Source organism: Rummeliibacillus sp. TYF-LIM-RU47 (assembly GCF_008638315.1).
Taxonomy (GTDB): domain Bacteria; phylum Bacillota; class Bacilli; order Bacillales_A; family Planococcaceae; genus Rummeliibacillus; species Rummeliibacillus stabekisii.
The window spans coordinates 1-57,671 of the sequence record NZ_VVIR01000004.1 but is presented as its reverse complement, the minus strand read 5'-3'; the positions used below and the strand labels follow the sequence as shown (position 1 = coordinate 57,671).

55 protein-coding genes, 1 rRNA gene and 1 riboswitch (1 of these 57 running past the window's edge) are annotated in these 57,671 nt (G+C 37.5%); of the genes, 17 read left to right on the top strand and 39 right to left on the bottom strand.

Annotated features, from left to right (window positions below):
* Nucleotides 1–355: the 5' portion of an MFS transporter gene (locus F0527_RS13925; RefSeq protein ID WP_150285325.1), read on the bottom strand. The gene continues 812 nt to the left of window position 1, outside the view; 355 of the gene's 1,167 nt are visible here — the first part of the coding sequence; the start codon lies at nt 353–355; the stop codon falls past the left edge of the window.
* 105 nt (nt 356–460) lie between these two features.
* Nucleotides 461–772 (bottom strand): ArsR/SmtB family transcription factor, encoded by a 312-nt coding sequence (locus F0527_RS13920; RefSeq protein WP_150285324.1) that lies wholly within the window; start codon nt 770–772, stop codon nt 461–463.
* A gap of 242 nt (nt 773–1,014) precedes the next feature.
* Between F0527_RS13920 and F0527_RS13915 the strand changes: the two genes are divergently transcribed.
* Complete coding sequence (locus F0527_RS13915) at nt 1,015–3,810, top strand: bifunctional diguanylate cyclase/phosphodiesterase (protein ID WP_150285323.1); 2,796 nt, start codon at nt 1,015–1,017, stop codon at nt 3,808–3,810.
* An 18-nt stretch (nt 3,811–3,828) separates the two neighbouring features.
* A complete protein-coding gene (locus F0527_RS13910) occupies nt 3,829–5,472 on the top strand; it encodes a thiamine pyrophosphate-binding protein (RefSeq protein ID WP_190323502.1) in 1,644 nt (547 codons plus the stop codon).
* Nucleotides 5,473–5,566: 94 nt separating this feature from the next.
* On the opposite strand, the gene F0527_RS13905 is transcribed toward F0527_RS13910, so the two are convergent.
* The 6 genes from F0527_RS13905 to F0527_RS13880 all read right to left on the bottom strand — a co-directional run bounded on the left by F0527_RS13905 (nt 5,567) and on the right by F0527_RS13880 (nt 10,705).
* Nucleotides 5,567–6,172, bottom strand: coding sequence for a hypothetical protein (locus F0527_RS13905; RefSeq protein WP_150285321.1), 606 nt, complete (start codon nt 6,170–6,172; stop codon nt 5,567–5,569).
* Between the two features lie 130 nt (nt 6,173–6,302).
* Nucleotides 6,303–6,758 carry a hypothetical protein gene (locus F0527_RS13900; RefSeq protein WP_150285320.1) on the bottom strand — a complete coding sequence of 152 codons (456 nt, stop codon included), beginning with the start codon at nt 6,756–6,758 and terminating at the stop codon, nt 6,303–6,305.
* Nucleotides 6,759–6,882: 124 nt separating this feature from the next.
* Nucleotides 6,883–7,518, bottom strand: coding sequence for a hypothetical protein (locus tag F0527_RS13895; RefSeq protein WP_150285319.1), 636 nt, complete (start codon nt 7,516–7,518; stop codon nt 6,883–6,885).
* Nucleotides 7,518–8,597, bottom strand: a complete 1,080-nt coding sequence (locus tag F0527_RS13890; protein WP_150285318.1) for an ankyrin repeat domain-containing protein — start codon at nt 8,595–8,597, stop codon at nt 7,518–7,520. The genes F0527_RS13895 and F0527_RS13890 overlap by 1 nt, the downstream gene beginning before the upstream one ends.
* Nucleotides 8,598–8,839: 242 nt before the next feature.
* Nucleotides 8,840–9,025 carry a hypothetical protein gene (locus tag F0527_RS13885; RefSeq protein ID WP_066791127.1) on the bottom strand — a complete coding sequence of 62 codons (186 nt, stop codon included), beginning with the start codon at nt 9,023–9,025 and terminating at the stop codon, nt 8,840–8,842.
* A 111-nt stretch (nt 9,026–9,136) separates the two neighbouring features.
* Nucleotides 9,137–10,705, bottom strand: a complete 1,569-nt coding sequence (locus F0527_RS13880; RefSeq protein WP_150285317.1) for a sensor domain-containing diguanylate cyclase — start codon at nt 10,703–10,705, stop codon at nt 9,137–9,139.
* Between the two features lie 203 nt (nt 10,706–10,908).
* A riboswitch (purine riboswitch) is annotated at nt 10,909–11,010 on the top strand.
* 166 nt (nt 11,011–11,176) lie between these two features.
* Between F0527_RS13880 and F0527_RS13875 the strand changes: the two genes are divergently transcribed.
* From F0527_RS13875 to rluF, 5 genes are all read left to right on the top strand, one after another.
* Entirely contained in the window at nt 11,177–12,028 is an 852-nt protein-coding gene (locus tag F0527_RS13875) for a DUF3100 domain-containing protein (RefSeq protein WP_150285316.1), read from the top strand.
* Nucleotide 12,029: 1 nt separating this feature from the next.
* On the top strand, nt 12,030–12,488 hold the full coding sequence (locus F0527_RS13870; RefSeq protein WP_066791133.1) for a hypothetical protein: 459 nt from the start codon (nt 12,030–12,032) through the stop codon (nt 12,486–12,488).
* A 63-nt stretch (nt 12,489–12,551) separates the two neighbouring features.
* Nucleotides 12,552–13,901: an amidohydrolase family protein gene (locus F0527_RS13865; RefSeq protein WP_150285315.1), complete on the top strand. Its 1,350-nt coding sequence runs from the start codon at nt 12,552–12,554 to the stop codon at nt 13,899–13,901.
* 43 nt (nt 13,902–13,944) lie between these two features.
* Nucleotides 13,945–14,718, top strand: a complete 774-nt coding sequence (locus F0527_RS13860) for a sulfite exporter TauE/SafE family protein (protein ID WP_150285314.1) — start codon at nt 13,945–13,947, stop codon at nt 14,716–14,718.
* Nucleotides 14,719–14,938: 220 nt separating this feature from the next.
* Nucleotides 14,939–15,646, top strand: a complete 708-nt coding sequence (gene rluF / locus F0527_RS13855; protein ID WP_150285313.1) for a 23S rRNA pseudouridine(2604) synthase RluF — start codon at nt 14,939–14,941, stop codon at nt 15,644–15,646.
* Between the two features lie 235 nt (nt 15,647–15,881).
* On the opposite strand, the gene F0527_RS13850 is transcribed toward rluF, so the two are convergent.
* The 10 genes from F0527_RS13850 to yycF form a co-directional block, all read right to left on the bottom strand.
* Complete coding sequence (locus tag F0527_RS13850) at nt 15,882–16,271, bottom strand: MerR family transcriptional regulator (RefSeq protein WP_190323501.1); 390 nt, start codon at nt 16,269–16,271, stop codon at nt 15,882–15,884.
* Between the two features lie 12 nt (nt 16,272–16,283).
* Nucleotides 16,284–16,601 (bottom strand): hypothetical protein, encoded by a 318-nt coding sequence (locus tag F0527_RS13845; protein ID WP_150285311.1) that lies wholly within the window; start codon nt 16,599–16,601, stop codon nt 16,284–16,286.
* 121 nt (nt 16,602–16,722) lie between these two features.
* On the bottom strand, nt 16,723–17,202 hold the full coding sequence (gene rlmH / locus F0527_RS13840) for a 23S rRNA (pseudouridine(1915)-N(3))-methyltransferase RlmH (RefSeq protein WP_150285310.1): 480 nt from the start codon (nt 17,200–17,202) through the stop codon (nt 16,723–16,725).
* A 90-nt stretch (nt 17,203–17,292) separates the two neighbouring features.
* The gene (locus tag F0527_RS13835) at nt 17,293–17,457 is read right to left on the bottom strand and encodes a CxxH/CxxC protein (protein ID WP_084246975.1); all 165 of its coding nucleotides are present in this window, start codon (nt 17,455–17,457) and stop codon (nt 17,293–17,295) included.
* A gap of 172 nt (nt 17,458–17,629) precedes the next feature.
* Nucleotides 17,630–18,904 carry a S1C family serine protease gene (locus F0527_RS13830; RefSeq protein ID WP_066791147.1) on the bottom strand — a complete coding sequence of 425 codons (1,275 nt, stop codon included), beginning with the start codon at nt 18,902–18,904 and terminating at the stop codon, nt 17,630–17,632.
* 219 nt (nt 18,905–19,123) lie between these two features.
* Nucleotides 19,124–19,912, bottom strand: a complete 789-nt coding sequence (locus F0527_RS13825) for an MBL fold metallo-hydrolase (protein WP_150285309.1) — start codon at nt 19,910–19,912, stop codon at nt 19,124–19,126.
* Between the two features lie 12 nt (nt 19,913–19,924).
* On the bottom strand, nt 19,925–20,755 hold the full coding sequence (locus F0527_RS13820) for a two-component system regulatory protein YycI (RefSeq protein ID WP_150285308.1): 831 nt from the start codon (nt 20,753–20,755) through the stop codon (nt 19,925–19,927).
* Complete coding sequence (locus F0527_RS13815) at nt 20,742–22,088, bottom strand: YycH family regulatory protein (protein ID WP_150285307.1); 1,347 nt, start codon at nt 22,086–22,088, stop codon at nt 20,742–20,744. The genes F0527_RS13820 and F0527_RS13815 overlap by 14 nt, the downstream gene beginning before the upstream one ends.
* Entirely contained in the window at nt 22,079–23,911 is a 1,833-nt protein-coding gene (walK, locus tag F0527_RS13810) for a cell wall metabolism sensor histidine kinase WalK (protein WP_150285306.1), read from the bottom strand. The genes F0527_RS13815 and walK overlap by 10 nt, the downstream gene beginning before the upstream one ends.
* Nucleotides 23,912–23,917: 6 nt before the next feature.
* On the bottom strand, nt 23,918–24,628 hold the full coding sequence (gene yycF, locus F0527_RS13805; RefSeq protein ID WP_066791156.1) for a response regulator YycF: 711 nt from the start codon (nt 24,626–24,628) through the stop codon (nt 23,918–23,920).
* Between the two features lie 493 nt (nt 24,629–25,121).
* On the opposite strand from yycF, the gene F0527_RS13800 reads away from it, so the two are divergent.
* Nucleotides 25,122–26,042 (top strand): YitT family protein, encoded by a 921-nt coding sequence (locus F0527_RS13800; protein WP_150285305.1) that lies wholly within the window; start codon nt 25,122–25,124, stop codon nt 26,040–26,042.
* Between the two features lie 60 nt (nt 26,043–26,102).
* Here F0527_RS13800 and F0527_RS13795 read toward each other — a convergent pair whose 3' ends face one another.
* The 11 genes from F0527_RS13795 to F0527_RS13745 form a co-directional block, all read right to left on the bottom strand.
* Nucleotides 26,103–27,392: an adenylosuccinate synthase gene (locus F0527_RS13795; protein WP_066791158.1), complete on the bottom strand. Its 1,290-nt coding sequence runs from the start codon at nt 27,390–27,392 to the stop codon at nt 26,103–26,105.
* 286 nt (nt 27,393–27,678) lie between these two features.
* A complete protein-coding gene (gene dnaB, locus F0527_RS13790) occupies nt 27,679–29,034 on the bottom strand; it encodes a replicative DNA helicase (protein WP_066791160.1) in 1,356 nt (451 codons plus the stop codon).
* Nucleotides 29,035–29,046: 12 nt separating this feature from the next.
* Entirely contained in the window at nt 29,047–29,496 is a 450-nt protein-coding gene (rplI, locus tag F0527_RS13785) for a 50S ribosomal protein L9 (protein ID WP_066791164.1), read from the bottom strand.
* Nucleotides 29,493–31,469 (bottom strand): DHH family phosphoesterase, encoded by a 1,977-nt coding sequence (locus tag F0527_RS13780; RefSeq protein WP_147197609.1) that lies wholly within the window; start codon nt 31,467–31,469, stop codon nt 29,493–29,495. The genes rplI and F0527_RS13780 overlap by 4 nt, the downstream gene beginning before the upstream one ends.
* Before the next feature lie 13 nt (nt 31,470–31,482).
* A complete protein-coding gene (locus F0527_RS13775) occupies nt 31,483–32,424 on the bottom strand; it encodes a YybS family protein (protein WP_150285304.1) in 942 nt (313 codons plus the stop codon).
* Nucleotides 32,425–32,718: 294 nt separating this feature from the next.
* Complete coding sequence (rpsR, locus tag F0527_RS13770; RefSeq protein WP_066791170.1) at nt 32,719–32,955, bottom strand: 30S ribosomal protein S18; 237 nt, start codon at nt 32,953–32,955, stop codon at nt 32,719–32,721.
* Nucleotides 32,956–33,006: 51 nt separating this feature from the next.
* Nucleotides 33,007–33,561: a single-stranded DNA-binding protein gene (gene ssb, locus F0527_RS13765; RefSeq protein WP_150285303.1), complete on the bottom strand. Its 555-nt coding sequence runs from the start codon at nt 33,559–33,561 to the stop codon at nt 33,007–33,009.
* A 41-nt stretch (nt 33,562–33,602) separates the two neighbouring features.
* Nucleotides 33,603–33,893, bottom strand: a complete 291-nt coding sequence (gene rpsF, locus F0527_RS13760) for a 30S ribosomal protein S6 (RefSeq protein WP_066791174.1) — start codon at nt 33,891–33,893, stop codon at nt 33,603–33,605.
* A 209-nt stretch (nt 33,894–34,102) separates the two neighbouring features.
* Nucleotides 34,103–35,203, bottom strand: coding sequence for a redox-regulated ATPase YchF (ychF, locus tag F0527_RS13755; protein ID WP_147197615.1), 1,101 nt, complete (start codon nt 35,201–35,203; stop codon nt 34,103–34,105).
* Between the two features lie 76 nt (nt 35,204–35,279).
* A complete protein-coding gene (locus tag F0527_RS13750; RefSeq protein ID WP_066791180.1) occupies nt 35,280–35,495 on the bottom strand; it encodes a DUF951 domain-containing protein in 216 nt (71 codons plus the stop codon).
* Nucleotides 35,496–35,497: 2 nt separating this feature from the next.
* Nucleotides 35,498–36,397: a mechanosensitive ion channel family protein gene (locus tag F0527_RS13745; RefSeq protein ID WP_223823615.1), complete on the bottom strand. Its 900-nt coding sequence runs from the start codon at nt 36,395–36,397 to the stop codon at nt 35,498–35,500.
* Between the two features lie 73 nt (nt 36,398–36,470).
* On the opposite strand from F0527_RS13745, the gene yyaC reads away from it, so the two are divergent.
* Nucleotides 36,471–37,067 carry a spore protease YyaC gene (gene yyaC, locus F0527_RS13740; protein ID WP_147197617.1) on the top strand — a complete coding sequence of 199 codons (597 nt, stop codon included), beginning with the start codon at nt 36,471–36,473 and terminating at the stop codon, nt 37,065–37,067.
* Here yyaC and F0527_RS13735 read toward each other — a convergent pair.
* From F0527_RS13735 to rpmH, 10 genes are all read right to left on the bottom strand, one after another.
* Nucleotides 37,026–37,730, bottom strand: a complete 705-nt coding sequence (locus F0527_RS13735) for a DUF554 domain-containing protein (protein WP_150285302.1) — start codon at nt 37,728–37,730, stop codon at nt 37,026–37,028. The genes yyaC and F0527_RS13735 overlap by 42 nt on opposite strands.
* An 11-nt stretch (nt 37,731–37,741) precedes the next feature.
* Nucleotides 37,742–38,581: a ParB/RepB/Spo0J family partition protein gene (locus F0527_RS13730; protein WP_150285301.1), complete on the bottom strand. Its 840-nt coding sequence runs from the start codon at nt 38,579–38,581 to the stop codon at nt 37,742–37,744.
* The gene (locus tag F0527_RS13725; protein ID WP_066791188.1) at nt 38,574–39,335 is read right to left on the bottom strand and encodes a ParA family protein; all 762 of its coding nucleotides are present in this window, start codon (nt 39,333–39,335) and stop codon (nt 38,574–38,576) included. Before F0527_RS13725 ends, F0527_RS13730 begins: the two co-directional genes overlap by 8 nt.
* A 278-nt stretch (nt 39,336–39,613) precedes the next feature.
* Entirely contained in the window at nt 39,614–40,474 is an 861-nt protein-coding gene (gene noc / locus F0527_RS13720; protein ID WP_150285300.1) for a nucleoid occlusion protein, read from the bottom strand.
* 180 nt (nt 40,475–40,654) lie between these two features.
* Nucleotides 40,655–41,371 carry a 16S rRNA (guanine(527)-N(7))-methyltransferase RsmG gene (rsmG, locus tag F0527_RS13715; protein WP_150285299.1) on the bottom strand — a complete coding sequence of 239 codons (717 nt, stop codon included), beginning with the start codon at nt 41,369–41,371 and terminating at the stop codon, nt 40,655–40,657.
* Nucleotides 41,372–41,463: 92 nt separating this feature from the next.
* The gene (gene mnmG / locus F0527_RS13710; RefSeq protein WP_147197627.1) at nt 41,464–43,350 is read right to left on the bottom strand and encodes a tRNA uridine-5-carboxymethylaminomethyl(34) synthesis enzyme MnmG; all 1,887 of its coding nucleotides are present in this window, start codon (nt 43,348–43,350) and stop codon (nt 41,464–41,466) included.
* Between the two features lie 65 nt (nt 43,351–43,415).
* Nucleotides 43,416–44,801 (bottom strand): tRNA uridine-5-carboxymethylaminomethyl(34) synthesis GTPase MnmE, encoded by a 1,386-nt coding sequence (gene mnmE / locus F0527_RS13705; RefSeq protein WP_150285298.1) that lies wholly within the window; start codon nt 44,799–44,801, stop codon nt 43,416–43,418.
* A gap of 209 nt (nt 44,802–45,010) precedes the next feature.
* Entirely contained in the window at nt 45,011–45,832 is an 822-nt protein-coding gene (gene jag, locus F0527_RS13700) for an RNA-binding cell elongation regulator Jag/EloR (RefSeq protein WP_150285297.1), read from the bottom strand.
* A 106-nt stretch (nt 45,833–45,938) separates the two neighbouring features.
* A complete protein-coding gene (rnpA, locus tag F0527_RS13695) occupies nt 45,939–46,319 on the bottom strand; it encodes a ribonuclease P protein component (RefSeq protein WP_066791199.1) in 381 nt (126 codons plus the stop codon).
* A gap of 83 nt (nt 46,320–46,402) precedes the next feature.
* A complete protein-coding gene (rpmH, locus tag F0527_RS13690; RefSeq protein ID WP_066791201.1) occupies nt 46,403–46,537 on the bottom strand; it encodes a 50S ribosomal protein L34 in 135 nt (44 codons plus the stop codon).
* A 564-nt stretch (nt 46,538–47,101) separates the two neighbouring features.
* On the opposite strand from rpmH, the gene dnaA reads away from it, so the two are divergent.
* From dnaA to F0527_RS13650, 8 genes are all read left to right on the top strand, one after another.
* Nucleotides 47,102–48,445, top strand: a complete 1,344-nt coding sequence (dnaA, locus tag F0527_RS13685; RefSeq protein WP_066791203.1) for a chromosomal replication initiator protein DnaA — start codon at nt 47,102–47,104, stop codon at nt 48,443–48,445.
* Between the two features lie 174 nt (nt 48,446–48,619).
* Nucleotides 48,620–49,756 carry a DNA polymerase III subunit beta gene (gene dnaN / locus F0527_RS13680; protein ID WP_150285296.1) on the top strand — a complete coding sequence of 379 codons (1,137 nt, stop codon included), beginning with the start codon at nt 48,620–48,622 and terminating at the stop codon, nt 49,754–49,756.
* A 170-nt stretch (nt 49,757–49,926) separates the two neighbouring features.
* The gene (gene yaaA / locus F0527_RS13675; protein ID WP_066791207.1) at nt 49,927–50,154 is read left to right on the top strand and encodes a S4 domain-containing protein YaaA; all 228 of its coding nucleotides are present in this window, start codon (nt 49,927–49,929) and stop codon (nt 50,152–50,154) included.
* Between the two features lies 1 nt (nt 50,155).
* Complete coding sequence (gene recF / locus F0527_RS13670; protein WP_150285295.1) at nt 50,156–51,271, top strand: DNA replication/repair protein RecF; 1,116 nt, start codon at nt 50,156–50,158, stop codon at nt 51,269–51,271.
* Between the two features lie 155 nt (nt 51,272–51,426).
* On the top strand, nt 51,427–53,349 hold the full coding sequence (gene gyrB, locus F0527_RS13665) for a DNA topoisomerase (ATP-hydrolyzing) subunit B (protein WP_147197635.1): 1,923 nt from the start codon (nt 51,427–51,429) through the stop codon (nt 53,347–53,349).
* A 25-nt stretch (nt 53,350–53,374) separates the two neighbouring features.
* Entirely contained in the window at nt 53,375–55,912 is a 2,538-nt protein-coding gene (gene gyrA, locus F0527_RS13660) for a DNA gyrase subunit A (RefSeq protein WP_150285294.1), read from the top strand.
* 155 nt (nt 55,913–56,067) lie between these two features.
* On the top strand, nt 56,068–57,162 hold the full coding sequence (locus F0527_RS13655) for an HD-GYP domain-containing protein (protein ID WP_150285293.1): 1,095 nt from the start codon (nt 56,068–56,070) through the stop codon (nt 57,160–57,162).
* A 446-nt stretch (nt 57,163–57,608) separates the two neighbouring features.
* Nucleotides 57,609–57,671, top strand: a 16S ribosomal RNA gene (locus F0527_RS13650); the annotation flags it as partial.

Below are 57,671 nucleotides of genomic sequence, written 5' to 3'. Positions count from 1 at the left end.
TAACCAGTGCTATCGAAAAGAAGAGGGGGTGAAGCGCTGCAGGTAGAATACGAAAAATGAGCATAATTTCAAACTGGGTTGTAAAAGCATAAATAACATTAGAAATAACGAACATAAATATGGCTGTCAGTAAAAGTAACTTACGGTTAATTCCAGAGACTATTACTATAAGAAATGGCCCGGAGATTGCAACAACTAGCGCAAATATACTTACTAATAAGCCCGCTTGTGAAGTAGAAATTGCAAATTTTTTCGCTATTTGTGGTAACACACCGACAATACTCATTTCTGTTGTAATGATTCCAAATACACCTAATGCCAATGTGATGATAAGCAGAGGGCTTACTTTCTTCATGAATACAAAACTCCATTCTCATATTAATTTAAACAATTATAAAATTTATTTATCTATATATCTAAAAAAGTAGATATATTAGCTTAAAGAAACCCTCCCCTCTTTTTATAATTTAGTTTGAACGTAATCGGCAAATTCTTTGATTGTTTTTTCATTCCGACGATAATACGTCCACTTCCCAATTCGTTTGGATTCTAATAATCCTGCCTTTTTCATTGTTAATAAATAACTAGAAATAACTGATTGGGCCATCCCAGTTTTTAATTGGATCTCTCCTACACATACGCCAACTTGAAAACTAATCCCCTGTTGTAAATAAGGCTCTTCATCAAAATAAATTTCTGGGTTTTTTAACCACATTAAAATTTGTTGTCTTGTCTCATTTGATAATGCTTTATAAATTAGTAAAGGTTCCATACCAACATTATATCTATTTTTATAGATTTGTAAATACGTTGCGTAAGAAAAAAGCCCTCAACCAATAGCTCAAACATTCTAAGTTATTTTGACCTAAGTTTATATATTTAATTTTATGCACTTCGATTCTCTAAATATTTACAGACTCTTTTTATTAAAAGTGGTTCAAAGTTTTATTTTCTTAAATTACTATAAGGTATAATCTTAAGTACTATATCTTTCTAAAAAGGAATGGATACTACATGAGTAAAGAACAAACAAGGTACTCACGTCTTGCTAATATAACTAAAGTTATCAATATGAAGCTCGAATTACGCGAAGTATTGGAACAAGTAACAATCGCAATATCAGAGGAAATAGTTCGATGTAATTCTGTCGGCATATACTTACCTCAAGAAGATGGATCGTTTAGAGGCTTTGTAGGAAAACCAGAATATCTAAATGGCTGGACATTAGATATGCATGTCATTGATACGGATTACGACTTACTCGCAAAAGAAGTCATTGAAACCAAGAAAGCCATATACATTCCTGATACATCAAAGGATAATCGTCCTGACCCACGGGCTGTTGCAGGATTTCAAATCAAGTCTTTATTAGGTCTGCCCATTTCATTTGAAGATGAGCTATTTGGACTGGTCTTTTTATTCGATTATGGCATACCGATGAATCTAACAGATGAAGAAATACAAACAGTCGAAGCCTATGTCAATATGGCTGCTGTTGCCATACAAAATGCGAATAATCTAACGTATAAAGAACGACTCATTAAAGAAAAGCAGCTTTTGCTTGATGCGACAAGAGATTTATCAATGTGTTCTTCTATGCAAGAAAGTCTTGATATATGCTTTTTCTATTTAGCCCAAGTTTTAGATACGTATAATACAGGAGTTCACTTATTAGATCCGATAGCTGAGAAAAAGATTAAACCCGCCAAGTTAAGCAATAGGAGTGACTGGTCTGAATCAGAATGGCTCAAAACACATAATAAATTTCAAATGGATCAAAGTAATGACCTGGTAATGCAAGAAGTTTTTGAAACAAGAAAGGCTATATTCATTCCGGATGTATTTAAAGATAATCGACCAAATCACGAAGTTTGTCGTAATTTCGGCATTAAAGGTCTACTCATGTTTCCTTTAATTTCAATGGGCGAGATTTTAGGACAAATCTCAATTGTAAATCTTGGCGAAGAAAAAGTCTCTTATTCGGAAAATAAGATACAGTTAGCCCAATCTATTATAGATGCGACAGCCGCCACGTTATCAAATCTTTTATATATGGAAAAGCAAGAGGTCATTATTGAAGAAAGAACATCTGAAGTAACAGATAAGAATCAAGAACTTGAAAGAGTTATAGCAGAATTACAGCAACTTAGTCGGGAAAAGGAGTTGATTCTCAACTCTGCAGGCGAAGGGATCTTTGGCTTAGACCTTGACCGAAATATCACCTTTTGTAATCCAGCAGGCGCACACATGTTAGGTTACAAAACAGAAGACGAATTAATTGGAAAAACAGTAAATGTTATCTTTAACAATACGGAAATAAGCCGATTAAATAGTGTGTCACCTGATTTAGAAGAAAACCCAAAATACGGATTAAAAGAAGGCGAATTTTATAGAAAAGATCATTCGAGTCTTCCCGTTGAGTATGTCATCTCTCAAATAGAAGAGAGGGGTAAAATTGTTGGGGAAGTTGTCACGTTTAAAGATATTACAGAACGAAAACAATTAGAAGAAGAAATTACCTACCATGCATATTATGATAGCTTAACAGATTTGCCCAACAGAGTTCTCTTAAATGATAGATTAACCCAAGGAATCATCCATTCAAAAGAGAATGGAGAAAAATTAGCCGTATTGTACTTAGATTTGGATCGTTTTAAATATGTGAATGACTCACTTGGCCATAGCTTTGGAGATCGTTTACTTCGAGATGTTGCCAATCGTTTACGCCACTGTGTTCCACACACAGCAACCTTATCTCGTCAAGGCGGAGACGAATTTGCCATTTGTTTACCCCATATCCACAGTAAAGATGATGTCTTAAAAGTGGTTGATGATATTATCTCTACTTTTACAAAGCCTTTTAATTTGCTAGACAACGAAATATTTATTAAAGCGAGCATCGGTATTAGTTTATTTCCTGATAACGGGGATACAACAGAAACATTAATTAAAAATGCAGATACGGCCATGTACAAATCAAAAGAGACAACAGGCAGTGGTTATCATTTCTTTAGTGAAAGCATGGATGTAAGAACCTTTGAAAACATCAAGTTAGAGAATGCTTTATACAAAGCTTTAGAAAAAGATGAGCTTGTTCTCCTCTATCAACCTCAAATCAACTATAAAACGAATCAGTTAGAGGGAGTAGAAGCCTTAGTAAGATGGAATCATCCAGAACACGGTATGATTCCGCCAGAAAAATTTATTCCTATTGCTGAAGAAACAGGTCTGATTGTGCCCATCGGTGAATGGGTTCTTACTGAAGCTTGTAAGCAGATCAAGGCATGGCATAAACAAGGTTTCCAATTAAAAAGTGTATCTGTCAATCTATCTGTTCTCCAGTTCGAGCAAAATAATTTATTCTCTATTGTCAAAAATGTATTAGAAAAAGTTGAGCTATCACCTGAGTATTTGCATCTAGAGCTCACAGAGAATCTTATTGTTAAAAATACAGAGTTAACTTTAAAAACGATGAAACAATTAAATGGATTAGGTATTAACTTAGCCATTGATGACTTTGGCACTGGTTACTCTTCTTTAGGTTACTTAAAAAAATTGCCAATTTCCACATTGAAAATCGATAAAACCTTCGTGCAAGAAATGACAGAAGATGAGGCTGCGATTACCAATACAATCATCACACTTGCTCACAATTTAAACCTTGAAGTCATTGCTGAAGGTGTTGAGACATTAGAACAAGTAGAATTTTTGTCTTCTCAAAATTGTTATTTGATGCAAGGTTATTTTTTCAGTAAGCCTTTAACAGCTGATCATCTATTGAAAAAATACTTTCCATATAAATCTATTTAGTCTATAAGGAGAATGAATATGAAAACAGCCCGACTTGTACTTGAATATTTAAAAGAGACCGGTGTAAAGTATATTTTTGGCATTCCAGCAGGTTCAGTTAATGCTTTTTTTGATGAACTTAATGAAGTACCAGAGATTACGCCAATTGTAACAAAACATGAGGGTGCAGCTTCATATATGGCTGCAGCATATGCAAAATATACGAATGAGTTAGCTGTAAGTATTGGTTGCAGTGGTCCTGGTGCGACCAACCTTGTGACAGGTGCTGCTAATGCCATGCGTGAACATTTACCGGTTTTATTTATCACTGGATCTGTCCCATTAAATACAATGGGGTTAAATTCTTCTCAAGAACTGGATGCTGCGCCTATCTTTGCGCCAGTTACAAAATACAGTGTATTAGTTAAAGACTCAAAAGATATTTTAAAAGAAATTGTGAAAGCATGCGAAATTGCGTTAAGTGATGTTCCGGGACCCGTTCATGTAGCGATCCCACTTGATCTAGAACATGAAGAGGCGGATGACACTCATATACCGACTCCTGCCAAGAGAACAGCTATGGTTCCAGATCTAAGCGTAATCAAAAATGTAGCTAAGGAATTATTAACTAGAAAAACGGGCTATATTTTCATCGGACAAGGCTCACGTTACTCTACAGATCAAATCATTGAGTTAGCAGAAATGCTTAATTGGCCTATTCTAACAACTCCGGTCGCAAAAGGATTCATCCCAGAAAACCACCCTCTTCTAAAAGGTATTTTCGGATTTGCTGGTCATGAAGAGCCTTCCTCTTTAATCAATGAAGGAAATGGAGAGGTATTATTAATTGTTGGATCAAGCTTAGGTGAAACAGCTACAAATAATTATAATGTAAATCTAACGAAGAACCGTTTTACTATCCAAATGGACTTTGACCAATCTGTATTTAATCGAAAATATCCGATTAACTTACCTGTTCTAGGTGATATCAACTTAAGCCTATCATATTTAATTGAGGAATTAAGAGCTGCAGGTCTTACAAGAAACACTGCTGATTCGGTTGTTCCAAATAAAGTAGACTTTGATGAAATGACAGAGGAATATAATACGATCAATGTCCTTCTAAGCCTACAAAAATATTTACCAGCTTCTACTAGATATACAATTGATATTGGTGAGTTTATGTCTTATGTCATCCACCATATGAAGGTTCTGGATTATTCAACATTTGATATTAATGTACATTTTGGTGCTATGGGAAGCGGTATTGGTACTGCGATTGGTTCACAATTAGCAAATCCAGATCGCCCTACTGTATGCATTACAGGAGATGGTTGCTTCTTCATGCATGGTATGGAAATTTTGACTGCCAAAGAATACAATTTACCAATCCTATTTGTTGTAATGAATAATGCTCGTCTAGGCATGGTATATCATGGACATTCAATGCAATTTAAACGTACACACCCATCATTTGAGCAAGAAGCAATCAATATTAGCGCTCTTGCTACAGCCATGAATATCCCAGCTTATAGAGTAGATGACATGCAGGATCTTAACGAAGACTTACTGATTAACTTCAAGAATTTAAAGGGACCTGCTGTTTTAGAAATAGCTTTAGTCGATAATAATACTCCTCCAGTGGGCGATCGAGTGAAGTTTTTATCTTCTTTCGGAAAATAATATTCTAGAATAGTTTTCAAGAAAACTCAAAAAGCCATATAATATGGGAAGTTTCCCTTTTATATGGCTTTTTGAAATTATTAACTAAAATATCTTATAAAGTTGCGAAGGACTCTGTTACTACCTTACCAATGGCTTGCATGGTTTTCCCTTTAAAACTATCAGGAACCGCTTCACCTGTAGGATTACTATAATAATAACTACCGATTTCCTCATTATATGTATAACCTAGTTGTAATAATAATTGCTGTAGGTCCTCAGGAAGTGCCGCTGATCCTGTCTGTTCTATAAAGTAAGTGGTAGGATAAATTTTCACATCAATATCACCTATCCCAGTATGGACGACAAATAAGTCTTTTTCATGGTGAACAATCCATTGATCTTTAGAGTATAAGGATATCTTTGCGCCTTCTAAGGCTGAGATCCCTTCTAAATTAACTCCAAAAATTTTATTGATTAGCTGGCGAATAACCGGTCCTGTTTGTTTCTCATCAGACTGCTGTAGATACAAATCAATCACTTCTCTAGAAGACAATTTGCCAGGAGCAGATGTAGATCCTTCTATAGCATTATCTTTTAGTATAGGTGCCTTATCTAAATCTATTCCAAATGCTGAATCGACAGCCTCACAAATCACAGTACCACTAATTTTACCCTCGTAAGCATCCAGATACTTATCCATCATTTCAGATTTCGACATGTGCTTTCCCCCTTTTATATCACTCTAATTTAATAATAACTAAAAAACTGAATATAACAAATATTAATATTTCATCTATGCATTTAACATTAGTTTCATTTATATCTTCACAATAATTGACGGGCTTTTTCTATATAATCACAGAGGAATCTGTTAGTTCAAAATACCATTCTAGGAAGCAGTTAAAGCTTTTCCATTGCGGTTTCAAATTACCAGCAAAAAAATCTTCCATCTGCTGTCCCAATCCCAAGCCTAATACTTCATCTGTGCTCTTATTATAAAAAAAGCCGAACTCCCCATCAAAGTTATCCAAAGGAATGTATTCTTCAGGCAGTTTTAAAACGCTATGAGTTCTCCCCATACCTAACATATAATCAGAAGAATTAATCATAAACCAACAAATCTGATAGATTTCACGGCGTCTATTGAAGAAAGTTGGTCCATCCTCTGCATGCAGATAAAACGATGCAAAATCTGACTCTAAATCGATGCCTAGCTTAACTAATGCATGTTCATACTCGTCTGTAATATCTTCGAACCACCAGTTCTTGCTTTTGCAATAATTGATTACTTTTTCCGATAGCATCTAGACTGCTCCTTCGTTATAAAATAAACTACATCCATTATATTCCTGAGTATACCACAACTCATTTTCTTGTCATTAGCCACAGAATATTAAACTTACTTTCATTCATCAACCCTTCGTTTTATTAAGAGAATTGCCAAAAACCTGCTACTGGATGTTGAATCTCAGTAAGCCCTATGTTGGCGAAAATATATAGGGAACCAAAACCAAATGGGTAATTGTCATCTGCATGAAGCAACGCTTCAGGGTAACCATCTTCATCTACTTGAAAGAAAAAAGAAAGTGATTCTTCCTTTAGTTTGGTAAAGTAATAGTCTTCCTCTTGAATAAGTCTTGGTTTCCCACCAAGTTTAATTAAAAAAGGTGACTCCATAGACTTTTTGTCATCGGTGATTTCTCCGTCTGAAATTACATGTTTTATAAGACCTGGATTAGTAAATAGATCTTTGACGCTTTCCTTTGAAATCGGATGCTCAATCACCTTTATTGAACAACTTGGATAAATGTTTTTGTCCAAATATTGTTCATAGTCCTCTGGAATGAAAATTGAAATCATGCTTTCAGATTGGAATGGATGAATAATGCTCAAATAAAAATAATAGCTTTGATGAGCTTGATGGATAAGGTTTGCTTGCTCATCAAAGAAATCAGGTGCATTCCCACCTATCCAACCAGTACCATCTTCATTCGAAGAACATGGTACTGCATAATAAAGAATACAGTCTGTTCTCTCCACTAAAATATTCGTATAGTTCTTCATTACACCTCTCCCTTAAGAAACTTAATGAGGTATATTTCAGGCTGTGCAAGGAAATCTGTAAAACTGCATAGGTCCGCATAATTCTGATGTTCTTCGTCATAACAGCCTATCTGACCTCTGTTATTTGGATTCCAAACTAGCTGCAAATCAGAATAATTATCTATTTCAGCTGATAGGCGCAACAGCTTTTGTTTGCCAAGTTTCATTTCAAATGTATCGGTCAATGTGAAAAAGTCTATATAGCCAATATCAAATTCATTTTGTGCTAATTCAAGACGGGGCTTGTCTCCTGTAAGAAAGATTACCAGTTTATCTGGTAATTTATATTTTTTCAGTTCATGCTTTTTATTTTCTAAATTATGCATTTCAGTCGGCTCTAGTGACTTTAAATAATCAGCTATGTCACTATGCTTATTACTAACGGCAATCGTGTAAGGCCTCTCACCGTTCTTTTCTGCTAAAGTAACGTCCGCCCCGTGTTCAATCAAAAATTTAACCATCGTCGTATTCCCCATACGTACAGCAACCGTTAACGGAGTCGCTTCATAAGGATAGACTTTATCTGGTTTATTATAATTGATGTCCACTCCTTGATTGAGCAAATAATTGAGTGTCTTCATGTCATGGTCTAAAACAGCTTCTCGCAATACAGCACCGCCATAAAGCTTTATATCTAATCCCAGTTCATGTATAAGCGGAATATTATTTTTGTTACCATAGTAGGCCTGTGAATAAGCATCAGAACCTATTTGATTAAGCATATCTAACTTGGCCCCTTGTCCAGCAATATACCTAACTATGTCTTCCTTACAATAGCGGACGGCTCTTAAGAATGCAGGATTATGCTTAGCATTTAGATTGGCCCCATGCTCTACCAGCAGCTTTACTACCTCTAATTTCTGTGATACAAGTGCCAGATCCAATGGGCTTAATGTAATACGCTTGTTAAGTACGATGCCCTGCTCAATATCCCAGCCTGCTGTTATTAATGCTTGTAAAGCAGGGATATCCCCTTGGTAAATATACATGGCGATTTCCGGGAGTTCTTTAAACCTCCCAATATCTTTCAAAACAATCATCCCAAACACCTCTCTATCTCTATAATAAGCTACTTACTAATAAAATAGGCACCCTGGTTTTGGTGTTCTACTTTCAGCTTTATGGATGCCAATGAACTGGCAGAGAAGTCGTATCTTATAATATGAAGACGTAGTCGATTTCTCTAAGCCCTGTCAGAAGCAAAAGATTATAAAATTAGAACCGTATATAATTATATACGGTTCATCTTTTAGTGTTCTGGTTAGGAACACCGACATATTTTTTATAAACGCTCTAAATCTTGATACTCTTTGATATAAGGACCATCCTCTGCAACATATGAATGGTACAATGCCTTTACTGCGAAGTTTTTCTCTAATCCCATTTCTGATTTTAGCCTTTTTAATTCATCATGCAACGTTCGATGTTCATTGATAAGCTTTAACATAGTTGTTTTATTATATTTCATTACATCCGTCCTTTTTATAACTCATATTATTACTATTTAAAATAACAAAATTCAAGGTAAACATGTGTAGCGATACTCGTATAGCTGGTATAATCTTTTGTACAAAGTATACTATACATTACTTTCCGCTGTATAAATGTACACTTGGTTACGTCCTTCTTGTTTGGCCGAATATAATGCTTTATCAGCTTTATTCAGAAGCTGATAAAGTGTCTCCTCTTTCTCTTTCGTGGCTTCAGCTACACCAAGACTTAGAGTAACAGAAATAATTCCACCATTTGTGATGAGTGGGTTTGTTTCTACATGGCTGCGTATCTGATTAGCTAATACTTCGGCTTCTAACACCGTATATCCCTTTAATGCAAGAACAAATTCCTCGCCGCCATATCGAGCAAAGAGTTCCCCTTTGTTCAACTGAGCTCGACACATATTTACTACATGCTGAAGCAACTGATCCCCAACAAAATGCCCGTACGTATCATTAACTCTTTTAAAATAATCAATATCCATCAAAATTACCGAGAAGGCCAATGAAGTATGCTTTAACTCTGTAAACTCTTGATTACACTTCTGAAAGAATGCACGTCGGTTATAAATTTGTGTAAGTTCATCATAAAAAGCTTGATATTCCAGTTGAACCTGCAATCTTTTTAGATCTGTAATATCAGTGAATATAATTAACAGACCTTTATTAGTATTAGCATGCTGTAGTGGTGACATACGAACTTGATAAGTATTCTCTGAATGATTTGCTGCTCTAAGCTGTAGTTCTTGGTTAAATGCAGTCTTCTTCAAATCAAAAGGGAATGCATTTCCTGACAATTCAAGCCATACTTTAGCAAAGTCCATTCCAAACATTGATTTATGCAATTTCGGAAACATGCTCTGACATGCTTGGTTAAACTCGATTAATCGGTTAGATTCATCCAATACGATAACACCATCATTAATACTATTAAATATCACATCTTTAGCAACAGGCATAATCGTAAACATACGTGATGAGCTAATAGACCATAAATATAAGAGTGAAGAAAGCCATAAAACCATTGGTACAGGGTCAATTCCTGGAGGAGTCACCCCTATTAAATATATAAAAGCTGTGATTATAGGCACTAATTGACCGCACATTAATGCGATTAATTGCAAACGGTAAGCCCTAGCTGTTTCTTTCCAACGAGAGAGTACTAGAAGAAAGGCCACAAACATGCTGGCAAATGTGAAAACGCCTTGGATCATATACCATATACCTAATTCCAAATGTACATAAGGAGCGCCCAAAGCTGGATCAATTTCAAACACTCTATAATACAGGTGATGGAAATTATTCGTAGCAACCAGGATCAAGCTAATAAAAGGTATAAGAAGAAGCGCTACACAACCTTTTTTAGTTATCTTCATCCCTAAATACTGCATGATAAATAGTAACCCTAAAGGCGGTGAAAATGGCATCCCTATATATTGAATGATAGTCCAAAATTGTACTTGTTCAAGATTTGTAGACAATAACCCAAATGCGGAAGCAATACAATAAACAGATGTAAACGCCGTATAAAGAATAAATAGATTGGCGATTTTCGTATAATTAAATCGCTTAACGAAAACGTATATGCATAAATACAAATTTAGCACGCTTGATGTACAAACTAGAGTTATATTAGCTGTCAAATCCGAATTCACGGTTATGTACCTCTTTAAAAATGTTTTTATTTTAATTTAGCACAATAACAGATATACATATACTTATTGTTGTTATGACTATGCACATTTCAATCAAAAAAAATGTCCTCTTATGTCGAAAAACTTCTTAAAAAAATTTGACATTCTAAAAAAAATGATATAAATTGTTAAATACACGAACAAATATCCAATATACATAATTTAATATTCGCTTTTTGATTCTTCGTATAAACTTGGAAATAAGGTCCAAAAGTCTCTACCAAACTACCGTAAATAGTTTGACTATGAGGAATGACAGAAAACGGCACGTTATCAGCACTGATCAAACCATTCATTATTCAGGCTATTTCTCGTTTTTTGTTTTTTCTGTATGTCAAACTCTAGTTAATTTAACTAGAGTTTTTCTTTTTTCACTCATATTTATACGAAACTATTCTAAAAAGAGAAAATCAACAGGAGAGGAAAAAGAGAATGAAAAACAAAGAACACTATCAATCAATAGGAAAAATAATCAAGGAGAATTATCGTTTATACCTGGCTGCTCTAGTCATCGTTCTCGTTGCTGAACTAATTGGGCTAAAAAAGCTTCAAATAGGGTCTGCTTTAATTATCATATATCCAATGCTTTTTGCGTTTGTGATAAGTGTCTTACTTGGACCTGATATTTTTCGATTTTTTAAAGAAAAGGAATCAAAAAATGCCTCATCACTTGTTCTCGTGGCCATTACTCCTTTTATGGCAAAAGTAGGGGTACTAGCCGGTGCGAATCTTCCAAAACTAGTTGATGTAGGTCCAGGATTAGCTTTCCAGGAGCTTGGACATGTCGGAACGATTTTTCTAGCCTTACCAGTCGCAATATTATTAGGGATTAAGAAAGAAGCCATCGGTGCAACTAGCTCTACATGCCGTGATAAGGATTATGGACTGATTTGTCATCTATATGGAGCCAATTCACCAGAAGCAAGGGGCGCCCTTTCTATTTACATCATCGGTTTTTTAATCGGTACAATTTATATCGGTTTTTTGGCAAGTTTGGTAGCATCCATGAACATTTTCCATCCCTTAGCGCTAGCTATGGCCAGTGGTGTCGGGAGTGGTGTAATGATGGCGGCTGCTTCTAGCACACTGGCAACCATCTATCCAGAATATGCTGATCAGATTGTAATGCTAGCAGGTGCAAGTGATATGTTGGCTGCAATTGTTGGAATTTACTTCACTTTATTCATTTCACTTCCTCTTACAAGGAAAATGTATTACTGGCTTGAACCAAGAATCAGCCCAAAACATACACGAGAAACAAAAAATATGAAGGTTGGTAGTTAATATGACAATGAATATGCGCGATTGGACTATTTCTCTTTTATTCACTTCCGTTATTACAACCCTTGTGGCTAACCTAATTGGAAATCATATGTCCATTGCAGAATCCATTCCAGGTGTAATGATTTTATCAGCAATAGCTTTCATTGGGATATTTTTAGGGAAATTAATTCCTTTAAGAATACCGGCTATTGTTTATGTAATTCTTACAGGATTACTTGTTGCAAGTCCTATTTCCCCCATCTCCCAGCCAATCATTGATTACACAGCCAAAATATCCTTTATGGCTCCAATAACAATTGTTGGGACCCTTGCTGGAATTGGACTTAACTTTAAATCCTTTATCAGTCAAAGTTGGAAAATGGTCATCGTAGCAATCTTAGTTTTTACCGGCACATTTCTTATACAAGCCATTTTTGCTCAAGTGTTCTTAAACTTAACTGATACGTTAGATTCATTCTAAATACAGATGAGGTAGGAAGGCGACTGCCATCCTGTTTCCTAAAGCCATCTAAGGAGAATTGTTATGGAAAATAGAGATTATAACGCTGATTTAATGATTACAAATTGTTCTATATTAACCCCCGATTTAAACGTACTAAAGAACCAATGTCTTGTTATAAAAAACAATAACATCATAGATATTGGTGATAATATCCCCTTATCAAAATCCTATAAATCGAAAGAAACACTATGTGGAAATGGAAAATTACTGATGCCCGGATTAATTGATGCACATACCCATTCATGTCAGCAGCTTCTACGTGGAAGAATTGCAGATGAATACCCTATGATTTGGACACGCATAATGGTTCCATTTGAAAGCAACCTGCAAGAAAAAGATGTATACATAAGCTCACAGTTAAGCTGTCTTGAAATGATCAAGTCTGGAACAACAGCCTTTATTGATGCAGGTGGAAGACATATGCATAAGGTAGCAGAATCTATTGTGGAATCTGGTCTACGAGGGGCTATTACCTGTTCCACCATGGATACCGGCAAGGATATTCCTGATACAATGAAATCTAATATAGAGAAAAATATTAGTGAGAGTCGGCAATTATATAACCAATTTCATGGAACAGGTAACGGGAGATTAGATGTATGGTTTTCACTGAGATCTATCATTACTTGTACACCTGATTTAATTCAGGAAGTTTTTGCAGCCGCAATAGAATGTTCCACAGGTGTACAATCCCATATGAATGAATATCCAAATGAAATTAGCTATTGCTTGGAAAACTTTAAAATGCGTCCGTTTGAATACCTTGAGTCTATAGGTGTCTTGGACCAAAATTTCCTAGGTGCACATAGTATTCTACTTTCTGAAAATGAAATGGATATTATTAAAACTTATAATAGTAAGGTCGTTCACTGTCCCATTAGTAATTCAGGCAAGGGAATTCCTAAGACACCTAGCCTACTGCAAAAAGATATAAGTGTTGGTTTTGGAACAGATGGAGCTGGTCACTCTGGATTGAGTTTATTTGACCAGATGAAAGTGTTTAAATCATTAATGCGAGCTTTTTTGGGAGTTCCTATTTTTGATCCAGTGGTCATGCCTTCAAAGAATATCTTAGAAATGTCGACATTAGGTGGCGCTAAAGCCATGTTACGAGAGCATCAGCTAGGGACATTAGAGGTTGGTAAAAAAGCGGATATGATTTTAATTAACATTGACCAGCCGCATATTTCTCCGACACATAACTTGCTAAATACCCTAATCGAATCTGTTAACAGTAATGATATAACCGATTGTATTGTCGATGGCAAAATATTAATGAAAAACAGGGAAGTACTTACATTGGATGAGGAAAAAATAAAATATGAAAGTAAGCTTGCAATGAAGGAACTTTCTATTCGAGCAAACATATAACCCTACTCTAATTCATGAGTTAGGAATAATTGAGGTCTGATAAATGTTTACAAATTTATTTCTTTTTAGTATTGTTGCATGTTCCAATTTAATTATTGGCGTTTTATTAGGGATGTCCGGAATTGCAGGATTTCTTCTCCCTCTAATATACGTAGGCTTTTTAGATATACCTGTGCATGATTCTCTTGCACTAAGTTTCTTATCCTTTGCTGTTTCGGGTATAATTGGGGCCTATTCTTATTGGAAGTCAAAAAATATGGATTTAAAACTAGCGCTGTTTTTAAGTCTCGGCAGTCTTCCAGGTGCGTTTTTGGGAGTTCAAATCAATGTACTCATTTCTGATTTCCTAGCAAAGCTTCTTCTCTATATCTTTATCCTGCTAGCTGGGCTATCTATGCTTAAGAAAAACAAGGATGATACTAAAGTAAATCGATCAATACTATTGAATCATTCATTAATCGTTATCCTTATTGGATTTCTAACAGCAACCATTTGTGCATTAACAGGGGCAGGTGGTCCCATTTTATTAGTACCATTACTAGTTAGCCTCGGAGTCAATATTCGGGTGGCCGTAGGGGTAAGTCTTTTAAATTCTGTGTTCATTGCTATTCCATCCATCTTCGGCTACTTTGCCCATGCCAATATGAAAACCATCCCAATGTTAATTATCGCTAGTTTAATTGGAACCATTATAGGAATTATTACAGGTACTCGTCTTGCTAATAAGGTCCCTATCAACCGTTTAAAAATAATGATTGCACTCATAACTATCCTATCTTCGGTTTATATGCTGGTTATGCTAAAAGTGGGGGCCTGATCCCCACTTTTTTTATGGAAGGTCCCTCTAAGCCCTACAAAAAGTACCTTTCCCTACTTTCCTTATAAATACAAACGAAAATACTCCTATGATGGCAATATATATTTCAATTGCCCACAAACTTTTATCCCTTATATCTGAATAATAGTATGTGATTCAGCCTTAAAATAAAGTATAGTTAGTATTTAATAAAACAATCCCTGATTAAGGATGTGCCAACATGCGTATTAATAAATATATAAGTGAAGCTGGAAAAGCATCTAGACGAGGTGCAGATAAATTAATTTCCGATGGAAGAGTTACGATCAATGGTAAACGTGCAACTATAGGTAGCCAAGTTGAAGCTGGGGATGACGTCCAAGTAGATGGAAATCCAATCTTTGTAGCAAGGAATAATGTCTATATTGCCCTAAATAAACCTGTAGGCATTACGAGTACAACCGAAAAAGGTGTAAAAGGGAATATTGTTGATTTGGTCAACCACCCATTAAGAATATTTAATATTGGACGCTTGGATAAAGATTCCGAGGGCTTAATTCTTCTTACGAACGACGGCGACATTGTTAACGAAATTCTGCGTTCTGAAAATAAGCATGAAAAGGAGTATATCGTTTCTGTAGACAAGCCAATTACTCCTGAATTCTTGAAGAAGATGTCAGAGGGAGTCAAAATATTAAGTACCAAAACACTTCCTTGTGAAGTCGTTCAATTATCAAAATTTGATTTTCAAATCATTTTGACACAGGGACTAAATCGTCAAATCCGCCGCATGTGTGCTGAATTAGGATACGAAGTGTACCGATTACAAAGAACCCGAATCATGAATATTCATTTAGGTAACCTCCCACCTGGACAATGGAGAGATTTATCCAAGAAAGAGCGAACTCAATTATTTAGAGAATTAAACTATGAACCAAAAGAATGGTAAAAAGTACGGAATATTAAATTAAAGTAGAGTTATCATTGAATTAAGCCATACTAAAGGGACAATCTCATTAGAATTAAATCCTTAGTGCCTCTTTCAAAGAAAGCAGCACTAAGGATGATTGATATGCATAAGGTCATCTCTACTCTTAAGAACCTCATTTATTTACTTATGATAGGGTTCACCGTAATAAGTTTAAATGCGGTTTTTCTGCAAACTTTAATAAAAGTTAAAAACTCTAACCCTTATTTCTTTCTAATAGTTGTTCAATTTTATAATCTGCGTTTAGTAATACACGTTTTATTTGTTTAATGTTATTTTCCGTTTGTACCATTTGTGTATATTTATTTTGAAATATCTCTTTTATTTGAAGGACGTTTTGAATTTCTTCTTGTGTTAATTTTTTATTATGATCCGTATTTTTCGACCAATCAAAAAGCATTTTAACTTCCAATAGTGAAAATCCCGTTTGTTTTAGTTTAATGATGGTTTCAATTAGAATGACGTCATTATTGTTATATTCACGATATTTATTTATAATTTCTGGATGTAATAAACCTATCTTCTCATAGTATCGAATAGTATCTTTACTAATACCGGTACGCTCTGCAAATTCTCCAATTTTCACCACTACCACCTACTACTTTATAAATTTATAAACCATTAAAATAATTATACTATGGAAAATAAAACGACTGATATGATGGCTGTACTTAATTCGGCCATTTGTTACTATCCCTTGTATAATCGTCAATATGTGTAGAAAAGCAAATGAGAGAATTAGTAATAGAAATAGCAAGTCTTTATTTGGTATAAATAAGGTTAGAATTATTCCTGTTGATACAATAATGAATAATAAGGCTCTTACATGATATCCTTCTTCTTTCCATTGTTTGATGCCTGCTACTGCCATTAAAAAAGCATATAGTCCACTCAATATATACGTCACACTAGCCATTTACATCACTCCATTCTTTTAATATATTCACTTTAAAAGATGGAGTTAACTCCATGTCAATAAATAAAAGAACAGCCTACAATAATTCGTAGCCTGTTCTATGTAAATTCAAAAACCGCACTTACTTGTGATACGGTTCACCCTTCATAATCCGGAAACTTCGATACACTTGCTCCACTAATACTAGCTTCATTAGCTGATGCGGCAAGGTCATTTTTCCAAAGGAGAGTTTATCGTTAGCTCTACTTAACACATCATCATGAAGCCCAAGCGAGCCACCAATAACGAAAGCGATTTTGCTTTGGCCGTATGTCATGAGACTTTCGATATCTTTTGAGAGTTCTTCAGAGCTGCGCGTCTTGCCGTTGATAGCAAGGGCGATGACATAGTGATCAGGGGTTAGTTTAGCGAGGATCCTTTCTCCTTCCTTCTTTTTGACCATTTCCATTTCAGCATCACTCAATTGTTCAGGCGCTTTTTCGTCAGGAACTTCGACAATTTCCATTTTTGTATAACCATTTAAGCGTTTGACATACTCCTCAATGCCCATTTTTAAATACTTTTCCTTCAATTTACCGACACTAATAATTGTTATACCCACAAGTTATCCACCTACCTTTTTTATTTACAAACAACTTATCCCCAAAAGTTATACACATATCCACAATTCACTTCAATATATTGTGTGCGTTCATTTGTTCGCCACAATATATGTAGCATGCTCTTCACAGTACTCGCACTTTGTGGATAACTTTTCTTCCTCACTTATATTTTCCATTAACGGTATCTTTTTTTCAGTTGCCACAAACATGTCTAAAGCATGTCCTATATGGGTTTCACAGCTATATATTGTCAAAATATTTATTCCTTTCTTGCTTTTAGATTTCCACAGAGTTATGCACAATTTACCTTTTTTTATCCACAACTCATTGTATCAAACAAAAAGCGAGCTGGAAAGAAGGGGATTTTCTTTCCTTGCTCGCTTGTTTATAATTTAATTCTTTTCCATTAGTTATCCACAAACTAAATTATTGTTTTAGTTTTGAGCTGTCTTCTAATGTTAATGTTTTTTGAACTAACTTGCCATCACGATAGACTTTTAATTTGATGTGATCTCCAACATGTTTCTTGTTGTAAAGAATCTTACGGAGGTCGATCGAATTATCTACTTTTTCTCCATCCATTTCAACAATGACATCATATTTCTGAATACCTGCTTTTTCAGCTGAAGAATTTTTCACAACTTGGCTTACAACAATACCAGCTGTTACTTCAGGAGGTAATTTTAAAGTTTGGCTTTGGTGGTAAGCTGGTACATCTGTTAAATCGATAAGTGATACGCCCATTGAAGGTCTTACTACTTTCCCCGTTTGTTGCAATTCGTCTATTACAGGAATAGCTGAATTAATTGGTATGGCAAAACCTAATCCTTCTACAGCAGATTCAGAAATCTTCATTGAGTTAATGCCAATGACTTGGCCAGCCAAATTGATTAATGCACCGCCACTATTCCCTGGGTTGATTGCTGCATCTGTTTGCAATACTTCTTCTTGCCAATCCTCCGTACCGTCTTCATTTAAATCCACTGGCACAGTACGATCAGTTCCTGAGATAACGCCAGTTGTAACAGAACCATAGAAGTCTAATCCTAGAGGGTTACCAATAGCAATCGCAGTTTCACCTTGTTTTAATTTATCAGAGTCGCCAAAAGTAGCCACCGTTTTTACCTTTTTACTTGAGATAGAAATAACTGCTAAATCTGTCCATATATCTGTACCGACTAGCTTAGCTTGTTCTTTAGAGCCGTCTGAAAATGTAACTTCTAACGTTTTAGCTCCTTCAACAACATGGTTATTGGTGACGATATATGCTTTGTTACCTACTTTTTTATAAATGACACCAGAACCACTACCAACTGGCTCACTGGAATCCTGATCGTTTTTGCCATTACCTCCAGTGATGCCGCCACCATCTTGGAATGGTAAGTCGCCCCATAAGTCAGTTTGCGTTTGTTGAATATTTGTAATGCCCACGACTGCATCCTTTGTCTTTGCAACAGCATCTGTTACATTCGTGGAAACCTCTGTAGACACCTGTGGAGTGGATGTTTTATTGGCTGTGGAACTGCCGCTGCTCGATACTCTCGCACTATTATTATTTGGCAGGTAATCCACCATGGACGGCAATAAGAGCCATACAAGAAGTGCTCCTACAATGACACCGATAATTCCGCTCAAAAAATAGCCTGCCTTGCTGCCATCTTTTCTACGTGTTTTTGTTTCATCTTGATCGTAATATCCCATATATTTCACCCTTTCTTCAATTATCTGCTTCGTTAGTAATACAATATCTGACCAACATTAAAATAAGATGAAAACAAGTTTAAAATCACCTCAAAGTTTTCCTAATCTTAACTTCCCCATTTCGGCATAAAAAAATCCCCTTTTATTAAACTGACTCTAATCTCGTTCGTTATCAATATAACGGACAGAGCCATTTCATAAAGGGGAATTTCTATATATTTAGACTGTGACCAGTTCTGTTGGTTCATTCGCATCCGTATCATACAATTGGACGAATTCACCAGGCATAATGCCACATGATTGCAATGTTTGAGAAACGCTCATACGTGCTAAATCTTTCATATTATTGTCTTTACTTAAGTGTGATAAATAGATGCGCGTTGGCTTCTGATCTATCACTTCACTCATTGCAACAGCTGCATCCTCATTGCTAACGTGCCCTAAGTCGCTCAAAATTCGGCGTTTGACGGACCACGGATATCGTCCCACCTGCAGCATGCCAACATCATGGTTGCTTTCAAAAACAAATGAATCAGCACTTCTTATAATGCCTTTCATCCGATCGCTAACATAGCCTGTATCTGTGATGACCACTAGCTTTCTTTGACCATCATGGAAGCAATAAAACATAGGATCACTTGCATCATGTGAAACAGCGAAGGACTCAACATTTAATGAGCCAAAGGTTTTGACCGTTTCCATATCAAATTGAAAACGAAGGTCTGTTGGAATTGTTCCGACTAGCCCATCCATTGCCTTCCATGTTTTTTCATTTGCAAATACAGGTATTTGATATTTTCTCGCCAGCACTCCCACACCTTTAATATGGTCAGAATGCTCATGTGTAACCAATATCCCGTTTAAACTTTTTATATCACGGCCTACTTTTTCAAAAAGCTGTTCCATCTTTTTGCCAGTCAACCCAGCATCGACGATTAATGAATGTTCGCCGCTCTCTACAAAGATGGAGTTGCCAGTACTGCCACTAGCTAACACACTAAACTGCATGGCTAAAACTCCTTACTGTTGCTGTAATTCCCTTTCTTTGACGTTATGTTCAATATCTACGATTGTCCCATCCGCGTTTACAAAGTAATCCACTTCATTCTTAATCCCTTTTTTATCCTTTGGCAATTCTACATGGATATACCATGTTGGTGCCAGCACTTGGATTTGCGTTAAAGGTACAAGTGTTGAATAGCCAAGCTCTATTTTTGTAATTGTAGAGTTCGGCATTAAATAGCCTTTGTTTAGAATAGCTTTAATAGCTTTTTCTGGTTCAATCAACGTTCCTTTTTCGCCAAAGCTTTTCAGTGAATCAAACATCCTCTGTTCATAGTTTGTGATTTCATTTGCGTCATTCCAATGTACTTTTACAGCTGCATTCTGATTGTAATAAATCGTTCGATTATCTGAAACTTGGAAGAATGTTGCTACTTTGTTCAACTTGTCTATCTTCCAAAGCCTATACGATCTTCCTTTATAAACATTCTTCTCAACAAATTGCGTTATATTATTAGCTGATAAACTTGTCAAGGGCATCGGCTTGGTAATCTTTGATACAATTTCTGTGTCATTATTACCGATATGGAGCTTTTGATTTTTCAATTGGGCAAGCTCCAACATATTAAACTTCTTAATTTTGCCTGAAATATAGGAGACGTTAATCGTTGCAGCAGGCTTGTTTTTAATCGTTATGTTTTCATCTTTTAAGCGTGTAGAAAAATCTGTATCGCCAATAACAGGAACACTTTGCGCTTCATTATAACGATTTACGTACATATAGTACAAAAATATATTTAAAATAGAAAATACAATGATAAAGATGGTTTTAGCTTTATTCCAATCCAACTTGCTCACCTCCTGCACTCGGCACTAGAGGTAGAGACTTCCACTTGCCATTGATAAAGTAAAACCAAGTAGGCTTGAGTATAAAGACATTTGGACGTTCATTCGTAGATAAATAATAACCCGGCCTTATTTCTTCCACATCATTTATATCGACACCATCTTGTTTGCTTATTTCCTCAATGGCTCTTTCGCCACTCTCTATCATAACGGTTTCGTTTTCAGGGACAGAGACAAGCTTGTAATAAGGACGTATATAACGAGCAATCCGTGTTTCTCCCCATACAGTCTCAATTGCTGTAGAGGTGATAGATGCGTCAGTATATACCATATAGTCTTTCACATATAGCTGATACATAATTTTGTTGTTTGAAGTATCAACATCTTCATAGCGGAAATCGCCTGTCCATCCACCATGTTCATTAATAAAATTGAATGTATTCAAGATAAGGCTAGATTTATTTGTCTTTTCTAAGTTGTCTACAGCATTAGCATCAACGTAATCCAAGGTTTTTTTACTTGTATTAACCGTCATCATGGAAACGCCATCCGTATAATTCTCTTTAAAGTTTGTATCATCAATACTGCTTTTAACTCTTTTAGGCATTGTAAATAATGCATTTTTAAACTTATCAATAGAGGAAGAAGAGCTTAAATACGTATACTGCATAACCTTCTCCTCTTGTGCAGGTAAATACAGTGTATTTCCTCTTTCCCTTGCGTACGCAATATAACGTTCAAGAGAATGAGATTTGTCTATAATATATTTATAAAAGTCATCTTGGCTATCTACATGTACCTTTGCTTTGTAAAGCTGACCATTAGTAGTATTGGCGAAGAAAACAATAAGTTCATCTGAGTCGTCTATGCGCTCCCAATCTAAAATCATTTTATTAAATGAAAGATTTTTAGGCTGTTCATCGACAGTCGGCAAAATATTTTGGAAGATGGCATAGGGCACTTCTGCAGGGAAAAATAGTGTGAAGTTATCTGCATCTCTCATTAATTGATTCACCTTATAGGCATTCGCATTTTTGCTTACTAAAGTCATATTAGAGATACGCCAACGATGCATTCGATTCAGCATGTTTTTCATTTCTTCATACCGATCTGTGCCGCGCCACGTATCCTTCTCGTGGAAGACCATACGATATGGTTTAACGACATCAGCCAGCTGTTGTTTCTTTTCAAAAGAAACATTCAGCGGCGGTTTTTGTTTTTCAAGTGGGTCATAGTCTGGTTTGTATGTCCAAATGGAAAACGTCAATGTAATGCTTAAAAAGACTAAGACGAAGAGTAAAAGTGATTTAATCTGCTCGATATATTTCAATCCCACTCACCTGCCTCATCCTCTTCATATGGCAATGTGAAGAAAATGGTTGTACCTACTCCCTCTTCACTCTCTGCCCATATTTTCCCGCCATGCGCTACAATCATTTCCCGAGAAATAGCAAGGCCAAGCCCTGTTCCACCCATAGATCGTGCCCGTGCCCTATCTACACGATAAAAACGGTCAAAGATACGGTCAACATTATCTTTCGGAATACCCATTCCATCATCTGAAATCATGACAGTTAAAATACCGTCATTTGCTTTCATGCCAAAGCGAATATTGCCGCCATCGGGCGAATATTTCAATGCATTGGAGATAATATTATCAATAACTTGAGTAATCTTATCTGTATCGATTTCTACATAGTATGAAACAGAAGGCAATAATCGTATAAATTCAACGTTCTTCGATTTTGCCATTTCAAAACGGTCAATAATGCTGTTGAAGAATCGATTAAAGTCCACAATATCAGCGTTGATCTCATATTCTCTGCTATCCATATGGGAAAGCTGCAATAAGTCTGTTACCAGACGAATCATTCGCTCCGTCTCAGTTTGTGTGACATGCAAAAAGTGCGGGGCAATCTCTTTATTTTGCCAAGCCCCTTCTGTCAATGCTTCTAAGTAACTTCGCATCGTTGTAAGTGGCGTACGCAATTCATGAGATACATTAGACACAAACTCGCGCCGTTCCATATCAATCTTTTCTTGTTCTGTAATATCATGCAGAACTGTAATCAAACCGTTCACAAAGCCAGTTTCCTTCTGTATTACAGAAAAATTAGCACGCCAAATATATGGACGCTCTGAGAAACTAAAATCAAGGTTGATTGCATCCTTCATGTGGATTAAATCCTCAAATGTATATTGTTTCTCCAAACCTAATACGGAAACCAATGGTCTTCCCATTAACTCATTATGACCGCTATTTAACAGTTTTTCAGCTGGTGAGTTGATTAATATAATTTTCCCCTTCCGATCAGTCGCAATAACGCCATCCGTCATATTCGTAAGGATGGAGGCAAGCTTTCTTCTCTCACCTTCAGTAGTTGACTGCGCTTCTTGAAGACGATTGGTCAAATGATTGAAGGCAATAGCTAATTGACCTATTTCATCGTTGCCATATACTTTAACCTTCCTTGAGAAATTTCCTCTGGCCATTGCTTGCGCTTGTCTTCGCATATCGGAAATTGGCTTTGTAATAGTTCTGGCAATGAAAATTCCAAGCACAATTGTTATGGCTAAAGCTAATGCAGTTCCGGCTGCAAGGATTTGGTTAATATCATTCATTTGCTCAAAAATCCGTTCAATGTTTGCCTTTACATAAACGGTTCCAATTTCTTTGCCATTAGCCTTTCCATTTGACATGATTGGAGTGGCCACTACCCAAATTCTTTTGCGTGTCTTTTCATCTAATGCAATTTTGGCATAGCGCGTTTGTGTTGTGATAGATTGCCTTACAAGTGAATCCATTTCTCGTTGACCGACAATAGACTGATTGCTCTTATCAGAGGAAGCAAGGATTCGGTAACGCGGATCTATAACTCTAATTTCTTTAATATCATCGGAGGATAAATCTACAATACTTTTTAAGCTTTGTTCAAGCGTTGGATCACTATCCGTTCGTTCCTTTAACAATTCTTCTTTAACGCTAAAGTTAACAAGTGTCAAACGGTCAGTAACTGAAGTTTCAAAGCTCTTTTTTAAGTTTTGTTCCAATTCCTTTGCAAAATAAAGCCCTATAATTTGCATTGCAATAAGGATGAGTAATACATAAATCAGAACTAGTTTAACTTGGACTGATTTAAAAAAACGGACCTTTTGCATGTTCTTTTACTCCTGTTCAGGATTTCTTAAATAATAGCCAACGCCTCGGCGAGTGACAATCCATGCTGGATGACTCGGGTTATCTTCAATTTTTTCACGAAGTCGACGAATGGTCACATCTACTGTGCGGACGTCTCCAAAGTAATCATAGCCCCAAACAGTTTGTAGTAAGTGCTCGCGCGTCATAACTTGTCCGATATGCTTAGCCAAGTAATGAAGCAACTCAAACTCACGGTGTGTTAATTCAATTGCTTCATCTCTTTTTAATACAAGGTATGCATCTGGCTGAATGACAAGCGATCCTACTACGATATCATTGTTCTCTTCAACTGCTTCTTCAGCTACTGCCACAGTTTGGTGTCTACGCATATTTGCTTTCACTCTTGCAATCAATTCTCGTGTGCTAAAAGGTTTAGTCACATAATCATCAGCACCAAGCTCTAAACCTAGTACCTTATCAATCTCTGAATCTTTCGCTGTCAGCATAATGATTGGCAGGTCATATTTTTTTCGTACTTCACGACATACTTCCATACCATCTCTTTTTGGCAACATAATATCTAAAAGCATTAAATCAGGTTTAATTTCCTCTACCTTTTTTAATGCTTCATCTCCATCATATGCACAGACAACTTTATAGCCTTCCTTAATTAAATTAAATTGCAATATATCTGCGATTGGCTTTTCATCGTCCACTACTAAAATCGTCTTATCCAATATATATTCCCCTTCCTTACTCCGGTCTTTTTCTATTCTATCAATACTCTACCATTCTTAAGTTTGCGTTGCATCTTTAAAAACCCCCTTCGACATTTCCTGGGGAATAATTTCGCTATGAATCGACACATCGACTATATGTCCTATTTAATTTTACCATACTTCAGCTATTTTCATTGAGATTTAGAACGGTCATAAGGGCTTATTTTATCCCCTACATTTCTCCTATAATATGCATTTCTTTTTAAAAGTTTTAACAAAGCCATGCTTTTCACTTCTTAAAACCCGAATTTTCCGATATTATAGAGATATAGGGTGACGCTTTGCTAAAAGGATGATAATTTGTCTCATTTGGTTATTAGTGGAACTAATTGGGCTTTACGGATGAATAGGTCTATGGCTTAAAATTACGATTAGCCAATTCTTCGCCAAGGATCTTGCTATTTGTAAGTCTTGTTAAACTATTATTCTACAAAAAGATTGGAGAGATTTTATGAGTGATGCAAACCGACAGAAACAGCAGCCGGTTTTGCCAAAGGGCATAGAAGTAAATAAACTGAAGAAAACACAGTCCAAAAAGAGGCTGGCACAAAGAACTATTATGGTCATCATTGGTGCATGCATAACTGCTATTGCACTTAGCCTATTCCTCGTTCCCAACAACATTTTAGACGGAGGCATTGTCGGCGTTTCTATAATTATTTCCCATTTAACTCATCTGCCACTAGGCGTATTTATTTTCCTCCTTAATATCCCTTTTATTTTCCTCGGTTATAAGCAAATTGGGAAAACATTCGCATTATCAACTGCACTCGGTATTACTACTTTATCTGTCGCAACACTTCTCTTGGAACATGTAAAACCCGTTACCCAAGATTTGCTGCTATCCACTGTTTTCGGAGGAATTATCCTTGGTATCGGAGTCGGCCTTGTCATTCGATCAGGCGGTTCACTTGATGGTACAGAGGTATTAGCTATACTTTTCAATAAAAAACTCCCATTCTCCGTAGGCGAAATCATCATGTTCTTTAACCTCATTATCTTCACAGTAGCCGGATTTGTATTCACATGGGAACAAGCTATGTATTCAGGGCTAGCCTACTTTATTGCTTACAAAATGATTGATATTACCATTCAGGGTCTCGACGAATCGAAGGCTGTCTATATTATCAGCGATGAATACGATGAAATCGGGCAAGCAATTATTGACCGTTTGGGCCGTGGCGTTACCTATCTAAATGGCGAGGGCGCTTATACAGGAGACACGAAGAAAGTGATCTTTACAGTGATCACGCGTTTAGAAGAATCAAAGCTCACAACGATTGTTAGCGAACTTGACGAACATGCCTTTCTTGCGATTGGCAATATTGCTGAAGTGCGTGGAGGACGTTTTAAGAAGAAAGATATCCATTAATAAAAGGCAATCCCTCGAAAAGATGGGATTGCCTTTTGACTTTTATATGATGGGCTAGAATTACGCGTCCCACACATTAAGCAGTACATTAGTTTGATCACGATCTGGTCCCACTGAGAATGTTGCAATGCGAATACCAGTTAGTTCACTTACACGTTTTACATAGTTTCTTGCGTTCTCAGGTAATTCATCTAGCGTTTTGCATCCTGTGACATCTTCTGTCCATCCAGGAAGCTCTTCGTAGATTGGTTTGCAGCCTTCAATTGCGTGAAGAGTTGCAGGGTATTCTGTAATAATTTCACCATTATATTCATACGCTGTACAGATCTTTACAGTTTCAAGACCAGTTAACACATCGATTGAGTTTAATGCTAAATCTGTAATACCTGATACGCGGCGAGAATGGCGGACAACTACGGAGTCAAACCAGCCTACTCGGCGTGGACGGCCTGTTGTTGTACCATATTCTCGTCCAACTTCACGAATTTGTTGGCCAATTTCATCAAATAATTCAGTTGGGAACGGGCCATCTCCTACGCGTGAAGTATAAGCTTTACTTACACCGATCACACGGTTTACTTGTGACGGACCTACGCCAGCACCTGTTGCAACGCCACCAGCAACTGGATTGGATGAAGTGACATATGGATATGTGCCATGGTCTACATCCAGCATAACGCCTTGCGCACCCTCAAATAGTACCTTATTGCCCTCTTCTAGCACATCGCTAAGAATCTTAGATGTATCTGTTACATACTGAGCAATTTCTTGACCATATTGGTAAAACGCTTCAAAAATATCTTCAAATTTCAAAGGTTCTACACCATAGAATTTTTCAAAAAGACGGTTTTTCATTTCTAAGTTTGTACGTAACTTCTCTTCGAATACTTTTTTATCTAGTAGATCTGCGATACGGATACCAATTCGCTGTACCTTATCTATATAACATGGGCCAATTCCTTTGCAGGTTGTTCCAATTTTTTGGTCACCGCGGGCTTCCTCATCTACTTTATCTTGGTAAATATGATACGGCAGAATAACGTGAGCGCGATTTGAGATGCGTAAATTCTCTGTGCTTACGCCTCTTTCTTGTAGCCCTTTTAATTCTTCAACAAGTGATTTGGGGTTGATTACCATGCCATTCCCCATAATGGACATTTTTTCTTTATAAAAAATGCCTGAAGGGATTAAATGCAATTTATACGTTTCCCCTTCAAATTGGATTGTATGGCCTGCATTATCACCACCAGAATAGCGGGCGATGGCTTCAGCTTCTTTCGATAAGAAGTCGGTAATTTTCCCTTTTCCTTCGTCTCCCCATTGTGTTCCTACTACTACAACTGATGTCATAATCAGCACCTCCGTCAGGCACATTCATTGCACCCTGATTCAAACAGACTTATTGTAACAACGAAAATAGGCCAAGTCAATACAAGATGGCTAAAATATACGAACATGTAATAGAAGTCAGACTACAATGTTCGTTTTTTTAATAGTAAAGTTATAGACTTTGGGTAATATTACCTCAATAGATTGTTAGTTCCGTTTTGCATAGAATTCCTTCCTTTTCTTGCTCCAAGACTAGCTACTCATTCTGGCAATAAAAAAAAGAGCATTAAATGTAATGCTCTCACAACTAAAAGCCAGCAGGTACGTCTGCTGTCCAATCTACGCTAACAAATTTATTGTATTCTTTTTTAAATGCCAACTTCACCGTATCTGTCGGGCCATTACGCTGTTTGGCAACGATAATTTCAATTGTATTGGCGTCTTCTGTCTCTTTATCATAATAATCTTCACGGTATAGGAATGCTACGATATCCGCATCCTGCTCAATACTTCCAGACTCCCGTAAGTCACTCATCATTGGACGTTTATCTTGTCGCTGTTCAACACCACGAGATAATTGGGATAGCGCAATAACAGGCACTTCCAACTCACGTGCCAATGCTTTTAGTGAACGAGATATTTCTGATACTTCTTGTTGTCTATTTTGGCCTGCTCCACCGCTGCCTTGAATCAATTGTAAGTAGTCGATCAAAATCATGCCAAGCCCTTGTTCTTGTTTAAGACGACGACATTTGGCACGTATTTCACTTACACGTACACCAGCTGCATCATCGATATAGATGCCTGCTCTGGATAATGTACCTGTCGCCATCGTAAGCTTTCGCCAGTCTTCTGAATTGAGAGCGCCTGTCCGTAAGACTTGTGCGTCGATATTACCCTCTGCACACAGCATACGCATGACAAGCTGTTCAGCACCCATTTCCAAAGAGAAAATAGCAACATTCTCCTCGGTTAAAGTACCGACAGCTTGTGCCACATTTAATGCAAAGGCGGTTTTCCCTACTGAAGGACGCGCAGCAACGATGATTAAATCTCCTCGCTGGAATCCTGCTGTTAGACGGTCTAAATCACGGAAACCTGTTGGGATTCCCGTGATATCACCTTGGCGATTTTGAAGTTTCTCCACATTGGCATATGTCTCAACAAGCACGTCTTTGACATGTTTGAAGTCACCGGCATTCTTTCGATTGGCTACTTCCATAACTTTGCTCTCTGCTTCAGCAAGAAGTGCGTCTACTTCATCTTCACGTGTATAGCCATCTTCGACTATTTTGGTTGCCACGCGTATTAAACGGCGAAGCAACGCCTTTTCTGAAACGATATGAGCGTAGTAGCTGACATTGGCTGCTGTTGGGACAGCATTCGCAATTTCCGTAATATAAGAAATACCGCCAATATCCTCAAGCTCATTATGCGAAGATAACTCTTCTGTTACCGTAATAACATCAATCGCTTTTCCTTGGTCGCTTAAGCGCAACATTGTTTGGAAAATCATTTGGTGTGCCGTACGATAAAAATCTTCCGGTAACAGTACTTCTGAAGCGGTAATCAAAGCTTGCGGCTCAAGAAAAATAGCGCCAATTACGGATTGTTCAGCTTCTTGATTGTGCGGTGGAATGCGGTCCAATTGTGGATCGTTCATACTGTCTCTCCCTTATTCTTGTTCTGCAACATGTACTTTCAATGCAGCAGATACTTCATGATGAAGCTTAACAGGAACTTTCGTTACGCCTAATGTACGAATTGCATCTTTCATTTCCATTTTTCTTTTATCGATTTTGATGCCAAAGTCTTTTTGTAGCTGTTCTACAATTTGTTTAGACGTAATAGAACCAAATAATCGGCCATCTTTTCCTGGTTTAGCTGTTAATTCAACTGTTAAGCCCTCTAATTTTTCCTTTAATGCTTTTGCGTCTTCTAATTCTTGGGCTGCATCAAGGGCAGCACGTTTATTTTGTGCATTCAATTGAGCTAGTGCAGCTGGAGTTGCTTCAACAGCACTTTTTTGCTTCAAAAGTACGTTACGTGCATAACCATCTGACACTTCTTTTGTTTCACCTTTTTTTCCTTGCCCTTTTACATCTTTTAAAAAGATCACTTTCATGATTCTTTTCCCCCTTCTATTACTTTATCTATAGCTACTTTTAGTCGTTCTATTGCTTCATCAATCGTATCTGCTTCTAATTGGCATGCTGCGTTTGTCAGATGTCCGCCTCCACCGAGTTCTTCCATTACTAGCTGAACATTCATTTCACCTAACGAGCGGGCGCTAATGCCAATTCTGCCATCACTACGATGTGCAATAACGAATGAGGCTGAAATGTCTTTCATCGTCAACAAAATATCCGCTGTCTGCGCAATTAATACAGAGTTATAGATTTGATCATCATCACCACGAGCAATCGCCAATCCTTCATGGTAAAACTCTGCTGTCTGCACGATTTTGGAGCGTTCAATATAGGTTGTAATATCTTCTTTTAACAATCGTTGGACGAGTACCGTATCTGCCCCATTTGTACGCAAGTACGAAGCTGCCTCAAAAGTTCTAGCACCTGTACGCAATGTAAAGCTCTTGGTATCCACTATAATACCCGCTAATAAGGCTGTCGCCTCCAACATAGATATTTTATCATCTTTCGGCTGATATTCTAGTAATTCGGTCACTAGCTCTGCAGTAGAAGATGCATATGGCTCCATGTAGACTAGCATCGGACTTTTAACAAATTCTTCACCCCGACGGTGATGGTCAATCACAACGACTTTGTCTGTTTTGTTTAATAGCTTTGCCTCTATCGTCATGCTTGGCTTATGTGTATCCACTATAATAAGCAGAGACTTCTCTGTCATCTTATCAATCGCAAGCTCTGGTGTAATAAAACGGTTATATAAGTCTGATTTCTCTTTTACCAACTGCATAAGACGATTAATGCTATTGTCTATATTGTCAAAATCAACGACAACATATCCTTTAACCCCGTTCATATCGGCCATCTTTCTCACACCAATAGCCGCGCCAATCGCATCCATATCGGGCATCTTGTGACCCATAACGAAAATTTGGTCACTGCCTTGGATTAAATCACGCAAAGCATGTGAAATAACCCTTGCACGGACTCTCGTGCGTTTTTCAACGGGATTCGTCTTACCGCCATAGAATCTTACTTTACCATTCGCTTCTTTAATTGCTACCTGGTCGCCACCGCGACCTAAAACTAGGTCTAAACTGGACTGCGCTAACTCTCCTAATTCTATAAGTGATGTCGAGCTTGCCCCTACTCCAATACTTAACGTTAACGACAAATTTTGCTGAGCTGTAATTTCTCGTATATCATCAAGAATTGAAAAACGTTTTTTCTCTAGTTCTTGTAAAATGGACTCATTCAATATAGCTATAAAACGGTCCGCAGCAATTCTTTTCAGGAAAATACCGTTCGCATTGCTCCAGTTATTAACTAGCGAAGTCACAAGAGAATTTGTCTGGCTACGCGTTTGGTCATCCATCCCTTGTGTAATTTCGTCATAGTTATCAACAAACAGGATGGCAATCACTGTGCGGTCTTCATTATATAACTCTTCGATTTCTACTTGTTCCGTAATATCAAAGAAGTAAATTAGTTTTTCCTCTGATCTATAATAAGCCCTGTATTTGCGTTCATTTAACGTTAAATTTAATTCGTTAGAGTCCTCATGCTTGATCAATGTATAAAAATCATCTGATAAGGAAAACAAATCTTCTCCGATCAATGACTCTTTATTTAAAATTTCGTGCATATACGGGTTGCACCATTCTATCTCATACTCATCCCCAACCAGTACAATCCCGATTGGCATCTCAAGCAACGCCTCTTCGCCCACTTTTTTCAAGCGGTATGAAAGCATCTCAATATGCTTTTCTGTTTCCTTATAGGTATCCATTTCAGCCTTCCAAGCAAGGATAAAAACAAGGATAAGGATTAAACCATAAAGGATGCCGATCAATGCATTCCACATTAAGCAAATAACTATACTTGCTAAGCCAAGCAGCGACAGCATTAAAAGAGGATAACGTATTGGTCTTTTTCTAAAAAGAGAACCCATAAATCCCAACTCCTTATTTTCTTGTCATGTCACTTATTAGCTCGCGCAGTTGAAAGCCTAAATCAGCAATTCCTATCAAAGTGACAAATGAACTTAACGGAAAAGCCAAGATTGTAGCGACAACTGCTGTCCACTTCGGCCAACCTTTTTGATTTATGATGAAATGAATAAAGGATATTCCTTGAATCAAAAACAAAATGGTTAGAAGAAAGGATAGATTTAGTACTATGACATAAAGAAATGTTCCTTCTGCTGGCTTGATAAACAATGTTATTGCTAAGACAGCAAGATAATACCATAACATAGCTCGAGGTAAACGCAAGTCTTTGAACGGCTTAAATTTGGGTGCATTTAAGCCCAATCTACGCAATACAGGTAGCTGAACCGAAATCATTAACCAAGCAAATGCAAATACGCACAAGATGATTAGTGTAGGCATGCTTATCTGTATTGTATTAATCATCGTTTCGATCTGTTCACTGGAAAGCGGTGCTTGTCCAGTCATTGCCTTAGTCAATTCATTTGATTTTTCATAGCTTTTTCTTGCAGTTTCAATCATTTGTTTTATAAAATCCATATGAAAAAAGCGTACAGCAATCACATATTCAACGGAAATTACAACTAATGATGCTAAAGAAGTTGATAAAAATAAGAATCCCTTGCTCTTCTGTTTGCGTATGCCATATCCCACTATAAAAGCAACAATGCCAAATAAAATAGCCTGTGGAAGCGCTAAGAGGCCACCAATTAAAAGGGACAGAATAATACTGATTGCAATAGCTGCTAACGAAAATTTACTTTCGTACTTTGCTGCATACCATGCTAAAGGCAGTGGCACGAACCAAACTGTTACAATATTGATGAGAGGCACGTAGGTTGAAATAGCTAATAATATTGTAAACAACGCAATCATCATTGCGCCCTGTGTCAATCTTCTTGTCTTGTTTTCCGGCATTTATAACCTTCCTTTTCTTATAGACAATCTACTATTTCATCTTACTATTGTACCATGTTTCGTGGTTGCAAACAAAAGCACAAGGGGTATCTAGCTCTCCACCAACCTTAATTGAAACAGCAATCATTACACTTATAAAAAATGTAAGAATCCTCTTGTTCCCCAGCTGGATAAATAATAACCAAAAGATTTTTTAGCGGCTTGCTAGTACTACTTAGATGGCTTAAACAAATAAAGAAATTAAGCTTTATATCGATAAAAAAAGACTAGCATAAGCTAGTCTTTTAACATTTATTATTTATCTTCTGCAGTGAATGGTAGTAAAGCCATTACACGAGCAACTTTGATTGCTGATGTAAGTTTACGTTGGTATTTAGCGCTTGTACCAGTCACACGGCGTGGAAGAATTTTTCCGCGCTCAGAGATGAATTTTTTTAGCAAATCAACATCTTTATAATCGATGTGTTTGATGTTATTAGAAGTGAAATAGCAAACTTTACGGCGTTTGCGGCCTCCTCTACGTGGTGCCATTGTGTAGTCCCTCCTCATAATCATTTTGTATTAACGTGTGGTAATCTCTTGCTAGAATGGAAGGTCGTCTTCTGTTACGTCAACTTTCCCTCCGCCATTGTTATTCATTGGCGCAAATGGATCTTCATCTACACGTGTATAGTTTTGCTGATTAGGTGAGTGATTCTGTTGATATGATGGCTGTTGATAATTCCCTTCTTGAGAAGCACTGCCATATTGGCTGCCACCACCGTAAGACGATTGACCGCCATACGATTGGCTTGGTGCCGGACGATCTCCAGTTGCACTTCGTGGTTCTAAGAATTGGACACTATCTGCCACCACTTCTGTTGTGTATACGCGCTTGCCGTCTTGACCTTCAAAACTGCCTGTTTGGATACGGCCTTCAATCCCTGCAAGGCTTCCTTTATGCAAGAAGTTTGCAGTATTTTCAGCTTGTTTACGCCAAACAACACAGTTGATGAAGTCGGCTTGCTTTTCACCTTGTTGATTAGAAAATGTTCTATTCACAGCTAATGTAAAACGAGCAACTGCTACACCATTTGGTGTGTAGCGAAGTTCCGGATCTTTTGTTAGCCTTCCGACTAATACGACACGGTTAATCATCAGAATTCAACCCCCTTCTCTGCTTTTTTATTTATAATTAATTATTTTTCTTCTTCGCGAACTGCGATATGGCGAATGATATCTTCGCTGATGTTAGCTAAACGAGTGTATTCGTCGATCGCTTTTGTATCAGCGTTAGCTTTTACGATTTGATAGTAACCTTCACGGAAGTCTTCGATTTCATAAGCAAGACGGCGTTTGCCCCAATCTTTTGATTCGATGATTTCTGCTCCGTTAGAAGTTAGGATTTCGTCGAAACGTTCAACTAAAGCCTTTTTAGCTTCTTCTTCGATGTTTGGACGGATAATGTACATTAATTCATATGCTCTCATTTATAAGCACCTCCTTATGGACTTTGGCCAAATGAATGTCACTTGGCAAGGAGTTAGTAATATTTACTACTCACATCAATATATTGTACCACAAGAGATTGCTTTGGACAACTATTGAGTAGAATTATTGTGTATATTTCATGTCTTCATAGATTAAGTAAATAAAAAACCATGTAATGTCTAATGCATCACATGGTTCTAATTATCAACTATACATTAAAGCGGAATAGCATAATGTCGCCATCTTGTACAACATACTCTTTTCCTTCAAGACGGACACGGCCAGCTTCTTTTGCTGCACTCATAGAACCGTATTGCATTAAATCATCATAAGAAACAGTTTCAGCACGGATAAATCCACGCTCGAAGTCAGAGTGGATGACGCCCGCACATTGCGGAGCTTTCATACCTTTGCGGAAAGTCCAAGCTCTTACTTCTTGGACACCTGCTGTAAAGTAAGTGGCTAGGCCTAGCAAGCTATAAGAAGCTTTGATTAACTGATCTAGACCAGATTCTTCAATGCCTAGTTCTTCTAAAAACATAGCTTTTTCTTCATCGTCCAACACAGCAATTTCTTCTTCAATTTTCGCACAAACAACGATTACCTCTGCACCTTCTTTTGCAGCATAATCACGTACTGTTTGTACGTATTGATTGTTGCTTACATCCGCTACTTCATCTTCTGAAACGTTAGCTACGTAAAGCATTGGTTTTAGCGTTAGTAAATTTAAACTTTTGATGATCTTTAATTCCTCATCCGATAAATCAACTGAACGTGCAGGTTTTTCGTTTGCGAAAGCTTCTTTAACTTTTTCTAAAACCGGCGCTTCCACCATTGCTTCTTTATCTTTTTGGCGAGCTAATTTTTCTACTTTTGCATATCGTTTATCAACCGATTCTAAGTCAGCAAGAATAAGCTCTAGATTAATTACTTCAATATCGCTAATAGGATCTACCTTTCCAGCAACATGCGTAATATTTTCATCTTCGAAACAGCGAACTACTTGCGTAATTGCATCCACTTCACGAATATGTGCCAAGAATTTATTTCCTAGACCTTCGCCTTTGCTGGCACCTTTTACAATACCTGCTATATCAGTGAATTCAAATGCTGTGGGTACTGTTTTCTTTGGTTGGACTAATTTTGTTAATTCATCAAGACGCGCATCTGGCACTTCTACAATCCCTACGTTCGGGTCAATCGTTGCGAATGGATAGTTTGCTGCAAGTGCTCCTGCTTTTGTAATCGCATTAAATAAAGTGGATTTTCCTACGTTTGGCAATCCTACAATCCCTGCTGTTAAAGCCATTTTCCCACTACCTTTCCCTATACGTTCAAAAATTCATATTCAACCTGTCTATTATAGATATTCATTTATCAAATGTCTAATTTTCATAGGCTTCTGTTGGATTCGCCTGAACTAATACCTTTTTCATCTTTTTCTCAAATTCACGCCGTGGAATCATAACGCTGTGCTGACAACCTTCACACTTCACACGGATATCTGCGCCCATTCGGATAATCTTCCATCTATTTGTCCCGCAAGGATGCTGTTTTTTCATTTCTACTATATCATTCATCTCGTATAGCTTTTTTTCCACTTTTACTCACCTTCCTCCGTTCTATTCATATTCCTTTCATAAACCATCATTTTAGGGAAAGGAATTTCTATATGGTACGTATCAAATATTTCTTTAATATCTCTTCGAATCATTCGAGATACAGCAAAATGTTGCATTGGTAACGTTTCTACTGTAATTCGCAAAGTCACTTCGCCACCTGCTACATTTTGGACCCCTAGCAGCGTGGGCTCAGTCACAATCTCTTCGTGATTGGAAGGCAGTTTGCTCAAGTATTCTTCTATTAAACTTTCCGCCTTGGCTATATCATTATTATAAGCAATGCTGACATCAATTACAGCCACTGAATTATTGATAGAATAATTCACAACCTCTGAAATAGTCCCGTTCGGTATAATATTGATTTCACCTGCGCCCCCCTTAATTTTGGTTGTCCGCAGCCCAATTTCTATGACGGTACCTTCAACAGCTGAAATTTTGATATAGTCGCCAACGCCGAATTGGTCTTCAAAAATAATGAAGAATCCGGTGATGACATCCTTTACCAAACTCTGTGCGCCAAACCCTACTGCTAAACCGACGATCCCAGCACCTGCCAGCAAACCAGCTACTTTAATATGCATAACTGAGAGAATAGCTATAATAGCTGAAAAGTATACAGCATATGAGATGATGCTTTGTAATAGCCGTAAAATGGTTCTATATCTTCGTTCTGCTGTAGGATTTAAAGCAATAGGACCATTTATACGTAGGTTGAAAAACTTAGTTATGGCTATTTTAGCAATTCGCACAAGTATCATGGATAAGATAGCGATTGTAACAATTCTAATTGTGCCCCATCCTATGTTTTCCCAAAATTCCTCATTATGCAAAAGTTTGGTTAACTCTTCTGTAGGATTACTAAAAAACTTTTGTAAACTCAATTATATGTCTCCTTTAGTATAAAAAGTTTCGAATATACGTATACTGCTGAAAAAAGAGAAAGTGAGATTACCTATGACACTCCCTATATCTAATTCGGCATTCTCATACGCATTGCATTATGAAGACTCTGGCGCCACTTGGCGGTTGAGTTCATTTCTATTAGAGCATATACCATTCCATCATGAAAATCTCGTATTTTGCTGTATTGGATCTGATCGTTCTACAGGAGATGCATTAGGCCCTTTAACCGGCAGTATCCTGTCAAACTTTGTATCATTTCCTTATAAAATCATTGGTTCATTAGAAGAACCGCTTCACGCACTGAATTTATCTCAAACAGTAGATTCATTTGAAAATCACAAGGTACCACCTTTTGTAGTAGCAATTGATGCATGCCTTGGTGATCAAAAACGAATCGGAGAAATTCTTTTCCAACCTGGACCTTTGCTTCCCGGAAAGGCTGTAAAAAAAGAATTGCCACCAATAGGAGACGTCTCAATTAAGGGAATCGTCAACTTTGGCGGCTTCATGGAACACACTATATTGCAAACAACAAGACTCAATATCACCTATGAAATGAGCAACCGAATCGCCCGTGCCTTGTATCTTGCATGGCATCGCCATTCATTAAAAAAAGTGCATCAGCGTCACTATGAGAGCCACAATTAAAATAGCCGGAAGCATATTGGCAATGCGAATTTTAGCAAGTCCCATCATGCTTAATCCAATGGCTATAATCATAGCTCCCCCAGTAGCTGTGAGCTGTTGAACAAATGTATCTAAAACGTCAGCGGGTACAAAGCGGCTAATTTGGCCAGCAAATACGGCGATGACTCCTTCGTATATAAAGACTGACACAGCACCCAAAATCACACCGATACCTAACGTGGATGCTAGGAATATCGCAGTAAATCCGTCAATAATTCCCTTTGTTACTAGAACAGAATGATCGTTTCTTAATCCACTGTCTAGCGCCCCTAAGATAGACATAGAGCCTATCGCGAAGATTAATGTACTTGTTATAAATGCTTGGGCGATATCTCCATTATCGCCTTTTTTGCTGATTTTACTTTCGATCCATCTTCCGAATCGATTTAACTGCAAGTCCAGGTCAATCCACTCGCCCAATAACGTGCCAATAACAAGGCTAACAATAACAATAATAAAGTTGTTACTTTTAATTCCCATTTGAATGCCCATCAGTATTACCGATAGCCCTATTACTTGCATGACAGCTTCTTTCATTTTATCAGGGATGCCTTGCAGGAACCTACCAATGATCGTTCCTATGATGATTAATAGCGCATCCACTAATGTACCTAATAATACCAATGAACATCCTCTCAATCCTCTAGTAATTCTAATATGCGTTCTAAATCATCTTCTGAGAAGAACTCAATTTCAATTTTACCTTTATTTTTTGTTTTTTTGATTAAAACATTCGTGCCAAAATAATCCCGTAGCTGCGATTCTTTTTCTTCTAGGAATATATCTTTCTTTCCTTTGTTTTTTGTTTCACGTGAAACATCCTCATTAAGAGATTGAACAAGCTCTTCCAATTGGCGGACATTAAGATGTTGCTTTATGACCTTTTCTGCCACAAGAGGTATTTGCTTTTTATTTTTCAATCCTAATAACGTTCTTCCATGTCCCATTGTTAAGGCACCATCATTGATATATTGCTGAATATCTTTTGGTAGTGACAGCAATCGTATATGATTGGCAATATGAGGACGGCTTTTTCCCAATCGTTGAGACAACTGATCTTGTGTCAGCTTTAGAGCCTCCAATAAACTTTGGTACGCTTCTGCTTCTTCAATTGGCGATAAATCTTCTCGTTGAAGATTCTCTAAAATGGCCAACTCCATCATTTGTGCATCGTCTAACTCACGGATAACAGCAGGCACTTCTACCAGTCCTGCCAATTGGGCTGCGCGGAAGCGTCGTTCGCCTACAACAATTTCATATTTAACTCTTTTCTTCCTTACTATAATCGGCTGTAGGATACCATGTTCCTTTATTGATTGAGCTAGCTCCTCTAATGCGGATTGATCAAATATCTTACGAGGTTGAAAAGGATTTGCTCTGATATCTTTGATAGAGATTTGCGTTACTTGATCTCTTTCAGATAAATCTTGTTCTTGAAAAAGCGCGCCCAAACCTTTGCCTAATCCTTTAGCCATTCTTAATCACCTCTCTCGCCAACTCCATATAAACTTCAGCTCCACGTGATTTGCGATCATATATAATGATAGGTTCACCATGGCTCGGAGCTTCACTTAAACGTACATTCCTTGGCACGATTGTTTTGTATACTTTGTCTTGAAAATACTTTTTTACTTCTTCAATTACTTGAAGCCCCAAATTCGTACGGGCATCTAGCATTGTCAACAAAACTCCATCAATGACAAGATTGTTATTCAAATGCTTTTGGACTAAACGTATAGTAGACAACAATTGGCTTAAACCTTCAAGCGCATAGTATTCACATTGCACGGGGATTAAGATAGCATCTGCTGCTGTAAGTGAGTTAATTGTTAATAAACCTAAAGAAGGTGGACAATCTATAATAATAAAATCATATTCTTTTTTCAGTTGATCGATGGCATGCTTTAAACGCACTTCTCTCGAAATTGTAGAAACCAATTCAATTTCTGCCCCAGCGAGCGCTATCGTAGCTGGCACAACATAGAGATTTTCCATTTTTGTTTGGGTAATAGCTTCTTGTATAGGCTCATCATCAATAAGTACGTCATAAATGCACTTTTCTACTTCCCCTTTATTGACTCCTACACCACTTGTTGCATTTCCTTGCGGATCCATATCGATTAATAATACCTTTTTTCCTAATTCAGCAAGGCACGCGCTTAAGTTTACAGATGTTGTTGTTTTGCCAACGCCGCCTTTTTGGTTTGCAATTGCTATTGTTCTTCCCATGGTGCACCTGCTTTCAATAACATATTGAGGGTAACAAACATACCTTTTTCTACATTCTATCAAAAAAATACGTGTTCGGCTCCAATTTAAAAGAGTAAAATGCAAAAATTTAAAAGGCTCAGTTAATCATTATCTTGATTTTTTATAGAGAATATTTAAGGGAATATGCTGTTATCAGCGGACTTGGCTGCAATCTATTGTTTGAGTTCACTATGTAAAAGAAAGCTTAAATAATCAAAAACCCTTATTCTATTGCTAGAGTAAGAGTTTTTGATGGGCTATTTCTTCTTTTTTGGTATCTTTACAGTAATTTGATAAAATTCGTCGTGTTCTTCTTCTTCCGTTTCCACGGAAATCCCCGTTTTATTTACCATTGTTAAAGATTGTCGAATTGTATTAAGGGCAATTCGGATGTCTTTGCTAATCGCTTTACGTTTTGGTTTAGGTTTTTTTACCTTTTCAATCGGATTGGCAATTTCAATAATTCTTTGTTCCAACTGCCTCACGTTATATCCTTTTTCAACTATTTCTTCCAATAATTGAAGCTGCAATTCTTCATCTTTAATGGGCACCAGTGCTCTTGCATGCCTTTCGGAAATGTCTCGTTTTAAAATGGCCTCTTGAATCGAATGAGGCAGCTTTAATAGGCGCAGTTTATTGGCAATCGTTGATTGCCCTTTACCTAATCTTTGAGCAAGCGCTTCCTGCGTTAGCTCATGAAGCTCCAAAAGTCTTTGGTAAGCCTGAGCTTCTTCAATAGAAGTCAGTTCTTCTCGCTGCAAGTTTTCAATTAAAGCAACCGAAGCAGTTTCCTTGTCATTCATATCGCGAATAATAGCAGGCACTTCTAACCAGTTTAATGATTTCATCGCGCGGTAGCGTCGTTCGCCGGCGATAATCTCATATTTATCTTCTTCGTATTTACGAACAACTATTGGCTGAATTACCCCATGCGTATGAATTGTCCGGGCTAATTCCTCAATCTTGGCATCATCAAAAATTGTGCGGGGTTGATATCGATTGGGGCTAATCTTATCAATGGGGATATTGGAAACTGTCTCTTTATCCCTACCCTCGTTTTTTGAGGTGTTTTCTACTTTCTCACCACTTCCAAAAAAACGTGAAAAAGCACTTTTCATCCCTTGGCACCACCTTTTAGCAATATTTCCTTCTTTAATCCATTATGGATGAAGAATAGAGGCGACTATCTATCTATATATATTTTCTAACATTATACAAAAAGTAAGTATGTCCAATTATATTATAGTGTCTTTTAATCAAAAACGATAGATTCCTTTTTCGTTTCATGTGAAACATTTCTAGTGAATTGGAGATTTATTAGGCATACCGGCCTTACGTGGATATTTTTTTGGTGTGCTTTTTATCTTTTTGAATACATATATTGTACGTTCGCTATTTTCTATTGGGAGTGAAAATTTATATTGATCCATCAATTTAGTGCCAAGTACTTGAATTGCCTTTTTAGCATCCGTTAATTCTTCCTCACCACTGGCAGCTTTCATCGCAACAAAAATGCCATCATTCTTTACAAGTGGTGCGCACAACTCTGACAATACAGATAGCCGTGCGACTGCGCGTGCAGTTACTAGATCAAACTTTTCACGGTATTGCCCCATTTGTCCAAAGTCTTCAGCGCGAGAATGAACAAATTGCATATTTTCTAGTTCTAATACATCGCTTAAGTGATGTAAAAATTGAATTCTCTTATTTAATGAATCAACAATCGTCACCTTTAAATGTGGGAAGCAAATTTTAATCGGGATACTCGGAAACCCAGCACCGGCTCCTACATCGCAGAGTGATTCGATATCGTTAAAGTTTATATAAAAAGCAGCACTAATCGAGTCATAAAAATGCTTTAAATAAACAGAAGGTTGATCAGTGATCGCAGTTAAATTCATTTTTTCGTTCCATTCGACTAATGTTTCAAAATATAAATGGAATTGTTGTACTTGCTTCTCTGATAACTCTATTCCTTGCTCTTTTAATGATTGCATAAACTGTTCTTCGTTCATGTTATTCCCCTTTCATAGTGCTGCGAAGGCTCTCATCTAATTAATAGTAGACATGCACTGCCAAGTAGGCATGCATGTCTAGGATTTATTATCTATACTTTTGCTATCTTACCATGTTCTATATACACTAGTAAAATTGATATATCAGCAGGATTTACTCCTGAAATCCGTGAAGCTTGGGCAACTGAAAGCGGACGAACTTCTTTAAGTTTTTCTTTTGCTTCTGTTGCAATCCCTGAAATAGCATCATAATCGATGTTCTCAGGAATCTTCTTGCCTTCCATTTTCTTCAGCTTTTCGACTTGTTGAAGAGCTTTCTCAATATATCCTTCATATTTCACTTGAATTTCAACTTGTTCTTTTACTTCTTCATTCAGTTCCACTTCAGATGGTGCAAAGGCTGAAACGAATGCATAATTTGCTTCAGGACGTTTTAATAAATCTGTTCCTCGGATGCCATCTTTTAATGGACTGCTGCCTATTTCTGCAAGAGCAGCTTGAGTTTGCTCATTTGGTTTTATAATGATATCGTGCAATCTTGCAATCTCATTCTCCACTTGTTCTTTTTTAACTAAGAAGCGTTCATAGCGTTCTTGAGAGATAAGACCTGCTTGATAAGCACGTTCTGATAAACGAATGTCAGCATTATCATGGCGAAGCAGCAATCTATATTCCGCGCGTGATGTAAGAAGGCGATAAGGTTCATTTGTCCCTTTTGTCACTAAATCATCTATAAGCACGCCAATATAAGCATCTGCGCGGCCTAGAATCATTTCTTCCTTATCAAGAGCTTTTGCAGCTGCATTAATGCCGGCCATTAAACCTTGACCTGCTGCTTCCTCATATCCAGATGTACCGTTAATTTGGCCAGCAGTGTACAGATTTTGGATGCGCTTTGTTTCAAGCGTTGGCCATAATTGTGTTGGTACAATCGCATCATATTCAATCGCATAACCAGCGCGCATCATTTCTGCTTTTTCAAGCCCTGGTATGGTTTCAAGCATTTTGCGTTGGATATGTTCAGGTAAGCTTGTTGATAGTCCTTGTACATAGACTTCTTGAGTATTGCGTCCTTCTGGCTCCAAGAACAATTGGTGGCGTGGTTTGTCATTGAAGCGTACAATCTTCGTTTCAATTGACGGACAATAACGTGGGCCTGTCCCTGTAATCACGCCAGTAAACATTGGTGATTGTTCTAAATTATCATTAATGATTTGATGCGTTTCCGGACTTGTATAAGTTAACCAGCATGGAATTTGATCTGTGATGAATTCTGTCGTTTCATAGCTGAATGCTCGTGGTTCAGGATCTCCAGGTTGGATTTCCGTTTTGCTGTAATCAATGGTCTTACTGTTCACACGCGGTGGCGTACCTGTTTTAAATCGTACCATTTCAAAACCAATTTCTCGCAAGTTATCCGCAAGTTTGATAGATGGTTGTTGGTTGTTTGGTCCGCTTGAGTATTTTAAGTCGCCAATGATGATTTCACCGCGCAAGAAAGTTCCTGTTGTAATAATGACAGTCGAAGCGCGATAAATTCCACCTACTTGTGTAATAACACCCTTTACTTCATCATCTTCAATAATCAGTTCATCAACCATAGCTTGGTGAATTGTCAGATTTTCTTGTTCCTCTAATAGCTTTTTCATTTCTTGTTGGTATAAGACTTTGTCTGCTTGTGCACGTAATGCACGAACAGCAGGACCTTTACCGGTATTGAGCATACGCATTTGAATATGCGTTTTATCAATTACTTTGCCCATTGCTCCGCCCATTGCGTCGATTTCACGGACAACAATACCTTTTGCCGGTCCTCCTACTGATGGGTTGCATGGCATAAAGGCAATCATATCTAAGTTGATCGTTAATACTAATGTTTTAGCGCCCATGCGAGCGGAAGCGTATGCTGCTTCAACACCTGCATGACCAGCGCCTATGACGATAACATCGAACGTGCCTGCTTCATAATTTGTTGGCATGCTCGTTACTTCCTTTCTATAGTAAGAATTAGTTTGATGCTTTCTCTGTCGTATTTGCTATGGCGTTATTTTCCTAAGCAGAATTGAGAGAAAAGCTGATTAATTAGGCTATCTTGCACCGTATCCCCGACAATTTCGCCGAGAATCTCCCATGCTCGTGTTACATCTATTTGAATCATATCGACAGGCACGCCTTCTTCTGCTGCAGTAATCGCATCTTGAATACGATCAAGTGCTTGATGCAACAATGCAATATGGCGAGCATTCGATACATACGTTAAGTCATTTGCTTCAACAGAACCTTCGAAGAATAGTGCTGCAATTGCTTCCTCTAGTTCTGCTACACCCTCTTCTTGCAACAATGAAGTCGTCACAACTCTTCTTTCTCCTGCAAGTTGTTTTACTTCATCTATATCTATTTTTTGAGTCAAATCTGTTTTATTGACTACAACAATATAATCCATGTTTTGAATAGTATCAAATAAACGTCTATCTTCTTCGGTCAATTCCTCATGGTAGTTGACAACGAGCAATATAAGATCTGCCTCTTTTAAAACTTGTCTCGACCTTTCTACTCCGATACGTTCGACAATATCTTCTGTTTCACGTATCCCTGCTGTATCTACCAAGCGTAATGGAACGCCGCGTACATTGACGTATTCTTCTATAATATCACGTGTTGTTCCTGCAACATCAGTGACAATAGCTTTATTTTCTTGTACTAAACTATTTAAGAGAGAAGATTTTCCCACATTTGGACGCCCTAATATAACGGTCGATAAACCCTCACGCAAAATTTTTCCTTGTGACGAAGTTTGAAGAAGTTTCTCGACTTCGCTCTTTACCCATGTGGCCTTTTCTAACATTAGTGGAATGGTCATTTCTTCTACATCATCGTATTCGGGATAATCGATATTTACTTCTACCTGTGCTAATACCTCAATCAATGCTTGTCTTAATTGGTTAATTAATCGTGATAATTTACCATCCATTTGATTTAGCGCTACGTTCATCGCTCTGTCTGTTTTAGCACGAATTAAATCCATCACAGCTTCTGCTTGCGATAAGTCGATACGGCCATTTAAAAATGCCCGTTTTGTAAACTCGCCTGGTTCTGCCATTCTTGCACCATTACGTAGAACAAGTTGCAAGACTCGATTGACTGAGACTAATCCCCCATGGCAATTAATTTCTACTACATCTTCACGTGTAAAGGTTTTTGGCCCCCTCATGAGCGAGACCATAACTTCTTCTACTACCTCACCCGTCTCTACCTCTTTTAAATGCCCATAATGAATGGTATGGGATTTTTTTGAGGATAACTTTTTACCGCTTGGCAAACTGAAAATCCGGTCTGCAATTTCTACCGCTTGGTCACCGCTTAATCGAACAATGGCGATCGCTCCTTCTCCCATCGGAGTCGAAATCGCTGCAATAGTATCAAATTCCATTAGTGAACAAACCTCCTATATAATAAAACTTTAATCTGTGGATTTTTTTCCACAGCGTATTAGTTGAACAGTTCGTTGATTATGCTCGATAAAAATTATCCACATGTGGATAATTTTATTTTTCTATTCTAGCACTTAATCTTACCATAAAAGTGCAAAAAAATAAGTCCTTCTCGTCTGGGGAGAAGGACTCTTTCAAAATCCTTAAGTTAAGCTCGTATAGGTTCAATGACTAAATGTCTCTTGGTGTCTTCGCCTTTTGAGTAGGTTTCAACGTCTAAACGGTCTGCCAAAATATGGTGTATAATTTTACGCTCATTTGAAGGCATTGGCTCTAGTTCTACCCTTTTGCCTGTATAGACTGCTTTATCGGCCATTTTGTTCGCCAATACTTCTAATGATTGCTTTCTTTTTTCACGGTAATTCCCTACATCCAGTTTCACCATAATGAAGCGTTTGACATACTGGTGGGCAACTAATTGTGCCAATTCCTGTAGAGCATTTAATGTGTTACCTCTTTTACCAATAAGCAATGCAGCTGAGTTGGTTGATAAATTAAATTGTATCACTTTGCCTTGTTGTACTGTCTCTATATGGAGATCAGAGATGGAAAGCTGCTTAGAAATATCGGATAGATATTCTTCTACTTTAGAAATAGCTAGTTCATAATCATTGCGTTCAAACGGTACTTCTGCATTTTCGCTGGTTGTTTGCATTTCGAGATTTTCTTCAATAGTACTTAAACTACTGCCAATCTGCGGTTCTGCCACTTCAGATTGACTATTCTCAAGATTCTCAACCAGCTCTGCTTTTTCTTGAAGCGGTTCTGCAGCCTCTTGTTCAGCAAAGGGTTTTTGTGCTTGCTTTTCTGTGACTCGGATCTGCGCCTTTTTAGAACCAAAACCTAAAAAACCTTTTTTTGCTTCTTGGAGAATTTCAACATCTACTTGTTTACGGGTAAGGTTAAGCTCATGCAAGGCAAGCAAAAGTGCTTCCTCTACAGTTGCGCCTGTTTGCGTAATCTGTTTCATATCTGGGCTCCTCCTCTTCGCAGGCTTTGTTTGATGTGCTAAAAGCTCATTAACATGGCTCTTCGCCATGTGGCCATTAGCAGAAATCCCTGCAAAATTGAATGATTTACTTTATTCTACCATGCGGTTTCTTTTGGTCTCTACTGCTTCTCTTCATTACCTTTGCAATTTTTAATACATGCATTAGGCTTTTCTTTGTTTCGTGAAAATCTAAATCGGCCGCCGGGTTCCTGGCGATAATGACGTAGTCCATATGCTGCTGCAATTCACCATCTAGTTCTAAAAAACTTTGGCGGACATAACGTTTAATTTGGTTTCTTGTGACTGCCTTTGCTACTTTTTTATTAATGGATAAACCAATCCTAAACTCAGTTTGCTTTTCCTTTTCAAGGAAGTAAACGACAAACTGCCGATTGGCGAATGACTTTCCTTTTTTGAATACCTTTTGAAAGTCTTCATTCTTTTTAATTCTGCGGCGTTTTTTCATTTTTCACCTGCTTATTCCTCTTTTTCTTCTCCTACATATAATAAAAGAAAAAAGACCACTGAGTTTATTCAGTGGACTCATGGTTATGCTGATAATACTTTTCTTCCTTTGCGGCGACGAGCAGCGATCACTTTACGACCGTTTTTAGTAGCCATACGTGCGCGGAAGCCATGTACTTTACTATGCTTACGTTTTTTTGGTTGGTATGTGCGTTTCATTATATGACACCTCCTGATGAAAGTCTATTAATTCAATACTACAGACAGTCTTGCATATTATAGCTATTAGCAGCCAACTTTGTCAACTGTCTTCTGTAAATACTTAATCTCAACTGTTTTATTTCTCTGCTTAAATTTATCCACAGTTCTATCCCTCTTCTCTCAAATAACCCTGTGAACATATTTTTTTCGCTAAATTTTATCCACAACACTTACTGACAACTTTTTCACAAGTTCAAACCGTGTGGATAAAGTGTTATGCATAATTATACATTGTGTGGATAACATCTCAGAAACACTTGTCAGACAACATTTTTCTTGCTACAATTGTTGTGCTTCATTCTGTCGATAAATTTATAGCGTCAGATTTTATCCACAAATGTTAATAACCTGTGGATAATGATATCCACGCTATCAGGACAGTGTTTATCCACAGGATGTGTTTACTGTGATTAATATGTCATTAATCTACTTAATTCGATATTATATTTAACTCATAGACAACTACTATCTTGAAAAAATGAAAAATATCATAGACCAGTATTTTAGAAAAGGAGAAGCGCCTTGGAACATATTGAAGAATTATGGGACAAAGTACTCTCTGAAGCGAAACAAAAAATATCCAAACCGAGCTTTGAAACTTGGTTGAAGTCAACGAAACTATTGGCTTATAACGGTGATACTGTGACAATCTCAGCGCCCAATTCATTCGGCCGCGAGTGGCTTGAAAATCACTACGTACACCTAATAGCGGCTATTTTAGCTGAACTGACAGGGAAAGATTTGCATATTCGCTTTGTTGTTCAGCAAGATTCGAACTCAGAGAACTTTGATATCCCGACACCACCCATTTCAGGGAATTCAAAAGAGCAATCCGAAACACCTTCTGGAATGCTGAATTTAAAAAACACATTTGATACATTTGTAATTGGTTCGGGCAACCGCTTTGCACACGCTGCATCCTTGGCCGTAGCAGAGGCGCCGGCCAAAGCTTATAATCCATTATTTATCTATGGGGGAGTGGGGCTAGGAAAAACTCACCTGATGCATGCGATTGGCCATTATGTATTAGAGCATAATCCAAAAGCGAAAGTTGTATACTTGTCATCTGAAAAATTTACAAATGAATTTATTAATTCAATTCGTGATAACCGAGCAGAGGAATTTCGCAATAAATACCGAAGCGTTGATGTCCTTCTAATTGACGATATTCAATTTTTGGCTGGAAAAGAATCAACACAAGAGGAATTTTTCCATACATTCAACACGTTACACGAAGAATTTAAACAAATTGTTATCTCCAGCGACCGTCCGCCTAAAGAAATCCCAACGCTGGAAGACCGCTTGCGTTCACGCTTTGAGTGGGGTTTGATTACTGATATTGCTCCGCCAGATCTTGAAACGCGGATCGCTATATTACGAAAAAAGGCTAAAGCAGATAATCTTGATATACCAAACGAAGTGATGCTTTATATTGCTAACCAAATAGATTCCAACATACGCGAGCTAGAGGGCGCGCTTATTCGTGTTGTCGCTTATTCCTCACTCGTTAATGAGGACATCACTGCAGAATTGGCTGCACAAGCATTAAAAAATATCATACCGAATGCCTCTCCACGCACGTTGACTATTCTCGACATTCAAAAAGCTGTTGGTGAGCATTTTCACATTAAACTCGAAGATTTTTCTGCTAAAAAGCGAACAAAGTCAATTGCATTTCCAAGACAAGTCGCTATGTACTTATCGCGTGAAATGACAGATTGTTCACTTCCTAAGATTGGCGATGAGTTTGGCGGTCGAGACCATACGACCGTTATCCATGCGCATGAAAAAATCTCTACTCTTTTGAAAAGTGATCAGGGGTTACAGCAAGATATTAAACAAATAAAAAGTATGCTAGGCAAGTAATCTATTTGTGGATAACACGAAATGTTAACAACAAACTTATACACAGTCTATCTACATGTGGATAGACTGATTTTATTTGGCTAGAGGGGGCTTATCCACAAATCCACAGGCCCTATTACTATATCTATTAATATTTAATAAATAATAAATAATATATAAGCGAGGTTTGTAACAATGAAATTTAGTATCATGAGGGACCGTTTGTTAGATGGATTGAATGATGTAATGAAAGCTGTAAGTTCAAAAACAACCATTCCAATTTTAACTGGAATCAAAATTGATATTTCTTCTGAAGGAGTGACTTTAACAGGTAGTGATGCAGACATCACAATCCAAACCTTTATTCCTGTTGAAGAAGATGGAAAAGAAATCGTCCAAGTAAAAGAACCAGGTTCAATTGTTCTACAAGCACGGATGTTTAACGAAATTATCCGTAAGCTGCCAACAAACGAAGTAGTAGTAGAGGTTAGTGAACAATTACAAACACGTATCCAATCTGGCAAATCGGATTTCCACCTTATTGGCTCGGATGCATCTGAATATCCTTTGTTGCCTGATATTTCTGCGGACCGTCAGATTACACTACCTGCTGATTTATTGAAAACGATTATTCGCGAAACTGTATTTGCTGTATCAACCACTGAAAGTCGTCCCGTGTTGACAGGTGTAAAGTGGGAAATTAAAGACAACAGTTTAGTCTGTATTGCAACAGATAGCCATCGTCTAGCTCAAAGGAAAGTAACGCTTGAACAATTGCCGTCTGAAGAAATGAATGTTGTCATTCCAGGGAAAAGCTTAACTGAATTAAGTAAAATCCTTAGTGATTCACCACACCCTGTAGATATCTTTATGACAAATCAGCAAGTTTTATTCAAAACTCCTGATGTTTTATTTTTCTCTAGATTGTTGGAAGGTAACTATCCGGATACATCACGCCTTATTCCGGAAGAATCATCTACTATTGTTACAATTAATGGGAAAGCTTTATTGCAAGGTATTGATCGTGCTTCACTTCTTGCAAGAGAAGATCGGAATAACGTTGTACGCTTCTCAACAATTGATACTGGCACAGTAGAGATTTCATCCAATTCACCTGAAATTGGTAAGGTGGAAGAAGAAATTCAAATCGACTCTTTTGAAGGGGAAGAACTTAAAATTTCTTTTAGTGCGAAGTATATGATGGATGCTTTAAAAGCTATTGACGGTCAAGAAGTTGTAATTCAATTTACGGGTGCTATGCGACCTTTCACTATCCGTTCAATTCATGATGATGCGATATTGCAACTAATTTTACCTGTCCGCACATACTAATATTTTTTTACTATAGCTTCCGCTAAAATTATTTCCCAAATATTTTAGTACCTGGTACTAAAAATGTCTTTTTGTACGAAAAGGATAGTCAAATGCACGACTATCCTTTTTACTTATGAACAAAAGTTCGGTAAAATAGAATAAGATAAGAGCAGATAGGATGAAGTGAAGTGAAGAATATCATTTTAGAAAGTGAATTTGTTACACTTGGACAGTTTTTGAAAATAGCCGATGCTATTAGCTCAGGCGGAATGGCTAAATGGTTTTTACAAGAAAATGATGTATATGTGAACGGTGAAGTAGATCGCAGACGTGGCCGTAAACTCTATGCTGGCGACCTGATTAATATACCTGGTTGCGGGAGATTTAACCTTGTAGAGCCACAAAGCGAGGAGTAGCATGCATATTGAGCATTTAAAGCTTAAAGACTATCGTAATTACGAATCTCTTGATTTGTCCTTTTCTCCAAAAATCAATGTGTTTATTGGCGAAAATGCACAAGGGAAGACAAATGTAATGGAATCAATCTATGTCCTAGCTATGGCAAAATCGCATCGTACGTCAAGTGAGAAAGAATTGATACGGTGGGGGCAAGAATATGCTAAAATAGAAGGGGACATCCAAAATAGATATGGTCGCTTGCCAATGGAATTAACTATTTCCAAGAAAGGTAAAAAAGCCAGAGTAAATCATTTGGAGCAGAGCCGATTAAGCGATTATATAGGGCAAATGAATGTTGTTATGTTTGCTCCGGAAGATTTAAACGTAGTAAAAGGTAGTCCTCAGGCGAGAAGGCGTTTTTTAGATATGGAGATTGGCCAGATTTCCCCAGTCTACTTGCATGATCTGTTAACCTTTCAGAAGCTATTAAAACAGCGGAATCATTTACTTAAACAAAATCAAGGGAAAAAAACATTTAATGATGTAATGTTTGATGTTTATACAGAGCAGTATATTGAAGCAGCAGTCAAAGTAATCCAAAAAAGATTCCACTTTATGGAATTACTTCAAGCCTGGGCAGGGCCAATTCATTATTCAATTTCACGAGAACTTGAAAATATGGAGATTCGTTATCGCCCTGTCAGCGGTATGGATGTAGATTGGTCTGCTGAACAAATGGCAGATCACTTGGCTGCAAAAATAAAGGAACAGTCTCAAAGAGAGTTGGAAAGAGGCGTAACATTGGTTGGTCCACATCGTGACGATTTGCAATTCATTGTGAATGGCTATGATGTCCAAACATATGGTTCTCAAGGACAACAAAGAACGACTGCACTGTCATTAAAGCTAGCAGAAATAGAGTTGATCAAACAAGAAGTGAATGATACGCCTATTCTTTTGCTTGATGACGTTCTTTCAGAATTAGATGATTATCGGCAATCTCATTTGCTTAACACGATAAAAGGTGAAGTCCAAACATTTGTCACAACGACAAGTGTGGAAGGCATAGAACATGAAACCATTCGCGAGTCAGAAATGTTTCATGTGAAACAAGGCTCCGTGGATACTGAGTGATCTTAGTATTTGCGGATTTTATTAATATGGGAATCTGACCTTGATAATTAATTGCGTTGAAAGCCAGGTATTCTGGGCTTTCAACACAAATTTCAAGGTTTAAGAAATTTACAAATAATGCATACTAATGCCATGAAAGAGTAGGTGGAACAATAATGGCGATTGAAGATAAAAGCCCTGCAGCTTATGATGCAGACCAGATACAAGTATTAGAGGGACTAGAAGCAGTACGTAAACGTCCGGGTATGTATATTGGTTCGACAAGTTCCAAGGGGCTGCACCATCTTGTATGGGAAATCGTCGACAACAGTATTGACGAAGCATTAGCTGGTTATTGTACTGAAATCACTGTTGCGATTGAAAAGGACAACTGGATCAGAGTAGAAGATAACGGACGAGGCATCCCTGTGGATACTCAAGAGAAGGTCGGCAAGCCGGCAGTAGAAGTTATCATGACTGTTTTGCATGCTGGTGGTAAATTCGGCGGCGGCGGATATAAAGTATCAGGAGGTTTGCACGGAGTAGGTGCATCTGTTGTAAATGCGCTTTCGATTGAAACAGACGTGCAAGTACACCGTGACGGACACATCCATGAAATTAAATTTGAACGCGGCAGAACAATCCAGCCGCTTACCATCATTGGTGATACGGACCATAATGGTACTACTACCCGTTTTAAAGCAGATCCAACCATTTTTAAAGAAACCACTGTTTATGAATATGACATTCTAGCACACCGTATCCGCGAATTAGCTTATTTAAACCGCGGTATTACGATTATAATTATGGATGAACGAAATGAAGAAATTCGTAAAGATGTCTATCACTATGAAGGTGGTATTAAATCTTATGTAGAACAGCTTAATGAAAATAAAGAGCCATTGCATGAAGCGATTGATTTAAAAGGCGAAAAAGATGGAATTTCCATTGAAATTGCCATGCAGTATAATTCAGGTTTTGCCTCTACTATTTTGTCATTCGCAAATAATATCAATACGTATGAGGGTGGGACTCATGAATCGGGCTTTAAAACAGCGTTGACGCGTGTGATCAATGACTATGCCCGAAAGAATAACCTGCTTAAGGATTCTGATGCCAATTTATCCGGAGAAGACGTACGTGAAGGTCTTGTAGCAATTGTTTCTATAAAGCATCCAGACCCACAATTTGAAGGTCAAACAAAAACAAAGCTTGGTAATTCAGAGGTTAGTTCTATTACGAATTCTCTGTTCTCCGAACGCTTTGAACGCTTTTTATTAGAAAACCCAACAGTTGCTAGAACAATAGTCGATAAAGGTCTAATTGCATCTCGAGCACGTGTTGCAGCGAAGAAAGCAAGAGAGATGACACGTCGTAAATCTGCGTTAGAGATTTCAAGTTTGCCAGGGAAGTTGGCTGATTGTTCTTCTCGCCATCCTGAAGAGTGTGAAGTATACATCGTTGAAGGTGACTCTGCCGGCGGTTCGGCGAAGTCTGGACGTGACCGTCACTTCCAAGCTATCCTTCCACTTCGCGGTAAAATCTTAAATGTCGAAAAAGCGCGTCTAGACCGCATTTTGTCGAATGAAGAGATCCGTGCCATGATCACAGCTGTCGGTACAGGTATCGGTGAAGAGTTTAATTTAGAGAAGGCACGTTATCATAAGATCGTCATCATGACGGATGCCGATGTCGATGGCGCTCATATACGAACGTTATTATTGACATTCTTCTTCCGTTTTATGCGGCCGTTAATCGAAGCAGGCTATGTGTACATTGCACAGCCGCCACTATTCAAAATACAGCAAGGTAAGCATGTCGAATATTGCTATAGCGATAAAGAATTACAGGAAATTTTAGAGCGTTTACCAAGCCAACCAAAGCCTGGTATCCAACGTTATAAAGGTCTTGGTGAAATGGATGCGGAGCAATTGTGGGATACTACAATGGATCCGGATAATCGTGTTTTATTGCAAGTCGAATTGGACGATGCGATTGAAGCAGATCGTACTTTTGAGCAATTAATGGGCGATAATGTAGAACCAAGACGCCAATTTATTCATGAAAATGCTGTTTATGTAGAAAACTTAGATATTTAGTTCCTTTTGAAGGGGGTTCCACACTTTGGCTGAAACAAATAACTCTGGCGTTAAAGGAGTTAATATAACAAAAACAATCAAAACCTCATTTTTAGATTATGCGATGAGTGTAATTGTTTCCCGGGCATTGCCTGATGTTCGAGATGGCCTAAAACCAGTTCAACGGCGTATTCTATATGGAATGCAGGAATTGGGAAGTACTTCGGATAAGCCATATAAGAAGTCAGCTCGTATAGTAGGGGATGTAATGGGGAAATACCATCCACATGGTGACTCTTCTATTTACGAAGCAATGGTCCGCATGGCACAGGATTTTAGCTACCGGTATATGCTTGTTGACGGCCACGGTAACTTTGGTTCTGTCGATGGAGATGGGGCTGCGGCGATGCGATATACGGAATCCCGCATGTCTAAAATCGCCATGGAAATGCTTAGAGATATCAATAAAGATACAATTGATTATACAAACAACTATGACGGCAATGAAAAAGAGCCGGTTGTATTGCCTGCTCGCTATCCAAACCTGCTAGTGAATGGGGCTTCGGGGATCGCTGTTGGTATGGCTACAAATATTCCCCCACACCAATTGGGTGAAGTAATTGACGGCGTTTTGGCTATTTCTGATAATCCAGCCATTACAACGGAAGAGTTGATGGAGATTATTCCAGGTCCTGATTTCCCTACTGGTGGTTTGATTTTGGGTAGAAGCGGCATTCGCCGTGCATATGAAACAGGGCGCGGTTCAATTGTCATTCGTTCACGCGTGGAAATTGAAACAAAGTCTAGCGGAAAAGAAGTTATCGTAATTAATGAACTTCCTTACCAAGTCAATAAAGCCCGTTTAATTGAAAAAATTGCAGAATTAGTACGAGATAAACGGATTGATGGCATTACCAACATTCGCGATGAATCAGATCGAAATGGTATGAGGGTTACCATTGATGTACGAAAAGATGCCAATGCAAATGTAGTCCTAAACAATTTATATAAACAAACTGCTATGCAAACTAGCTTCGGTATTAACATGTTGGCTCTTGTTGGTGGGCAGCCAAAAGTTTTAAGCTTAAAAGAAGCTTTATTCCATTACTTGGAACATCAAAAGATCGTTATTACTAGGCGAACTAAATTTGAATTAAGCAAAGCTGAAAAACGTGCTCACATTTTAGAAGGTTTGCGTATTGCTCTTGATCATATCGATGAGATTATTAGTTTGATTAGAGCTTCTCAAACAGCTGAAGATGCGAAAAATGGCTTAATGGAACGCTTTAATTTGAGTGAACGCCAATCTCAAGCTATTTTAGATATGCGCTTGCAACGTTTGACAGGTTTGGAGCGTGACAAGATTGAAGCAGAGTACCAAGAATTGCTTCAATTAATTCAAGAGCTCAAAGATATTTTGGCAGATGAATCAAAAATAAGAAAAATTATTCATGATGAGCTTCTTGAGATTAAAGAACGCTTCAATGATGCTCGTCGTACAGATATTACAGCGGGTGGCATGGAAATGATTGAGGACGAAGATTTAATTCCTCGTGAAAACTCAGTTATTACCCTTACACATAATGGATATATTAAACGCCTACCAGCTAACACATATAGAAGTCAACGCCGAGGCGGCAGAGGCGTACAAGGTATGGGAACGCATGAAGATGACTTTGTAGAACATCTTCTATACACATCAACACATGACACCATTCTTTTCTTTACTTCAAAAGGGAAGGTATTTAAAGCAAAAGGTTATGAAATCCCTGAGTTTGGTCGTACAGCAAAAGGGCTTCCTATTGTTAACTTACTGAATGTAGATAAGGGTGAAAAGGTAACGGCTGTCATTCGTGTGGCTTCATACGAAGAAGATGCTTACTTTATCTTTACCACACGTACTGGAGTGGCGAAACGTACACCGCTATCCAACTTTGCGAATATAAGAACAAACGGTTTAATTGCAATTTCCTTAAAAGAAGACGATGAACTGATATCAGTCCGACTTACAAATGGACAACAAGAAATCATTATTGGTACTCATACAGGTATGCTCGTTCGCTTTAATGAAAATGATATTCGGTCAATGGGCCGTACCGCTACGGGCGTACGTGGCATTCGTTTAAGAGACGATGACTATGTAGTAGGTATGGAGATTATTGAACCAAATCAAGAAATCCTCGTTGTTACTGAAAAAGGTTATGGAAAACGTACACCTGAAGTAGAGTATCGCTTACAAAACCGAGGAGGCATTGGTATCAAAACATGCCAAATCACTGATAAGAACGGTCCTCTTGTTGCTGTTAAGGCAGTTGATGGATCAGAAGATGTTATGCTTATCACAGTAAATGGTATGCTGATACGGATGGATATTGAGGATATCTCGGTTACTGGTCGTAGCACACAAGGTGTTCGTTTAATCCGCCTAGCGGAAGATGAACATGTAGCAACAGTGGCGAAAGTTAAGAAAGAAGAAGCAATTGAAGCGGAGGTAATCAGCGAAGAGGAAGAAAATACTGATTCAACTGATTCAACTGATTCAACTGATTCAACTGAATCTCCTGCTGATGGAACAATAGAATAAGAGAAAAAGGTCCCGGAAATAATCTGGGGCTTTTTTTATGGAAAATTATAAAAAAGTTTACCTTGGACAAAAAAATTGAGATAAAATAACTATAGATTCAATTTCTTCATAAGAAACAGGAGAGAAACTCATTTGAATGCAAGGGGGGGTTACAAGTGGATTACCAATTAGTTAAGTTGTCTGATCTACAGTTAGGCGCTATGGTTGCTAAAGATATTATGGCTAACACACAATATCCTATTCTATACAAAAATACAAAGATTACAGGAGAACACTTTCCAGTATTAAAGGCTTTTCAGATTGAAAAGATACCTATCGTTGATATAAAAGAAGCAGATAAAGCACAGCAAGTTCAAAGTGTGTCATCATCCATTGAAACCATAAAAGAAACGTTTAAAAACTCCTTTGAAAGAAAATACAATGAATCAGTAGCAAAATTTAAACAGGAATTTTTAAATTGGGATGCTGGTAGCAATGTAAATATTTCAAAAGTTCGTGAAAGCATATTGCCATTAATTGATGAAGTATTATTGAATAAAGAAAAGATATTTATCCTAAATGAATATTCGACAACAAAGGACTATTTTTACCATCATTCAATTGCAATTAGTTTAATTAGTGCGGTTATTGCTCAAAAAATGAATTACTCTAAAGGAGATATCACACAAATAGCAATTGCAGCGGCAGTAGCGGATGCTGGTATGGCAAAAATTAATAAAAAAATTCGTGAAAAGAATGGTCCACTGTCAGAATATGAGTTTAAGGAAATTCAAGAGCACCCATATTACAGTCTTCAGATGGTAAATCATATATCTACCTTAAAGAAAGAAATGAAACTAGCGATCTACCAACATCATGAGAGGTTAGATGGCAGCGGCTATCCAAAAGGAGAAAAAGGTAGTAAGGTATTAATTCACTCCCATATCATTGCGGTTGCAGATGTTTTCCATGCAATGACATGTGAAAGAATTTACCGTTCCAAAGAATCTCCATTCAAAGTGTTAGAAATGATCCGAGAAAATGACTTTGGAAAGTTTAATATAGAAGTTGTACAGGCTCTTAATACTTGTGTAGCAAATCTTTCTCTTGGTACAAGTGTAGAATTATCAAATGGTGAAGAAGGGACCATTATCTTTGCTAATAAAACGTCACCAGTAAGGCCTGTCATTAAGTTGTATGAAACAGAACAAATTGTTGATCTATCTAAAAATAGAAATATATATATTGAACGTTTAATTTTAAATAATTAATGAATCTAATTAAATAAACATAGCTATTGAAAAACATAGTACTGCAATTAAACTATACTAAGTTTGATTGCAGTTCTTTTTGTATGGCCATGTCTATAAAACACTTGGCTAAATCCAATTCTTTAGATCGAGTTACACATTCTTATTCAGTGAACAGAGATTAATTACCTTTTTAAAAAAGGTGTTGACTTTGATATCTATTTGGCGTATTCTATTTAAGTTGCCTCTAAAAAGCAATTAATTATATTGAAAAAATAATTCTAAAAAAGCGTTGACAATCTTTTAATAGTATTATATACTAACTAAGTCGTTAAGATGACGACGCAACATGAACCTTGAAAACTGAACAAGCAAGATGTTAATCATTTAAACTACTAACAATTGTTAGTTTTAAAGTCATCATCGTAAAGATGATGCGCTAGTGAAATTTTGAGCAATCAAACACTTTTATGGAGAGTTTGATCCTGGCTCAGGACGAACGCTGGCGGCGTGCCTAATACATGCAAGTC

Coding starts and splice junctions, on each gene's coding strand:
- F0527_RS13860 (WP_150285314.1), top strand. CDS start 13,945: ATGTTTACAAATTTATTTCTTTTTAGTATTGTTGCATGTTCCAATTTA.
- walK (WP_150285306.1), bottom strand. CDS start 23,911: ATGCAAAAGGTCCGTTTTTTTAAATCAGTCCAAGTTAAACTAGTTCTG.
- F0527_RS13795 (WP_066791158.1), bottom strand. CDS start 27,392: ATGACATCAGTTGTAGTAGTAGGAACACAATGGGGAGACGAAGGAAAA.
- F0527_RS13845 (WP_150285311.1), bottom strand. CDS start 16,601: ATGGCTAGTGTGACGTATATATTGAGTGGACTATATGCTTTTTTAATG.
- rnpA (WP_066791199.1), bottom strand. CDS start 46,319: ATGAAAAAACGCCGCAGAATTAAAAAGAATGAAGACTTTCAAAAGGTA.
- ychF (WP_147197615.1), bottom strand. CDS start 35,203: ATGGCTTTAACAGCAGGGATTGTAGGATTGCCAAACGTAGGAAAATCC.
- F0527_RS13870 (WP_066791133.1), top strand. CDS start 12,030: ATGACAATGAATATGCGCGATTGGACTATTTCTCTTTTATTCACTTCC.
- noc (WP_150285300.1), bottom strand. CDS start 40,474: ATGAAAAGTGCTTTTTCACGTTTTTTTGGAAGTGGTGAGAAAGTAGAA.
- F0527_RS13825 (WP_150285309.1), bottom strand. CDS start 19,912: ATGCAGTTTAGTGTGTTAGCTAGTGGCAGTACTGGCAACTCCATCTTT.
- F0527_RS13910 (WP_190323502.1), top strand. CDS start 3,829: ATGAAAACAGCCCGACTTGTACTTGAATATTTAAAAGAGACCGGTGTA.
- gyrB (WP_147197635.1), top strand. CDS start 51,427: ATGGCGATTGAAGATAAAAGCCCTGCAGCTTATGATGCAGACCAGATA.
- F0527_RS13725 (WP_066791188.1), bottom strand. CDS start 39,335: ATGGGAAGAACAATAGCAATTGCAAACCAAAAAGGCGGCGTTGGCAAA.
- jag (WP_150285297.1), bottom strand. CDS start 45,832: ATGAAACAGATTACGCAAACAGGCGCAACTGTAGAGGAAGCACTTTTG.
- F0527_RS13905 (WP_150285321.1), bottom strand. CDS start 6,172: ATGTCGAAATCTGAAATGATGGATAAGTATCTGGATGCTTACGAGGGT.
- F0527_RS13875 (WP_150285316.1), top strand. CDS start 11,177: ATGAAAAACAAAGAACACTATCAATCAATAGGAAAAATAATCAAGGAG.
- F0527_RS13730 (WP_150285301.1), bottom strand. CDS start 38,581: ATGGCTAAAGGATTAGGCAAAGGTTTGGGCGCGCTTTTTCAAGAACAA.
- mnmE (WP_150285298.1), bottom strand. CDS start 44,801: ATGGAATTTGATACTATTGCAGCGATTTCGACTCCGATGGGAGAAGGA.
- rpsF (WP_066791174.1), bottom strand. CDS start 33,893: ATGAGAGCATATGAATTAATGTACATTATCCGTCCAAACATCGAAGAA.
- recF (WP_150285295.1), top strand. CDS start 50,156: ATGCATATTGAGCATTTAAAGCTTAAAGACTATCGTAATTACGAATCT.
- F0527_RS13900 (WP_150285320.1), bottom strand. CDS start 6,758: ATGCTATCGGAAAAAGTAATCAATTATTGCAAAAGCAAGAACTGGTGG.
- rpmH (WP_066791201.1), bottom strand. CDS start 46,537: ATGAAACGCACATACCAACCAAAAAAACGTAAGCATAGTAAAGTACAT.
- F0527_RS13780 (WP_147197609.1), bottom strand. CDS start 31,469: ATGGGTTCTCTTTTTAGAAAAAGACCAATACGTTATCCTCTTTTAATG.
- F0527_RS13895 (WP_150285319.1), bottom strand. CDS start 7,518: ATGAAGAACTATACGAATATTTTAGTGGAGAGAACAGACTGTATTCTT.
- dnaN (WP_150285296.1), top strand. CDS start 48,620: ATGAAATTTAGTATCATGAGGGACCGTTTGTTAGATGGATTGAATGAT.
- rluF (WP_150285313.1), top strand. CDS start 14,939: ATGCGTATTAATAAATATATAAGTGAAGCTGGAAAAGCATCTAGACGA.
- mnmG (WP_147197627.1), bottom strand. CDS start 43,350: ATGCCAACAAATTATGAAGCAGGCACGTTCGATGTTATCGTCATAGGC.
- F0527_RS13920 (WP_150285324.1), bottom strand. CDS start 772: ATGGAACCTTTACTAATTTATAAAGCATTATCAAATGAGACAAGACAA.
- F0527_RS13865 (WP_150285315.1), top strand. CDS start 12,552: ATGGAAAATAGAGATTATAACGCTGATTTAATGATTACAAATTGTTCT.
- dnaB (WP_066791160.1), bottom strand. CDS start 29,034: ATGAACGATCCACAATTGGACCGCATTCCACCGCACAATCAAGAAGCT.
- F0527_RS13800 (WP_150285305.1), top strand. CDS start 25,122: ATGAGTGATGCAAACCGACAGAAACAGCAGCCGGTTTTGCCAAAGGGC.
- rplI (WP_066791164.1), bottom strand. CDS start 29,496: ATGAAAGTGATCTTTTTAAAAGATGTAAAAGGGCAAGGAAAAAAAGGT.
- F0527_RS13890 (WP_150285318.1), bottom strand. CDS start 8,597: ATGATTGTTTTGAAAGATATTGGGAGGTTTAAAGAACTCCCGGAAATC.
- F0527_RS13775 (WP_150285304.1), bottom strand. CDS start 32,424: ATGCCGGAAAACAAGACAAGAAGATTGACACAGGGCGCAATGATGATT.
- F0527_RS13885 (WP_066791127.1), bottom strand. CDS start 9,025: ATGAAATATAATAAAACAACTATGTTAAAGCTTATCAATGAACATCGA.
- rsmG (WP_150285299.1), bottom strand. CDS start 41,371: ATGAACGAAGAACAGTTTATGCAATCATTAAAAGAGCAAGGAATAGAG.
- F0527_RS13915 (WP_150285323.1), top strand. CDS start 1,015: ATGAGTAAAGAACAAACAAGGTACTCACGTCTTGCTAATATAACTAAA.
- yyaC (WP_147197617.1), top strand. CDS start 36,471: ATGACACTCCCTATATCTAATTCGGCATTCTCATACGCATTGCATTAT.
- F0527_RS13830 (WP_066791147.1), bottom strand. CDS start 18,904: ATGGGATATTACGATCAAGATGAAACAAAAACACGTAGAAAAGATGGC.
- rpsR (WP_066791170.1), bottom strand. CDS start 32,955: ATGGCACCACGTAGAGGAGGCCGCAAACGCCGTAAAGTTTGCTATTTC.
- ssb (WP_150285303.1), bottom strand. CDS start 33,561: ATGATTAACCGTGTCGTATTAGTCGGAAGGCTAACAAAAGATCCGGAA.